The 57,671-nt window shown below is 50.7% G+C and carries 44 protein-coding genes (2 of these 44 cut by a window edge); 17 read left to right on the forward strand and 27 right to left on the reverse strand.

Features of this window, described 5'->3' with window-relative positions; genetic code table 11:
• The 4 genes from AC5FX6_RS00235 to AC5FX6_RS00250 all read right to left on the reverse strand — a co-directional run.
• On the reverse strand, window positions 1–141 hold the start of the coding sequence (locus AC5FX6_RS00235) for a CPBP family intramembrane glutamic endopeptidase (RefSeq protein WP_493595015.1). It extends 615 nt beyond the left edge of the window; only the first 141 of its 756 coding nucleotides appear in the window; its start codon is at window positions 139–141; its stop codon lies beyond the left edge, outside the window.
• A 144-nt stretch (window positions 142–285) separates the two neighbouring features.
• Window positions 286–747: a DUF302 domain-containing protein gene (locus AC5FX6_RS00240; protein ID WP_493595016.1), complete on the reverse strand. Its 462-nt coding sequence runs from the start codon at window positions 745–747 to the stop codon at window positions 286–288.
• A gap of 3 nt (window positions 748–750) precedes the next feature.
• Window positions 751–1,872, reverse strand: coding sequence for an acyloxyacyl hydrolase (locus AC5FX6_RS00245; RefSeq protein WP_493595017.1), 1,122 nt, complete (start codon window positions 1,870–1,872; stop codon window positions 751–753).
• Window positions 1,873–1,896: 24 nt separating this feature from the next.
• Complete coding sequence (locus tag AC5FX6_RS00250; RefSeq protein ID WP_493595018.1) at window positions 1,897–2,823, reverse strand: DUF5996 family protein; 927 nt, start codon at window positions 2,821–2,823, stop codon at window positions 1,897–1,899.
• Between the two features lie 270 nt (window positions 2,824–3,093).
• Here AC5FX6_RS00250 and ppk1 point away from each other — a divergent pair, with 270 nt between their 5' ends.
• A complete protein-coding gene (gene ppk1 / locus AC5FX6_RS00255; protein ID WP_493595019.1) occupies window positions 3,094–5,199 on the forward strand; it encodes a polyphosphate kinase 1 in 2,106 nt (701 codons plus the stop codon).
• A 620-nt stretch (window positions 5,200–5,819) separates the two neighbouring features.
• On the opposite strand, the gene AC5FX6_RS00260 is transcribed toward ppk1, so the two are convergent.
• Both AC5FX6_RS00260 and AC5FX6_RS00265 read right to left on the reverse strand, forming a co-directional pair.
• Window positions 5,820–6,722: a Ppx/GppA phosphatase family protein gene (locus AC5FX6_RS00260; protein ID WP_493595020.1), complete on the reverse strand. Its 903-nt coding sequence runs from the start codon at window positions 6,720–6,722 to the stop codon at window positions 5,820–5,822.
• Window positions 6,723–6,834: 112 nt separating this feature from the next.
• Window positions 6,835–8,187 carry a peptidoglycan DD-metalloendopeptidase family protein gene (locus AC5FX6_RS00265; protein WP_493595021.1) on the reverse strand — a complete coding sequence of 451 codons (1,353 nt, stop codon included), beginning with the start codon at window positions 8,185–8,187 and terminating at the stop codon, window positions 6,835–6,837.
• A gap of 187 nt (window positions 8,188–8,374) precedes the next feature.
• On the opposite strand from AC5FX6_RS00265, the gene AC5FX6_RS00270 reads away from it, so the two are divergent.
• A complete protein-coding gene (locus tag AC5FX6_RS00270) occupies window positions 8,375–9,217 on the forward strand; it encodes a murein L,D-transpeptidase catalytic domain family protein (protein ID WP_493595022.1) in 843 nt (280 codons plus the stop codon).
• Here AC5FX6_RS00270 and AC5FX6_RS00275 read toward each other — a convergent pair.
• From AC5FX6_RS00275 to treZ, 5 genes are all read right to left on the reverse strand, one after another.
• On the reverse strand, window positions 9,183–9,755 hold the full coding sequence (locus AC5FX6_RS00275) for a thioredoxin family protein (RefSeq protein WP_493595023.1): 573 nt from the start codon (window positions 9,753–9,755) through the stop codon (window positions 9,183–9,185). The two genes, AC5FX6_RS00270 and AC5FX6_RS00275, sit on opposite strands and share 35 nt — an antisense overlap.
• A 154-nt stretch (window positions 9,756–9,909) precedes the next feature.
• Window positions 9,910–11,418 carry a 4-alpha-glucanotransferase gene (malQ, locus tag AC5FX6_RS00280; RefSeq protein ID WP_493595024.1) on the reverse strand — a complete coding sequence of 503 codons (1,509 nt, stop codon included), beginning with the start codon at window positions 11,416–11,418 and terminating at the stop codon, window positions 9,910–9,912.
• Window positions 11,415–14,138: a malto-oligosyltrehalose synthase gene (gene treY / locus AC5FX6_RS00285; RefSeq protein WP_493595025.1), complete on the reverse strand. Its 2,724-nt coding sequence runs from the start codon at window positions 14,136–14,138 to the stop codon at window positions 11,415–11,417. The genes malQ and treY overlap by 4 nt, the downstream gene beginning before the upstream one ends.
• Before the next feature lie 253 nt (window positions 14,139–14,391).
• A complete protein-coding gene (locus AC5FX6_RS00290) occupies window positions 14,392–16,815 on the reverse strand; it encodes a DUF3536 domain-containing protein (RefSeq protein ID WP_493595026.1) in 2,424 nt (807 codons plus the stop codon).
• A gap of 101 nt (window positions 16,816–16,916) precedes the next feature.
• Complete coding sequence (treZ, locus tag AC5FX6_RS00295; protein WP_493595027.1) at window positions 16,917–18,761, reverse strand: malto-oligosyltrehalose trehalohydrolase; 1,845 nt, start codon at window positions 18,759–18,761, stop codon at window positions 16,917–16,919.
• A gap of 209 nt (window positions 18,762–18,970) precedes the next feature.
• Between treZ and AC5FX6_RS00300 the strand changes: the two genes are divergently transcribed.
• From AC5FX6_RS00300 to glgB, 3 genes are read left to right on the forward strand one after another with little or no spacing between them, the layout of a single operon-like run.
• Window positions 18,971–20,992 carry an alpha-1,4-glucan--maltose-1-phosphate maltosyltransferase gene (locus AC5FX6_RS00300; protein WP_493595028.1) on the forward strand — a complete coding sequence of 674 codons (2,022 nt, stop codon included), beginning with the start codon at window positions 18,971–18,973 and terminating at the stop codon, window positions 20,990–20,992.
• Window positions 20,993–21,007: 15 nt separating this feature from the next.
• Complete coding sequence (gene treS, locus AC5FX6_RS00305) at window positions 21,008–24,340, forward strand: maltose alpha-D-glucosyltransferase (protein ID WP_493595029.1); 3,333 nt, start codon at window positions 21,008–21,010, stop codon at window positions 24,338–24,340.
• Window positions 24,333–26,684 (forward strand): 1,4-alpha-glucan branching protein GlgB, encoded by a 2,352-nt coding sequence (gene glgB / locus AC5FX6_RS00310; protein ID WP_493595030.1) that lies wholly within the window; start codon window positions 24,333–24,335, stop codon window positions 26,682–26,684. The genes treS and glgB overlap by 8 nt, the downstream gene beginning before the upstream one ends.
• A gap of 123 nt (window positions 26,685–26,807) precedes the next feature.
• On the opposite strand, the gene AC5FX6_RS00315 is transcribed toward glgB, so the two are convergent.
• Complete coding sequence (locus tag AC5FX6_RS00315; protein ID WP_493595031.1) at window positions 26,808–27,407, reverse strand: DUF2179 domain-containing protein; 600 nt, start codon at window positions 27,405–27,407, stop codon at window positions 26,808–26,810.
• A gap of 34 nt (window positions 27,408–27,441) precedes the next feature.
• Window positions 27,442–28,524 (reverse strand): mechanosensitive ion channel family protein, encoded by a 1,083-nt coding sequence (locus AC5FX6_RS00320; RefSeq protein ID WP_493595032.1) that lies wholly within the window; start codon window positions 28,522–28,524, stop codon window positions 27,442–27,444.
• Window positions 28,525–28,809: 285 nt separating this feature from the next.
• On the opposite strand from AC5FX6_RS00320, the gene AC5FX6_RS00325 reads away from it, so the two are divergent.
• On the forward strand, window positions 28,810–31,017 hold the full coding sequence (locus AC5FX6_RS00325; protein WP_493595033.1) for a bifunctional alpha,alpha-trehalose-phosphate synthase (UDP-forming)/trehalose-phosphatase: 2,208 nt from the start codon (window positions 28,810–28,812) through the stop codon (window positions 31,015–31,017).
• A 79-nt stretch (window positions 31,018–31,096) separates the two neighbouring features.
• Here the strand turns inward: AC5FX6_RS00325 and AC5FX6_RS00330 are convergent, their stop codons facing one another.
• The 4 genes from AC5FX6_RS00330 to AC5FX6_RS00345 form a co-directional block, all read right to left on the reverse strand.
• Window positions 31,097–31,297 (reverse strand): hypothetical protein, encoded by a 201-nt coding sequence (locus tag AC5FX6_RS00330; RefSeq protein ID WP_493595034.1) that lies wholly within the window; start codon window positions 31,295–31,297, stop codon window positions 31,097–31,099.
• Between the two features lie 17 nt (window positions 31,298–31,314).
• Window positions 31,315–31,581 (reverse strand): exodeoxyribonuclease VII small subunit, encoded by a 267-nt coding sequence (gene xseB, locus AC5FX6_RS00335; RefSeq protein ID WP_493595035.1) that lies wholly within the window; start codon window positions 31,579–31,581, stop codon window positions 31,315–31,317.
• Entirely contained in the window at window positions 31,574–33,136 is a 1,563-nt protein-coding gene (gene xseA, locus AC5FX6_RS00340; RefSeq protein WP_493595036.1) for an exodeoxyribonuclease VII large subunit, read from the reverse strand. The genes xseB and xseA overlap by 8 nt, the downstream gene beginning before the upstream one ends.
• 99 nt (window positions 33,137–33,235) lie before the next feature.
• On the reverse strand, window positions 33,236–34,717 hold the full coding sequence (locus AC5FX6_RS00345; protein WP_493595037.1) for a helix-turn-helix domain-containing protein: 1,482 nt from the start codon (window positions 34,715–34,717) through the stop codon (window positions 33,236–33,238).
• Between the two features lie 152 nt (window positions 34,718–34,869).
• Between AC5FX6_RS00345 and aceB the strand changes: the two genes are divergently transcribed.
• Both aceB and aceA read left to right on the forward strand, forming a co-directional pair.
• Complete coding sequence (gene aceB, locus AC5FX6_RS00350) at window positions 34,870–36,462, forward strand: malate synthase A (protein WP_493595038.1); 1,593 nt, start codon at window positions 34,870–34,872, stop codon at window positions 36,460–36,462.
• Between the two features lie 21 nt (window positions 36,463–36,483).
• Entirely contained in the window at window positions 36,484–37,764 is a 1,281-nt protein-coding gene (aceA, locus tag AC5FX6_RS00355; RefSeq protein ID WP_493595039.1) for an isocitrate lyase, read from the forward strand.
• Window positions 37,765–37,859: 95 nt separating this feature from the next.
• Here aceA and AC5FX6_RS00360 read toward each other — a convergent pair whose 3' ends face one another.
• The 3 genes from AC5FX6_RS00360 to AC5FX6_RS00370 form a co-directional block, all read right to left on the reverse strand.
• A complete protein-coding gene (locus AC5FX6_RS00360; RefSeq protein ID WP_493595040.1) occupies window positions 37,860–38,909 on the reverse strand; it encodes a CNNM domain-containing protein in 1,050 nt (349 codons plus the stop codon).
• 53 nt (window positions 38,910–38,962) lie between these two features.
• Entirely contained in the window at window positions 38,963–39,355 is a 393-nt protein-coding gene (locus AC5FX6_RS00365) for a hypothetical protein (protein WP_493595041.1), read from the reverse strand.
• A 118-nt stretch (window positions 39,356–39,473) separates the two neighbouring features.
• Window positions 39,474–40,904 (reverse strand): aldehyde dehydrogenase, encoded by a 1,431-nt coding sequence (locus AC5FX6_RS00370; protein ID WP_493595042.1) that lies wholly within the window; start codon window positions 40,902–40,904, stop codon window positions 39,474–39,476.
• Window positions 40,905–41,182: 278 nt separating this feature from the next.
• Here AC5FX6_RS00370 and AC5FX6_RS00375 point away from each other — a divergent pair, with 278 nt between their 5' ends.
• A complete protein-coding gene (locus AC5FX6_RS00375) occupies window positions 41,183–42,043 on the forward strand; it encodes a hydroxymethylglutaryl-CoA lyase (RefSeq protein ID WP_493595043.1) in 861 nt (286 codons plus the stop codon).
• A gap of 2 nt (window positions 42,044–42,045) precedes the next feature.
• Complete coding sequence (locus AC5FX6_RS00380) at window positions 42,046–42,786, forward strand: (Fe-S)-binding protein (protein WP_493595044.1); 741 nt, start codon at window positions 42,046–42,048, stop codon at window positions 42,784–42,786.
• Window positions 42,787–42,870: 84 nt separating this feature from the next.
• On the opposite strand, the gene AC5FX6_RS00385 is transcribed toward AC5FX6_RS00380, so the two are convergent.
• The gene (locus AC5FX6_RS00385) at window positions 42,871–43,590 is read right to left on the reverse strand and encodes a hypothetical protein (protein WP_493595045.1); all 720 of its coding nucleotides are present in this window, start codon (window positions 43,588–43,590) and stop codon (window positions 42,871–42,873) included.
• 7 nt (window positions 43,591–43,597) lie between these two features.
• Complete coding sequence (locus AC5FX6_RS00390) at window positions 43,598–44,260, reverse strand: outer membrane beta-barrel protein (protein WP_493595046.1); 663 nt, start codon at window positions 44,258–44,260, stop codon at window positions 43,598–43,600.
• Between the two features lie 668 nt (window positions 44,261–44,928).
• On the opposite strand from AC5FX6_RS00390, the gene AC5FX6_RS00395 reads away from it, so the two are divergent.
• From AC5FX6_RS00395 to AC5FX6_RS00420, 6 genes are all read left to right on the forward strand, one after another.
• The gene (locus AC5FX6_RS00395) at window positions 44,929–45,702 is read left to right on the forward strand and encodes a transporter (RefSeq protein WP_493595047.1); all 774 of its coding nucleotides are present in this window, start codon (window positions 44,929–44,931) and stop codon (window positions 45,700–45,702) included.
• Between the two features lie 8 nt (window positions 45,703–45,710).
• Entirely contained in the window at window positions 45,711–46,586 is an 876-nt protein-coding gene (locus AC5FX6_RS00400; RefSeq protein ID WP_493595048.1) for a TIGR02587 family membrane protein, read from the forward strand.
• 8 nt (window positions 46,587–46,594) lie between these two features.
• On the forward strand, window positions 46,595–47,029 hold the full coding sequence (locus AC5FX6_RS00405; protein ID WP_493595049.1) for a hypothetical protein: 435 nt from the start codon (window positions 46,595–46,597) through the stop codon (window positions 47,027–47,029).
• A 25-nt stretch (window positions 47,030–47,054) separates the two neighbouring features.
• Entirely contained in the window at window positions 47,055–47,951 is an 897-nt protein-coding gene (locus tag AC5FX6_RS00410; RefSeq protein ID WP_493595050.1) for a cyanophycinase, read from the forward strand.
• 3 nt (window positions 47,952–47,954) lie between these two features.
• A complete protein-coding gene (locus AC5FX6_RS00415; RefSeq protein WP_493595051.1) occupies window positions 47,955–48,362 on the forward strand; it encodes a hypothetical protein in 408 nt (135 codons plus the stop codon).
• Window positions 48,363–48,438: 76 nt separating this feature from the next.
• On the forward strand, window positions 48,439–49,770 hold the full coding sequence (locus AC5FX6_RS00420) for a hypothetical protein (RefSeq protein ID WP_493595052.1): 1,332 nt from the start codon (window positions 48,439–48,441) through the stop codon (window positions 49,768–49,770).
• A gap of 534 nt (window positions 49,771–50,304) precedes the next feature.
• Here AC5FX6_RS00420 and AC5FX6_RS00425 read toward each other — a convergent pair.
• The 4 genes from AC5FX6_RS00425 to AC5FX6_RS00440 form a co-directional block, all read right to left on the reverse strand.
• On the reverse strand, window positions 50,305–50,865 hold the full coding sequence (locus tag AC5FX6_RS00425; RefSeq protein ID WP_493595053.1) for a tetratricopeptide repeat protein: 561 nt from the start codon (window positions 50,863–50,865) through the stop codon (window positions 50,305–50,307).
• Between the two features lie 65 nt (window positions 50,866–50,930).
• Window positions 50,931–51,314, reverse strand: a complete 384-nt coding sequence (locus AC5FX6_RS00430) for a DUF3037 domain-containing protein (RefSeq protein ID WP_493595054.1) — start codon at window positions 51,312–51,314, stop codon at window positions 50,931–50,933.
• Complete coding sequence (locus AC5FX6_RS00435) at window positions 51,292–52,092, reverse strand: HipA family kinase (protein WP_493595055.1); 801 nt, start codon at window positions 52,090–52,092, stop codon at window positions 51,292–51,294. The genes AC5FX6_RS00430 and AC5FX6_RS00435 overlap by 23 nt, the downstream gene beginning before the upstream one ends.
• Window positions 52,093–52,169: 77 nt before the next feature.
• On the reverse strand, window positions 52,170–52,958 hold the full coding sequence (locus tag AC5FX6_RS00440; protein WP_493595056.1) for a pseudouridylate synthase: 789 nt from the start codon (window positions 52,956–52,958) through the stop codon (window positions 52,170–52,172).
• A gap of 125 nt (window positions 52,959–53,083) precedes the next feature.
• Here AC5FX6_RS00440 and AC5FX6_RS00445 point away from each other — a divergent pair, with 125 nt between their 5' ends.
• Complete coding sequence (locus AC5FX6_RS00445; RefSeq protein WP_493595057.1) at window positions 53,084–54,268, forward strand: Gfo/Idh/MocA family protein; 1,185 nt, start codon at window positions 53,084–53,086, stop codon at window positions 54,266–54,268.
• 74 nt (window positions 54,269–54,342) lie between these two features.
• Here the strand turns inward: AC5FX6_RS00445 and AC5FX6_RS00450 are convergent, their stop codons facing one another.
• Window positions 54,343–57,671 carry the 3' portion of an ABC transporter permease/M1 family aminopeptidase gene (locus AC5FX6_RS00450; RefSeq protein WP_493595058.1) on the reverse strand. The gene runs 163 nt beyond the window's last position, so only the last 3,329 of its 3,492 coding nucleotides appear in the window; its start codon lies off the right edge, out of view; the stop codon is at window positions 54,343–54,345.

Here is a 57,671-nt window from a genome sequence, read left to right on the forward strand (position 1 = left end):
TGCCAGGAAAAAAGCAGCTACTAAAAATCCAAATTTGAAAATAGCCATTATCCAAAAAGAAGAGAAGAACTCCGGGAAGTGATAAATGGCAAAAAGGAGCAGAAAGCCTGCTATGAATGAGAGTAGACTACGTGTAAGCATAGCTTGGCATGAGAGCCATTAGAAGCTCTCGCGCCACAATAATAATTTAAATTATAAGTACTTACAATGTCTTGTGCGGGTAAAATTTGTGTACAAATCACTGCTTGTTATGCCCTCAGTTATTACATGCGCACAGAACAATTGTTACTTTTTCACCACCTCACTCAGCTTCTCAAATACCTTCTCCATCTTCTCAAGCACGGCTTGCTGATTCCCTAATGAGTAGTCCTGCTGCAAATCGTTGGGATGGCGGTAGCTCAGGTGTACCTGGCCCTTCTCGTCTTCCCATACCAACAGGCGCAGGGGTAGGTCCAGACCAGTGCGCTGATCAGCTTGTATGAGGTTGGTGCCTACCAGTGGATTACCGAAAATAAGCACATGCGTAGGCCGAAGCGCCATTCCCTTGTCAGCGGCGGCCTTGGCATGGTCCACTTCCGCCACGAGGTTGATACCCATACCTTCAATTGCAATTCGCAGCTTGCTCAGTGTTTCCGCCATACCATAGGCGCTGGGTTTTGTGATCAGCTTTCCGGTTTGAGATGGCTGTGCTATACCTGCACAAGCCGTGCAGATTAGCATGAGAATGGCTAAAGTGAGGTGCTTCATATATTAAAATCTAAACCCGACGCGGGCATCCAGAAAATCCGCCACATGGCGATGGGCCTTCAGGTTGACGCCATAGAACATGCGTCCTCCTGTGTGGTACTCCAGCCCCCAGCGCTGGTAAACCGGATCGCGTGCTTTGTAAGGGGAGTAAACGTATACCCCAAGCTGCTGATTGAACCGAAACCGACCGATGCGCAACTCGTGCCCAACCAGCAAAGCGCCGCGTTGAAAGTCACGTTCGTCTTCCTCGTCCTGCAGGTATTGCCGTAAGGTATAGTCGGCTATCCACTCAGCCCCGCCAGTCAGGGCACTGATGCGGCCAATGGGCTGGCTCACATAAGCTGCTATACCTAACAGCGGCAATTTGCGGGAAGGCTCGTCGCGACGATCTTTGCCAGTGCCAAACACGGCCACCAGAAAGTTACGCTCCTGCTGCTCCTGCATCCCTTCTGCCAATTGCCTTTCAGGGAAAGCCGCAGACCGCAACGCATAATTAAGGCCCAGGGTGGCTGATGGGAAGTTGATGCCTTTGTTTGGCTGCCGGAGTCCTCCATTTGAGATGTGTTTATAAGTGCCGCCGGCTCGCAGCATCCAGCGCTCACTTAGCCGGTAGTTGCCCAACAGGTTGATCTCGAGGGGAAAGCTGACCCGGGTGCTGTAAAAGAGATTATCGGGGTTTGTGTCAGGGTCATAGATGTTGTCCATGTATGCCAGGCCGGCCCCGAATCGGAATGACAGACTAAAACGCCGGTGCGCCGAAAGGAAAGGTTCCACATACAGCAGCAAGGTATAGGCGCTGCCCAGAACATCCGGATTATCGAAGTTGTAATAGGCCAATGCTGCACCCAGCCTGGGATAACCCTGTACATACTGCCAGGCACGTTCGTTAGTAAAATGCAAACTCACATCCGCCTCTATACCCCAAGGGTTGGAGCCGGAAATATCCCGTATTTCGCGTGAGTGCGGTATGATGAAGCCGGTATGTCCCGTCAGACCAATGTTGATCGCAGCCCGTGCAGAATCACTTTGCCAGGCAGCACTAGCTGACGAAGGCGCACAGAGAAGCGACATGATCAAAGTCATGCAGGTAAACAGGCCGATATGGAAGCGTTTAGCACCAGTCATCCTTTATGCGTCATCCGGGGAACCTCATCGCACCTTTAAGTCCTCCATGGGCCAGTCCGCCAGCTTGGCCCCTGCCTGGTAGGCGCTCTCCAAAAAGTCAAGCAGGGCCTGGCGTGGGTTTTCTTCACTGCGCAGGTTATCATAAGGAAGCAGTGCCATCGGACTACCATTGGAATCAACCCAGCTAGCGCCTTTAGGCAAGAGGGGCTCCTGGTCTAAGCCTGCCGGTGAAGGGTAGGTATAAGAGTAAAAAGCCGGAAAGGGCACTTTGTCATCTCCCGGCCAGAAGCCAAAACTAATCACTTCATGCGAGTATGCATTTCTCTCTACCAGGCTAGCCTCCTCCCGCACGGGTAGTTTTTTGCCTGAAAAGCGGGTAACAGTCAAATCAATGTGGTGCCAGTAGAACTGTACCGGACAGGTTTTGCCATAAAAGCGACCACTGAACTCTTTCATGATCTCGTCGGCAGCCGTGAGCACCCGCCAGTAGGCATTCACCTGATTAGGGTCATAGGTAGCATGGGTATGATCCTCTGCAAAGGGGATGTTGCTCTTGTTATCATATGGTTTGGCAAGAATATCTACCTTAACGCCCAGCACGTCCAGCGATTTCATGACTGCGGTGTAAAACTCCGAAACGCTTAAGCCATCCTGTAGCTTTATCTCCTCCATAGCACCGGTGCTCGTTTTAATGCGAAGCTGATGATCTATGAAGTCGAAGTCTATTTCAAAGGTATAGAACTTGTAAGGTATAGGCCCTGTCGTAAGTCCGCGGGAATTAACGTAAAGGGTAACATGCCACCAATGATTAAGCGGAGGCATCAAGGTCAGGCGTATTTTGCCTACGATCTGCAAGTAGAGGTGCAGTGTATCCTTGGTTGCTTCCCAATCTGCTAATGGGAGTGGTGGCAGCTCAAAATCGCTGGTATCCAGTATGAGGTTCTTTTGCATGGCCTTTATCAATTGATTCTGTTTTATACCTGACGTACACAGATTGGTTCTGATATTTTGGTGATGTTCAGGTATATCCGCAGGCCTTTTTGGGAACAGCCAGTGTTTTTGCAAAACATTTGTGCAAGCTTTCGTCAAAAGGCATGAGAAATTCGCTTACAAAATTTATATTAGCAGTTGGGCATACTTTATGTAAAGCCCGTATACCTGCGTCAGTCCCGGAGCCTAGTTCTCCTGCTCGACATTAGGCTTCTTTTAACATCTGAAAACATGCTGATCAATAAGGTTTCTGACCAGATAAAGCGAAGTAAATACATTAGCCGCGACCTGAGCTGGCTGCGCTTCAACTACCGTGTGCTTGACCAGGCCCGCGATACCAGCCGCACGATATTCGACCGGCTCAAGTTTATGGCCATCACGGCTTCCAACCTCGACGAGTTCTTTATGATCCGGGTAGGCAGCTTGTACAATTACATCGACTACGGCAAAGAGCGACTGGACTATTCCGGTCTGCGCGAAATGCCTTTCCGCAAAAAACTGCTGGACTATGCTCACCGTTTCGTTAACGACCAGTACCTCACGTTCAATAACGAGCTGACCGAGCTGTTCGAAAAGAGCGGATTTGATATACTGAAAGTAGGCGACCTGACTGAGATCGAACAAAAGAAGGTAGACAGCTACTTCAAGAACACGATCTATCCGCTGCTCACACCCATGGTATTCGACAATTACCATGGCTTTCCGCTGCTCATGAACCAGCTGCTGACCTTTGGTGTGGTTACCCGCACTACGGAGGAGCAGAAGGCGCAGGACCGCGTAACCTTTGTACAGATACCCCAGAACCTGGCCCGTTTTTACGAGATCAACCGCAAAGACAAACTCATATTTGTCCCAATTGAGGAGATCATTCGCTGGAAGATCAAAAAGCTGTTCCGCAACGTGGAGATCGTATCGGTGAACCTCTTCCGCATTACCCGAAACGGTGACTTCACCCTGGAAGAGTCGGACGACATAGAGGCGGACTTTGTACAAGAGATCAAGTCAAAGCTCAAGACACGTAAGAAAGGTCGCGTGGTGCGCCTGGAGATTGAGCGTAATCCTTCTCAGTTTATGATGAAAGTGCTGAAGGAGCGCTGGATTATCGATAATGCCAACGTGTTCACGATCACGAGCATGATCGACCTGCGTGGCCTGTGGCAGATCATCAATCACCGGCAGTTCAAAGACAAAGGTTTCAAGCAGCCAGCCCCTGTGATCCCGCTGAGTTTGCCAGCTGAGTCAGTGGATATGTTTGAGTACCTGAAAGAGCATGATGTGCTGTTGCACCACCCTTACAACAACATGGAACCTGTGGTACAGCTGTTGGAGCGTGCCGCCGAAGATCCTTATGTGCTGGGAATAAAGCAGACGATCTACCGCCTGGCTGACCAATCACGCGTGACGGCTGCTCTCCTGAAAGCAGCTGAGAACGGCAAGCACGTTTCAGTATTGTTTGAGGTGAAAGCACGTTTTGATGAAGAACGCAACCTGCGGGAAGGGGAGCGTTTGGAGAAAGCTGGCTGCTTTGTAATCTATGGCATCAGCAAGTACAAGACGCACACCAAAATGCTCATGATCATCCGAAAGGAAGGGGAGAAGGTAACGCGTTACATCCACATCGGCAGCGGTAATTACAATGAGCAAACTGCCCGACTTTACACCGACGTGAGTTTGCTGACCACTAACGAGGTATATGCGCACGACGTGTCAGAATTTTTCAATGTAATCACCGGCCACTCCAGGCCAAACGAATATAAGTACCTGCTTACCTCACCGAAGGCGATGCGCCAGCAATTGATTGAGCTCATTCGTCATGAAGCCCGCAATGCCAAGAAAGGACTGAAAAGTGGCATCGTGATCAAGATCAACTCGCTGGAAGATAAAGAAGTGATTGACGAGTTTTACAAAGCTTCCAAGGCCGGAGTCCCGATCAAATTGATTGTGCGTGGCATCTGCTGTCTGCGTCCAGGCCGTGAGGACCTGAGCGAGAATATCTCTGTGAAGTCGATCGTTGGTGAGTACCTGGAGCACAGCCGCATCTACTACTTCCACAATAACGGAGACTCGAAGGTATACGGTGGCAGTGCCGATATCATGGTGCGCAGCTTTGATCGCCGCATCGAGGCGCTCTTCCTGATCGCAAATGAAGAGTTGAAAAAAGAAGCGATTAACGTTCTGTACTATAACCTACTCGACAACCAGAACTCCTACATCATGCGCGAAGACGGCACCTACGCCCGCAAACGCCCAAGTGCGAATGAGGAGATCATAGACGTGCACAAGCTGTTCTATAAGAAAGTGTTTGAAGAAGCAACGCAGGAAGTGGAGTTAGTGTAAGTATAACCCACCCCCAGCCCTCCCCTTTTAAACAGGGCCCCTACCCCCAAAACAGGGGAGGGAGCCCTGGGGACGATTGTCTCCTCTGCCTTTTGTTTGAGTGTTTATCTAGGGCCCTTTCCCCAAGATTAACAGGCTTTTCATGCACGATTGTCATCCCCCTGCCCGCTTCTTTGTCGAGGGCCCCTACCCCCAAGGGGGACTATTCTGTAGTTCCCAATTCACAGGTATAAGCCTTGTAATTAAACTCACTTGACACTGGCAAGTATAGCAAGACTAACTTGCCCCTTGAGCTATGAAACAGATCACCTTAGCCAGGTGCACCCTTTGGCGCTCCACTGTTGGGGGTGAAGGGGTCCCCCTGTCAAGAGTGTTCAGCGAGTGGGGGTAGGGGCCCTCGATTTGGAGCGTCTTAATTTTTTTGTCTACTTTTTTCATCAAGGAAAAAAGTAGGGCCCGCCCGGCCAGGGCAAGCTACAAAGTAACACAGGTTGCTATACCTGTAAAGCGCTTGCAACGCTAGTAGACCTCTGCGGCCAGAGGCCCCTCTATAGCAGTCACGAGCGAGGACGCTCGCGCCATATTATATGATTGGTATAGCCCTGCCGGCAAGGCAAAAACTACCTGCTAATCTGACTTATCACAAAACGCTCCTGATGATGCTGTTCATAAAGGGCATGGATCATTCCGTCCTTCAGGCCAACGGCAGGCACCAGCATACTCTCCAGCTTCGCCCACTTCATGGCAGACAGGTATATCTCGGCGGCAGGAAGGATAACGTCGGCACGGTCGGGGTTAAGGAGGAGCTCTGTAATACGCTGCTCCATGCTCATGGCCGCTATACGTTGGGTGATTTCTTCGATTTGCTTACGGAAGACGGGTTTCCCCACTGCCTTACCTGACATATCGAAGATCTTGTTAATGTTACCGCCCGTACCGATGGCGCGGGTAAGGTGATATTTCTTGGCGTTCTCTTCAATCCAGAGCCGCATATTGTTCCAGAGTTCCTGGGAGTCTACGCCGTGCATGTGACGGATGGAGCCTTGCTCAAAGGATTGAGAAGCCATTTTTTCGCGATTCACATAGATGTTGAATTCCGTGCTGCCACCCCCCACGTCAATGTGCAGATAATTGCGTTCATCCAGGAAATTGATGATTACCTTGTTGATCAGGTCAGCTTCCGCTACCCCGTCGATTACCTGTATACCCATGCCGATAGCCTGGTGCACACGTTCCAAAATTTCAGGTGCGTTTTCGGATGTACGCATAGCCGAGGTAGCACACACCATGAAGTGATCCACGTCATGCACATCGAGTAGCAGCTGAAAAGCATGAAGAAGCTTGATGAACTTCTGAATTTTGTGTTCGCTGATATAGCCGGTATTGAACACATCCTCACCGAATCGGATGGCGTAGCGGATGTATTCTACTCGTTTAAAAATGACGTTCCCATTCTGGTTCAAAACATTGGAGATCTGGCATCTCACGGCGTTCGAACCGATATCAATAGCAGCTAACTTCAAAAATTATCCGGTTAAGAGCGTACAACATGCTTTACTAACCCAAATATAGGTATAAATGCTGTACGCAGAAAGCCCCTGCGCTACCAAAATCACTTGGCAAGTAATGGCAATTTTATTCAGCTGACTGCACCCACCCAAGTCTGCCGTCTGGTTGCCTCACCATGTCAAACTGCCCGTTAACAGCTACCACTGGTATAGCGGCTCCTGCCGGTAGACTGTCCATTTGCGCAGCTTCAGGATGTGCGTCATCGAGTAGCGGACGCTCCTGTGCGAGTTTCTTAACCGTGATCGGTTTAGCTATACCCTCTACGAGTGAACTGATGACATAGGCCTCAGACTGATCTGGCAAGCGGACACGGTACCAGTTATTGGCGGCACCCATAACCTGTAGCGGGGTGTGCTGCCGGAGTGAATTGTGCACCGCTGCTCTGGTTGAGGGCTCCGTTCGCACGTTAGCCATTTTGGATGACACCCGTACCCAGTTGCCAATGTGCGTAGCATCTACTTTTACAGTAGGGATTGGTGTGGCAGATTGATGCACATAAGGGTAGGGGTTCGTAGCCCCACGGCCATAGCGGTATATCCCAAAGTGCAGGTGCGGGCCGGTTCCCTTGGCATTGCCTGTGTTGCCAACCAGCCCCAATGTATCGCCCACGCTGACACGCTGACCGGCTGTTACCAACTGCTGATCCAGGTGCGCATAATACAGGTTCTGACCTCGATTCATATCCGACAACCAGATCACCTTGCCACCACGGGGTGTTTCGTTCACACGCGACACTACTCCATCTACTGAGGCGATCACGGGTGTGCCACGTGGTGCAAATATGTCAATGCCTTCGTGGCTACGTGCTCCCGCATCACGAGGGTCACCCCATATGCTGGCGATGTTTCGGCTCGACTTGCCAGGTATAGGAAATGCCAAAGTAGGCTGTGCTTCTATCGTAATGGTGTAAGTGCCGCCACGCAGCAACTCGGGTTGAACCCGAAGCAGGTGCGCCATATCTTCGTCTATCACATAGGTCAGCGTAGTGGCTGCTGTATCAGCATAGGCTACTCGCTTCGGTGCAGTTGAGGGATCGGCGCTGGCTTCAAAGAGGTCCATGAATACCTGCATGGTTTGGCGGGCTTTCATCTCCAGACTCACCACCAGTTTTTCGCCGCGTTTTGCCTCTATTCTGTAACCGAGCGCCCGGGGTTGGTCAGCTGGAAAATAACCTGTTTCCTTAAATGGAAGTGTCACGGGCGTAGGTATTTGCAAGGCAGTTTGTCCGGCCTGAAGCCAATCTTGCCCCACGGCAGTTTGATCAAGTTTAGCGCTTTTCAGCGAAGAGACATAGGCCTCATAAGGTGTCTCTTTTTTGAATACGCCACGCAGCGTTTCCCGGCTTCCGCAACTCGAGAGGAAGAGGATAATCAGTATAAAATATAAGAAAGGAGAATAGCTTATCGGCCGTCTGTTCATACTCGTTTTTGTTTCCAGATTACAGATGTGTACTCCTTTCTATACAAATATGATACCTGCTTTGATTCCTTTGGCTTGATATTGAATGATTTGCAAGCAATGTTGGACCTTTTAAGCAAATCCGAACAGTGCATGGGCAGGCACGTAAAAACAAATGTACCAATGAGATTGGATTGTGAGAACGAACGTGAGAAAGAAAAGCATAAAAGAGCGGTGGCGTAACCGCAAAAAGAAAATGGGCAAACGCCTGTTGCCCCTTTTTGCGCCACTCATACTATCACCCTCCGCATCGCTGGGCGCTGGCAAGTATGTGTCAGTTGATGCAAAAGCGAAGACGAATATAACAGCCTTATCTGTCATGCGCTTTGAGCAAGTATCATTCGACCTGTATACCCAGATGAACCTGAGCGCGGTGGACCTGAATTATGATGTGTTTAATAACGCCTTGATGGGTTATTATGGCATGTATAATGAAGGGCGTCTGTCAGACAAAGGCGTCTTGACCATTGTGGACTTCACCAAGCCCTCCAACGAGAAAAGGCTTTGGGTGCTCGACCTCAACAACCGGGAGGTGCTGCATAACACCTATGTGGCCCATGGCCGCAATTCCGGAGAAGTGACGGCGCAGGTGTTTTCGAACGAGCACAAGTCTTTTATGAGCAGTGTCGGCTTTTATGTGACGGATGATATATACTATGGAAAACACGGCAAGTCACTGCGACTCGATGGCCTGGACGAAGGGCACAATTCTAACGCCCGCGAACGTGCCGTCGTGATGCACGGTGCAGAGTATGCGACTGAAGATTTTATGAACAAATACGGCAGACTCGGCCGCAGTCTGGGTTGTCCGGCCGTGCCGCTTGGAGAGCATGAGAGCATCATTGATGCTGTAAAAGGCAAAACAGCCCTATACATTCACTCAGGTGATATGCAGTATACTTCCCATTACCTGGACAATGCCAATGCCGTGGCAGGATATATGGCCAGTACGCAGCCTACCCAGCTTCCGCCAGCGGAGTTTTCCATTTAATACCACAGCCTATACCTGGCTTTTGGTCGGCACTTACCGGCTCACCGGCCAGTAGATTATCCAGCGCCTGGCGCAGGTCCCGTCCTGTTACAGGCGCTTCGCTTTTAGGCCGGGCGTCGTCAAACTGCCCATGGTAGGCCAGGCGCATGTTACGGTCAAACACGTAAAACTCTGGTGTACACACGGCCTGGTAGGTACGGGCAACCTGCTGTGTCTGGTCATACAGATAGGGAAAAGTAAAGCCTGCCTCTTTAGCCAGTTCCTGCATTTGCTGCGGACCATCCTGCGGATAATTTGCTACATCATTAGAACTGATGCCGACAAAGCTCACACCTTTTTGTTGATAGTCGCTGGCTACGTCCACCAGCTCATCGAGAATGTGCTGCACATAGGGGCAGTGGTTGCAGATGAACATGATCACTGTGGCTTTCGTGGAGACCACGTCTTCTAAACAGATAAGTTTATCAGAGACCGTGTCGAGCAGGGCAAAGTTGGGTGCTACAGTGCCCAGTGGTAATGCTGTGGAAGCTAATGGCATAATGCTGTAGATTAGGTGAGAGAATCTTTCCGGCTATACCTGAAAGCTGAATCAATGTAAGATTTTTGTAGGAATTAAAAAAGAAAAGAGGTGCTTATTACGCTACAGTTCTTTGCAGCGTAACAAGCACCTCTTTTCAGGTTTTTGTGAAAAATTACCTGCCGTATAACGCGACTTCCTGCTTCAACCGCTGCGCCACAGTTTTGGTAAATTGGCCCGGCTGTAAGCGCCACTGCCAGTTGCCTTTGGCAGTGGAGGGCTTGTTCATGATTGCGTCCTTGCCCAGGCCTAGCACATCCTGTATCGGCAGTACCACAAGCTGCGCTACCGACATATAGGCCAGACGCGCCATTACGTCACTTACATTATCTTTTGAAAGGCGCTGGGCGCTGTAATCGCTCAGCCGTTTTTTGTCGTCGCGGCTGGCGTCGTGCTCGTACCAGGCTCGCACCGTGCTGTTGTCATGTGTGCCGGTGTACACGATCGAGTGCTGCACATGATGATGGGGTGCATACATACTTTGCGGGAGGTCTTCGCCAAAAGCAAAAAGCAGCACCCGCATACCTGGCAGGTCGAATTGCGCCATCAGGTCCCGTACGGGTTGGTCTATCTCACCCAGGTCTTCGGCGATAATGGGCATGGCCGGGAATTTCTTTTTAACTGCAGTGAGTAACTCGGCTCCCGGTGTGTTCACCCATTTCCCATTGATAGCGGTTTCCTCGTCAGCAGGCACTTCCCAGTAAGCCGAGAAGGCCCTGAAATGGTCGAGGCGCAGCAAGCCGAAGAGCTCCAAATTGTGGGCAATGCGCTGCAGCCACCAGTCGAAATTTTGCTCCTGCAATTTTTTCCAGTCAAAGACAGGCGTACCCCACAGCTGCCCGGTTTCACTGAAGTAATCCGGCGGCACGCCTGACACAGCTGTGGGTTGACCCTGCCGGTCCAGTTTGAAGATGTGCGGATGTGCCCAAACATCAGCGCTGTCATGGCTCACATAAAAGGGCATGTCCCCTATAAAAGTAATGTCTCTGGATGTGCAGTATGTTTTGAGCGCTTCCCATTGACGGTAAAACAGGAACTGGAAAAAGGCTTCACGCTCCATTTCTAAAGCCAATTCTGCTGATAGCGCCTCCATGGCGTGGTCCTGCCGTGTTTTCACTTTTTCGGGCCATTCAGTCCAGGGCTTGCCGTTGTTGTACTGCTTAATGGCCACAAAACTGGTAAAGTCAGTCAGCCAGGTCTTGTGCGTTTCCTGAAAACGGATAAACTCGCTTTTCAACTTACTCGCTTTGCCGTCTTTGTAGTTGTCAAACGCCTGATACAAAAGCTTCACTTTATATTCCGCCACCCTCGGGTAGTTTACCTTGGCCTTGTCAAAACCGCCTCCGGCCCGAATGTCTTTTTTGTCTAACAAGCTATCATCTACCAGTCTTTCGGGACTTATGAGCAGCGGGTTTCCGGCAAAGGCAGAGTGACTGCTGTAGGGTGAGTTGCCCGAGCCAATTTCGGTTGGGTTCAGCGGCAGGATCTGCCAGTAGCGCTGGCCAGCCTCGGCCAGTAAGTCTGCAAATTTATAAGCCTCCGAACCCAGGTCCCCAATACCATAGGCTGATGGGAGAGAGGTGATGTGGAGCAGGATGCCGCTGCTGCGTTTAGGTATGATCATAACTTCTTGGATGTTAAAAGTGCTACCGGGAAAGACTTGAAAATCTCAGCCAAAGGTATAGCCTGCTTTGCCTGTACGGAATGTCCGCCAAATAGCTGCTGCCAGTCTTGTGGAGCCTCGGTTGGTAATGTTACTGCCGTATCACCCCATACCTGCTCTCCAAAAGGCAATTCGTTTTCGGAGATGATACCTGTCAGCAGGCGGGGTACCACCACAATGCACCAGTCGTCTCCGTTATGGCGGGCAAATGCCATGGCGTGTTTGCTGTGCTGTCCTTTCAACTGAAGCGGCATATAACTGCCTTTGTCGAACAGTGCTTTCTGCTCTTTGCGCAGGTGCAGTACCTGGTGCAACAGGTATAGCTTCACGCGGGCGTCAGTTGGCGTCGACAGAATTTGCTGAAGTAAGTCCTGCGGTTTATCATTTGCCTTTATTTCCTGTAAGAACTGCTGACGCTGCTCATAATCCACGGGGCGGCGGTTATCTGGGTCTACCAAACTGAAGTCCCAAAGCTCACAGCCTTGGTATACATCAGGTACGCCCGGGCATGTGGTTTTGAGGAGCGTCTGGCACAGGGAATACAACCATCCAAAGTGGGCCGTTTTCTGGAAAAATGGACGGAAAGAAGACATAAAGGCTTTGTCTTCCTGCAGCAGTTGCTGCACCAGATTTTTGGTGGTTGTTTCATACGCCTCGTTTGGCTCTGACCAGTTGGTGTTGGCTTTGGACTCCCGGAAAGCCTTTACCAGGTATTCCTGCACCCGTTCCACCAGGGTATCATCTACCTGTCCGTCGATCGGCATTACCCCCAGCAGGGTTTGCAGGATAAAGTAAAGATCGTTGGCCGTGGGACCGTCGGACTTGCTGTGTTGCTGCGACAATTGCATCCACTCTTTCGCTTTTTTCTCCCATTCCTCCGGTAACTCGCTCAGTACTTGGAGGCGCATGCGCGAGCCCTCACCGCGTTTGGTGTCGTGCGTGGCCGTGGCATTGATCGAGTGTGGATAAGTCTGCATACGGTACGCCATGCGCTCGTGGAAGTCACGACGATCAAGATTGAACACATCCGGACTGTTGCCTACTTCGTTGAGCGCCAACAGGCGATTATAATTGTAGAAGGTGGTGTCCTCTACGCCCTTCGCCGCAAGCGGACCTGTAAACTGCTGACTGCGCATGACAAAGTACAGCTTATTGCGTTTCTGCTCTTCGCTATCCTGCTCACCTGACTCAAACAAAGATCGCAGATGGTTCAGCTCAGTTTTTGTTTCAGGAGCTTTTTCGTGGGCAATGGCAAAGGCTGCCTCTACTACCTCCATGGCCTCAGGCGGCAGAGGAAAGGTATGGCCATATATGCGGTATATCGGAAAAGAGGCTAACAGCGTAGCCAGGGCATGGTGCCAGTTTTTATTTTCTGAGGAAGCAGGCAGCAGGTCACTTTCACGCAGCAGGCGCAAGAGGTTTTGAAGCTCGCCCTGCATGTAATTTTCGAGTATCATCAGTTTCTTCTCGAATACCAGTTCCTCGTAATCTGTGGGGGCTTCAGGTACCAGGCGGTGGTAGACGTCGGTGAGTTTTTTCTCCCCTTCGGCATCCGTATAGAGGTTGCTCACCCAGGCCAGAAAATCATAGCCGCTGTTGCCTTCAATTGGCCAGTAGTCCGGCATGTTTTCTTCACCTTCCAGAATTTTCTCCACGACCAAGTATACCTGCTCGCCTGCCAGTTCGCGCAGTCGCACCAGGTAGGTATCGGGGTCAAAGAGGCCATCAACGTGGTCTACCCGCAGGCCCTGCACCAGTTGTCGCATACAGAGCTCCTTGATGAACTGATGATAGTGTTCAAACACTTCATCCCGCTCCATGGCCGTACAGATCAGATCGTTGACCGTGAAGAAGCGGCGGTAGTTGATCTGCTTTTCGGTTTCCTGCCAATGCGCTAGTTGGTAATACTGTTGCTGCAGGAGTTCCTGCAGAGCAGACGGATCGTCATTGATAGTTTGCAGCACATCGGCTATACCTTGCTTTAGCTCTGACTGCTCTTGCATGGTTTTGTAGAGCACCTGTTTTGCCTGTTCCCAGTCGTTAGGCTCCAATCTGTCTTGCGCCATCAGTTGCTCCAACTTCTGCACCTGCTCGCGGAGTTGTGTAGCGGCATCATCTGAGTTGACTTTATCAGCCAGCCGTTCTAACAGGAAGGTATAGCTGTCGATACTGATCGGATATGCATTGTCGAAATAGTTGAGTCGGAAGCCATTCTCTTCGAAGGAAACCTTCAGCTGTCCCTGCTTTACTACTTCTTCCAGGGGCTCCCCCAGAAATGGCACCATCAACTGGCCTTTGAAATCGGGGTGATTGAAGTTGACGTCGAAGAAGGTATAGAAGCGGGACTTTTGGCCTTTCTCCAGTACATCCATCAGCCAGGCATTATCCGGGTGGAAAGCCATGTGATTTGGCACGATGTCCTGTAACCATCCCATGCCATGGGCTTTCAGTTCATCGGCTATCTCCTGTAACTCTTCCATTGTGCCCACATCGGGGTTCAGCTGGTGTGGATCCGTGACGTCATAACCATGCTCACTGCCAGGGCGGGCCGTGAAAAAAGGCGCTGCATAGATCGTGCTGATGCCCAGATCCCGCAGGTAGGGAAGTATGTTTTTGAGGTCTCGCAAAGTAAACTTAGGCGAGAGCTGTACTCTGTAAGTGGAGGAAGGTATGTAAACCATGTTGTTTTCTTTTTAGCTGTAGAGGCAATAAGTAGTATCAGGCAAAGTAGTTTCAGGTTTGTCAAATAAGCTTTATCAGTCAGGTATAGCGCTATACCTGATCAGTCAGTTTTACGCTTTAACCTGACACTCCCTCTGATTTCAAGGCAAGAAGTATCACTGACGAAAACCTGGAATTTGAAAAATGTAAGCCGTTGATAACTTTCATTTGTTCCATCGTCATTTTTTAAACCACACTGTCAAAAATTGGGTATTAAATTTTCAGGTTCAGACTTTCATACAGTTCTTCAAACTGCTGGCACCAGGCAAGAGCGTTTTCGCTGTTTTCGTCCTGTTTCTTCCGATTAGCTTCGTAAGTGCTCTGGCGCATTTTGAAAGCGATGTTCTGCGACTGCCAATACTCTGGCTGAAGACTCGAGCCGTTGATGACTGTCAGGAGTTCTGTCAGGTATAGCATGTGGGCCGTGTCATCCGGGTTTTCCTCCAGGTAGTGCATCGCTTCCTCTACGTGGATGGTGGCTGCATAATTCACAGCGTCTTCATCCAGTTTCACACCCATGCGTTCCACTTCCTTCAGCAGTTTGAGTACTGTATCCACATCTACCCGCTCGGCCATCAGCGCTTCAAGCAAGCGCCCTGTCACAATGTAGTCCACTGTGATCTGCAGTGGTCGCGGCAAGTTCATGTCCACGTTTTTGATGGCTGCCATCAGGGGGTAATTGTTGTCGTATACCTGCTGGAAGTCATGCTCCAGTGCCCGCATGGTTTGCTCCAGCACCTGATCCAGAATCTTCTTCTGATCATCTCGGAAGAGGTGCCAGAAAGAGTAGTTGTGCGACTCAAAGTGCTTGTCGAGCAACATGATCACTTCGGTGATGTTGCCTTTGTCAAAAGCAGTGCTGAGCTCATGGTGCAAAGTGGCGAAGGCGTCCGGACTCACGAATTTGCGCACGCCCCCGAATAGCTGGTGGTCACCGATGTGTAACACGCCAAACGACACGTCCACTTCTTCCCAGGTGACAGTTGACCGGATGAAAGCTTTGCCAATGGCCAGTCGCTGGCGTCCTGCTTCCAGCATTTCGTAGTATTCTGAAGTCGCCTTGTAGCTATAGAGTGGCAACTCATCCGGGGAGTCTGCAAAGAGCGATGACACTGCATAATGGGCACCTACCCGCAACAGGTCCAACTGAGTAGGCTGCACGATTTTGTAATAAGCCTTGGAAGCATCACCGTACTCCTTGTTATTACTCTTTGCACGCTTCAGGTAGTCCACAAAGGTTGTTTCGTAGTCGTTGCCACTCAGATCCTTTGCCAGTTGGAGGGCACGGGTTGCATACAGGATATCCTGCATGGTTTCGATGCCGGTCACTTCATCAAAGAACCAGCCGCAACTGGTATACATCAGCATGGCGTGGTATTGCATCTCGAGCAGTTTGAGAAATTTCACCTGCTCTCCTTTGCTCAGGTCGCGGTCAGTGTGCGTGTCAATAAACTCCCGCACCCGATCCTCATTCCGATCCATGATCACCTGGATGTAGTTGTTGCGGGTTTGCCACGGGTCTGCTCCGAGCTTGCGCATTTCCTGTTCGTAGAGTGGCTCCAGCTGGTCACGCACCCAGTCAAAAGCTTCCCGCACCGGAGCCCGCCAGGCCTGGTTCCAGTCGTCGTGGCCGCCGGTGTGGCAACCACAATCGCTGCGCCAGCGCTCTACGCCGTGCATGCAGCTCCAGGATGTATTTTCAATAATCTCGGCTTCATACTTGGGTGGGTAAAGCTCCAGATATTCGCCGTAAATCGTGATTTTAGCCAGCTGTTCCTGTTCAATATGATGGAGGGTATAGGAGAGGGCCATCTCGCCAAAACGGTGGTGATGCCCGTAGGTTTCACCATCAGTCGCGATATGCATGAGTTGCGGGTCTTTGCTTTGCTCGTCAAAAGTTGTCGTGAGCCTGTGCGCGAACTTCTCACCACTTTCCAGCAAACCCTCAAAGGCAATGGCCTGCGACACGGGCGCGTCATAAAAGAACAAAGCAATCGTGCGACCAGAAGGCAGTGTGCAGCGGTACGGACGGCGTGGGTCTATCTTAGCCCCCGTCGCATTATGCCATTCTTTCTCATCAATCTTGCGGTAGCGTTTGGCCTGATAGGGCGAGAGTATCGTGAACTTTATACCATGCTCGGCCAGCACTTCCAGCGTTTCGGTATTAGCTGCCGTCTCGCCGAGCCACATGCCTTCGGGGTCGCGACCAAAGCGTTTCCGGAAGTCGTAAATACCCCAGACTACCTGTGTGTGCTGGTCACGTTCGTTGGCCAGCGGCATGATCATGTGGTTGTATACCTGCCCGATGGCAGCTCCGTGTCCTGAGAAGCGCTTCTGACTTTCCTTGTCGGCATCAAGTATGGACTGGTAAATGTCGGGCGCCTTCTTTTCCATCCATTCCAGCAAAGTCGGACCGAAGTTGAAACTCATGCGGGCGTAGTTGTTCATGATGTCCACGATCTGCCCCTTGCCGTTTTGGATGCGGGATGCCGAGTTGCGGGCGTAGCATTCAGCCGTGATGCGCTCATTCCAGTCGTGGTAAGGATGCGCCGACTCCTGCAGCTCTACCTCGTTTAACCATGGGTTTTCGCGAGGAGGCTGGTAAAAGTGACCGTGAATGCAGATGTACTTGTTCATATAGTATAGGACAAAGGATCGTTAGACAAAAAACTGCGAGGTATAGCCGTGTAGACTTAGCTCGGAAGAAGGGCTATACCTGCTATAGCTGATGCCTCTTCTTACAAAATGATATTGCTTTGGTATACGGTGACGGAAGCGGCCGGCAACTCAATCTCCTGACCTGCGCTTAGCTCATCCGGCAAGTCTATACCTGCACCGCCATACCTGCCTTCACCTGAACTCAACGCCAGCTTCCAGGATGCACCTACCTCTTTTACTATTATTGCTTTCTGTGGTTGATTACTTATGTTAAATAGGATGTAGAGGTAAGGGCTCTCGCCCGAGTGGATCAGTTGCAATACCTGGGTATGACTATCCGCTGCTACATGCAGGCGGGTCTTGTCTGGGCGGGTCAGGGCAGGGGCAGACTTTCGGAGCTGGATAAGCGCTTTGTAGAAACCCCGCAATTGCCGGTGCTTTTCACTGTACTCATAGCTGCGCTGCAGTTTTGACTGGTTGAAAGTCTCCTCGGACTGTGGGTCTGGCGCTTCGCCTTGCCAGGCAAAAGCGGAAAACTCTTCTTTGCGTCCTTTGCGAACAGCCTCAACCAGGTCCTTGTCCGAGTGGCTCACAAAGTAGAGAAATGGGTTCTCTTCGCCATACTCTTCCCCCATAAACAACATCGGCGTGTAGGGGGAAAGCAAGACCAAGCCGGCCGCTACTTTGAGCATATCATAGGAGATCAGTTTGCTTAGTCGCTCGCCCAGCATGCGGTTGCCCACCTGGTCGTGGTTTTGAGAACACACTACAAACTGCCTGGCGGGGTTGGCCGTAGCATCGCTGCCGAAGGTACGCTTGCGATGCTCAGAGTAAAGCCCATCGTAGACAAAGCCGTGTTGCAGCACTTTCTGCAATTGTTCCAGCTTTCCGAAATCACTATAATAACCGGAATCTTCACCCGTGAGCAAAGCATGCACGGCATGGTGAAAATCATCGCTCCACTGCGCTGCCAATCCAAAGCCACCTTTTTCTACCGGGTTGATGATGCGCACATCGTTCAGGTCACTCTCGGCAATTAAAATGAAGTGTCGGCCCAGCTGTTTTTCCAGGTGTTCTACCTGCTCCTGTAGCTCCTGCAAAAAGTGCTTGGCACCTATATCGAGGATGGCGTGTACGGCATCGAGGCGCAAAGCATCAATATGATAATCACGCAGCCATAGCAGGGCATTTTGAATAAAGAAGTTACGAACATGGTCACTGTGGGCATCGTCAAAATTGAGTGCTTTGCCCCAGGGCGTGTTATACTTGTCGGTGAAGTAAGGACCGAAATCGTTGAGGTAGTTCCCTTCCGGACCGAGGTGATTATACACCACATCCAGCACCACGGCTATACCTGCGGCATGGCAGGCATCCACCAGTTTTTTCAGGCCATCAGGACCACCGTAACTGTTTTGCACCGCCGATGGGTATACGCCATCATAACCCCAGTTGCGGCTACCCGGAAATGCCGCTACTGGCATGATCTCAATGGCTGTTATACCTAAGTCAACCAACTCCGGTAGCTTGTCAATAACACCCTGAAAAGTACCTTCATCGGAGAAGGTGCCGACATGCAGTTCATATACGATATACTGTTCGAGGGGCAGCGGTTTCCACTTGTTGTCAGTCCATTCAAATGAGGTATGATCTACCACGGCCGAGGGTTCGTGCACACCGTCCGGCTGAAAGTGAGAGGCGGGGTCGGGTCGCTCCATCTCTTCATCAAGCTGGAAGGTATAGCGTGCGCCGGGACCAGCCTCTTCACTTAAGGCAGTCCAGTAACCGAATGCTTCACGCTGTAGCGGTATTATCTTTTCGTTATGCTTCAACACCACATCTACCTGTGCGGCGGCCGGGGCCCATAACGTGAATAAAGTGCCATTGCCCGGTGTATAATGTGCTCCAATCTCTCGTGTTATGCTCATTTTCTTTGTTTTTACGCCTGATTCTTAACTGGCTTATACGCGAATAGGTTGTTCTTTTTTAGCCAATTCAATCTTTTCTGACGGCAAAGTTGTCCTGTAACCCACTTAACACAGGCCGTAGGTATAGCTGCGCATACTGCACCGAAACCTATTACACGCGCATACAGTACCTATTAGCTATTCTACATCAAATCAGGAAAAAAGCATACATGGAAGCACTGGAAGGAACCAAAAGGGTTGTCATCGAGAACGTGAAACCGCAGGTAAACTGTGGACAATATCCAATCAAGCGCATAGTGGGAGAGGAAGTCGAAGTGACGGCAGATGTGTTCGGAGATGGCCATGATGAAGTAAAAGCCGTGTTGCTCTACCGCCATTCCAGAAAGAAAAACTGGAATGAAATACCCATGCGGTTTCTGGGCAACGACCGCTGGCAAGTGACTTTCACACCTGAAAGCATGGGCACGTTTGAGTATACCCTGCAGGGCTGGGTCGATCACTTCTATACCTGGCAGAAAGGGCTCAAGAAGAAATTTGAAGCAAATCAGGATATAACGGTGGAGTTGCAAATAGGTGCTCAGCTGCTAGAGGAATCTGCCGCTACCGCCAAGCCCGGTCAGCAAAAGCGACTGCGCAAGTGGGCGGAGCAACTTAACAAACCCGGTTCCATCGCAGATGCCGTGGCACTGGCCACCGGCGAAGATGTATCGGACCTGATGCATGCCTGCTGCGACCGCCAGAACGTAACGACCTATCACAAAATATTGACGGTGGAAGTGGAGCGGCAGAAAGCACTTTTCAGCACCTGGTATGAGTTCTTCCCACGCTCTGCTGCACAGGAAGCTGGCCGCCATGGCACCTTCCAGGACTGTGAGCGACTCCTGCCACGCATCGCTGAGATGGGCTTCGATACGATCTACCTGCCGCCTATTCACCCGATCGGTCACGCTTTCCGAAAAGGGAAAAACAATTCGGTTACTTCTGAACCGGGCGAGCCAGGATCACCATGGGCCATTGGTGCTGAGACGGGCGGTCACAAATCCATCCTGCCGGAGCTGGGAAGCCTCGATGAATTCAGAGGCTTTGTGCAGGCTGCAAGAGAGCATGGAATAGAAGTAGCACTTGACTTTGCTATTCAGTGCTCGCCGGATCACCCTTACGTAAAAGAGCATCCGCAGTGGTTTAAGTGGCGCCCCGATGGCACGGTGCAGTACGCCGAAAATCCACCCAAGAAATACCAGGACGTACTGCCGGTAAACTTCGAGACAGAAGATTGGCAGAACCTGTGGAAAGAACTCAAGAGCATTGTCACACACTGGATCGAGCAAGGCGTTTACGTGTTCCGGGTAGACAACCCGCATACCAAGCCTTTCGCATTCTGGGAGTGGATGATCCGGGAGGTGCGCCAGCAGTATCCGCAGGTAATCTTTCTGGCCGAGGCCTTTACCCGTCCGCGTGTGATGGAGCGCCTGGGCAAGATCGGTTTCACGCAGTCCTATACCTACTTCACATGGCGCAATACGGCCGCCGAGATAAAAGAGTACATGCGCGAGCTTACCCAGACAGAAATGCGCGACTTTTACCGACCTAACTTCTGGCCGAACACACCAGACATCCTGCCACACGAACTGCAGTCAGGTGGGGAGCCCTCCCATATTACCCGTGTGGTCCTGGCGGCGACGCTATCGTCAAACTATGGTATGTATGGTCCCGTGTATGAGTTCGGCATCAATACCCCGGTGCAGGGCAAGGAGGAATACTGGGATTCTGAGAAGTATGAGGTCATGCACTGGGATTGGGGTCGTCTGACCAAGATCCGGGAGGTGATCACTAAAATAAACAAGATACGTCAGGTCAACCCGGCGCTGCAAACTACCTGGAACATCGCCTTTGGCGACACCGACAATCCGCAGTTGCTATGCTATGCCAAGTGGGACAGCAGCTTCCGCAATAAGATGCTGATGGTGGTGAACCTGGACCCGCACAACACACAAGGAGGTTGGGTACAGGTACCGTTGCACGCGCTTAAAATGGAAGACAACCAGCAGTACATGGTGCACGACCTCATGACCGAACACAAATATACCTGGAACAGTGAATGGAACTTCGTAGAGCTTCGCCCGCACGAAATGCCTGTTCACGTATTCCGCATCGAATCAGCTACCCCTGGCATGGGTCACGATAGCCTGGATGACACCTGGTTACCTGATGACCATGGCAAACACGAATAAAACCGATAAAACTATATGGCAGAAGAAAACACCCTGCTCGACGACAACATTCACTGGTACAAAGACGCCATCATTTACGAGCTCCATATCAAGGCTTTTATGGACGGCAACGGCGATGGTATAGGCGACTTTAAAGGGCTGATGCAAAAGCTCGATTACCTGGAAGAACTAGGCGTAACAGCCATCTGGCTCTTGCCTTTTTACCCATCGCCGCTCAAAGACGACGGCTACGACATCGCTGACTATTACAGCATCAATCCGAGCTATGGCAACATGCAGGATTTTAAGCTGTTTGTAAAAGAGGCGCACCGTCGTGGGCTCAAGGTCATCACTGAGTTGGTTATCAACCACAGCTCCGACCAGCACCCCTGGTTTCAGCGGGCACGTCGCGCCAAGAAAGGCTCCAAGTACCGCAATTACTACGTCTGGACTGACGATCCCAAGCAATACAAGGATGTCCGCATCATTTTCACAGATTATGAACCGAGCAACTGGACCTGGGACCCCGTGGCAGGACAGTACTACTGGCACCGCTTCTTCCACCATCAGCCTGACCTGAACTTCGACAATCCGGATGTGCAGCAGGAGGTGTTCAAGATGCTCGACTACTGGTTCGACATGGGCGTGGACGGTTTCCGACTGGATGCCGTGCCATACCTGTTTGAGCGTGATGGTACTAACTGCGAGAACCTGCCTGAAACACACAATTTCCTGAAAAAGCTTCGCGCCCACGTGGACAGCAAGTATGAAGGAAAGTTGCTCCTGGCAGAGGCGAACATGTGGCCGGAGGATTCAGCGTCTTACTTTGGTGACGGAGATGAGTGCCACATGAACTATCACTTCCCGATCATGCCACGCCTGTTCATGTCGGTGAAGATGGAGGACCGCTATCCAATCATCGACATATTTGACCAGACCCCGGCTATACCGGAGACCTGCCAATGGGCTATGTTCCTGCGCAACCATGATGAGCTCACGCTCGAGATGGTGACCGATGAGGAGCGTGACTACATGTACAAGGTTTACACCCGCGACCCGCTGGCCAAGATCAACCTGGGTATTCGTCACCGCCTGGCCCCACTGCTGGGCAATGACCGCGCCAAGATCGAACTCATGAACGTGCTGCTCTTCTCCATGAAGGGTACGCCAGTTGTGTATTATGGCGACGAAATAGGTATGGGCGATAACTACTACCTGGGTGACCGGGATGGGGTGCGTACACCGATGCAGTGGAACGACAATCGCAATGCCGGTTTCTCGACCGCCAACCCACAGAAGCTATATCTGCCGGTGATCATTGATCCGGAATACAAGTACGAGTCGGTAAATGTGGATACGCAACAGCAGAACGCCAATTCACTGCTGTGGTGGATGCGACGCGTTATCAACATGCGCAAGCGCTACAAGGCGTTTGGTCGTGGTGAGATCCGCTTCCTGAATCCGTCCAACGCCAAAGTGCTAGCTTTTGTGCGCTCGTATCAGGATGAAAACATACTGGTCATCGCCAACCTGTCACGCTTCCCCGAGGCGGTTGAATTGGATTTGCCGGAGTTCAGGGGCTACGTGCCAGTGGAGGTATTTAGCAAGAACAAATTCCCGCAGATAAAAGAGGAAAACTATGTGCTGACCATGGGCGCGCATGGCTATTTCTGGTTCGAGTTGCAGCCGCAGGAAGTAAGTGGTCGCGAAGGGCTCGACATGAAAAAGCCAGCCATGCAGCTGCCCTCACTCAGCCAGCCCCTGCCAACGAGAGCACTCAAAACACTTGAAAGCAAGGTACTGCCGCCTTATGTGATGAACCGTCGCTGGTTCGGAGGCAAGGCCCGCACCATACAGCGCATGCAGGTGGTGAGTAACATGCCTATGACGGCTGGCCGTTTTGCGGCGTCGCTGTTGTTTATCGAGGTAAGTTACAACGAAGGTCTGCCAGAGTTATACCAATTGCCGATTGCCTTTACAAGCGGTGAACAGGAAGAGGAACTGATCGCCACCCAGCCTAACAGTGTGATCGCACGTGTGACCATGGACGGCAAGGAAGGTATCCTGTATGATGCCGTTTACTCTGAGGACTACCGCCAGCTCTTGCTTAACCTGATGGCCAAGCGCAAAAACATCAAGGTGGATAGCGCTGAGATAGTGGGTACGGGCAGCCGCTCTATTGCCGCTAAGATAAAGGAAATAGGACATCCGCTAACTTCCAAGATTCTGGGTGCAGAGCAAAGCAACACGTCGGTGCTCTATGATAATCAGTTCTTCCTGAAGGTATACCGCAAGCTTGACCGTACGCTGAACCCGGATGTGGAGATCGTGCAGGCACTGACCGAAAAGAACTTCCCGAATGTGCCGATGTACCTGGGCTCCGTGGAGCATGAAGAAAGCGGAAAACCACCTATGGTGCTCGTGATGCTACAGGAGCTGGTACCGAACCAGGGCGATGCCTGGGTATACATGGAGGATTCGCTGAAGCGCTTCTTCGAGCGACTGCAGACACACAAGGAACACATCGATCAGACAGATACGAATGGTACGCTGGCACGACCAGTACCTTTCTCAGAGGCGCCGGAGCACATGCAACTGCAACTCGGAGGAGCTTCTGTCGAGCGCATCGAGTTGCTGGGGCAGCGCACCGCCGAGATGCACCTGGCCCTGTCTGACATGGCAGAATCGAAGGACTTTGCGCCGGAGGAGTTCTCGTTGCACTACCAGCGCTCGCTCTATTCGTCGCTCACCTCGCTGGTTCGCAGCAACTTCGACAGCTTACGCAAGCACTTGCCAAACCTGCCGGATAACGTACGGGCTGAGGCAGAGGAAGTATTAAAAATGCGCCAGGAGGTGTTGGAGCGGCTTAAGAAAATTTTCCGACGCAAGATCGATACGATGAAGATCCGTACCCACGGTGACTACCACCTGGGGCAGGTGCTGTTTACGGGCCGTGACTTCATCATCATTGATTTTGAAGGGGAGCCTGCCCGCTCGTTCAGCGAACGCAGACTGAAGCGCTCGCCACTGCGTGACGTGGCCGGTATGATCCGCTCGTTCCATTATGCGGCTTACAATGCGCTGTTCCAGCAGGACAATTTCCGCAAGGAAGACGGCGAGTACCTGGAGCAATGGGCAGAGCAATGGTATCACTACGCTAGCGGTTTCTATATGCACACCTACCTGGGCATCACGCAGGGTACGGGCGTAGTGCCGGAAGACGAAGAAGACGTAGAAGTGCTGATGGAAACTTTCCTGCTCGAGAAGGCGATCTACGAACTGGGATATGAACTGAATAACCGTCCGGATTGGGTGCTCATCCCGATCAGGGGCATAAAGTACATCATGAGGAAATATCAGAATGGCTAAGAAAAAGGAACAGGAGAACACACAGCAGCACTCACTGACAGGTATGGAAACCGGAACCGGCGCAGCCATGAATGAAGGCACCGAGGCGAAAAAGACAGGAGGCAGAAAGAAAAGTAAAAAGGAGGAAGGTATCGCCACGGTCGAAGTACAGTCTGGAGCGGCTGCAGCGCCTGCCAAGCGGGGTAGACCACGGAAGATGGATACTTCCAATATGGGAGATGCTGCACAGGAAGTGATGGTAAAACCAAAGCGGGGAAGTGCCGCTAAAGCTACTAAAACGGAAGCAAATACCGCAGAGGAAAAGTCCAGGCCGAAGCGAGGCAAAGCAGCACAGCCTGTTTCGCAGCAGCAGGAGGCGGAAGCACAGGCTACAGGTTTGTCAACGACACCTGCACCCGTGATGGAGCAGCCCCAGCAGGAGCAGACCGGACCGGTTTACTATGACATCAGCCGACTCTCAGAGTTTGACATCTACCTATTCCGTGAAGGCCGTCATTTCAATTTGTATGAAAAGCTGGGTTCGCACCTGATGGAGCGACAAGGTGCCAAGGGTGCTTACTTTGCGGTATGGGCTCCGAATGCCGAGCAGGTCTCGGTGATGGGCGATTTCAACTCATGGAGTCGGGAAAGCCACCAGCTGCAGGCAAGGGCTGATAACTCCGGCATTTGGGAGGGTTTTATACCTGATGTGCAGGCAGGCATGCTGTATAAGTACCATATCAGGTCGCGCTACCACATGTACCATGTCGAGAAGAGCGACCCCTTTGCGCTGCGCCGTGAAAAGCCACCACAAACAGCGTCGGTGGTACACGACCTGCACCATAGCTGGCAAGACCAGGACTGGCTGCAACAACGCAAGTCGCGCCACGGCCAACCGCAGCCTTACTCCGTTTACGAGCTGCATGTAGGCTCCTGGCGCCGCAAACCCGAAGACAATAACCGGCCTCTGACTTACCGAGAACTGGCCGAGGAATTGCCGGCTTATGTCAAAAATCTGGGCTTTACGCATGTGGAGTTCATGCCCGTAATGTACCATCCTTTCAGTGGATCCTGGGGTTATCAAATCACAGGTTACTTTGCGGCGGCCAGCATCTATGGCTCACCAGAAGACCTGATGTGCCTCATCGATGCCCTGCACCGGGAAGGCATTGGGGTGATCATGGACTGGGTACCTTCGCATTTCCCGTCCGACGAGCACGGGCTTGCCTATTTCGACGGCACACACCTGTTCGAGCATGCCGATCCGCGCAAAGGCTATCACCCGGACTGGAACAGCTACATCTTCAACTACGGCCGCAACGAGGTACGCTCTTTCCTGATCAGCAACGCCTTGTTCTGGCTTGATAAATATCACGTGGATGGCTTGCGTGTAGACGCCGTAGCCTCTATGCTCTACCTGGATTATAGCCGTAAGCACGACGAGTGGATTCCGAATGAGTATGGCGGACGTGAGAACCTCGAAGCCATTTCTTTGCTGAAAGATTTTAATGAAGCAGTGCACGAGCAATTTCCTGATACACTTACCATTGCAGAAGAATCCACGGCCTGGCCTCAGGTTACAGGCAAAGTAAAAGATGGTGGTCTCGGCTTTGACATGAAGTGGATGATGGGTTGGATGCACGACACGCTCACTTATTTTTCCAAAGACCCGATCTACCGAAGGCATCACCAGGGCGATATCACGTTTAGCATAATCTATGCCTTTAGTGAGCGCTTCATGTTACCGCTCTCCCACGATGAGGTGGTACATGGCAAAGGCTCCCTGATCCGTAAAATGCCGGGTGATGAATGGCAGGCATTCGCCAATCTGCGGGCGCTCTATACCTACATGTATGCGCACCCGGGTGCCAAGCTGTTGTTCATGGGTGGCGAACTGGCCCAGAGCACCGAATGGAATCACGACAGCAGCCTGGACTGGCATCTTTTACAGTATCCTAATCATGCCGGCATCCTGGAACTAGTCCGTGGTCTGAACCATACCTACCGCGACGAACCTGCCCTCTATAGCAAGGCGTTTGAGCCAGAGGGCTTCGAGTGGATTGACTTCAACGACGCCCATAACAGTGTGATGAGTTTCCTGAGAAAAGGGGAGCGACCAGAAGATAAAATACTAGTCGTTTGCAATTTCACCCCGGGTGTGCACGAGCATTACCGCTTGGGAGTACCGACCGGAGGCAGTTGGGTAGAGGTGTTTAACAGCGATGACAGCCTGTATGGTGGTAGTAACTTCCATAACCATGGTACGCTGCAGGCTATACCTGATTCATTCCACGGGCATGATTACTCCATATTGCTGAAGTTGCCACCAATGGCGGTCGTGTATTTTAAGTATCAGCCGGAGTAACTCTATGTTGTAAAGTATATTTTGTGCTAGAGGGGAAAGCCCTAAAAAGAGCGTTTGTTCAGTTATGAGCAAACGCTCTTTTTTTGTTTTTGGGCGATGTTTATACAGGTATAGCTGAACGGATTATTTCCCCTTCCGCAGCGGGAAAAGTTTCCAGATGCTGAGCCTGCTTTTGCTTTCCTCATCCGGCATATCGGTTTCTGATACGGAGCGCACGTCCTCGATAGAATAGAAAGCATTCGGGTTGTAGTCGCGGATGATTTGGATGACTTCCTGCAACTTTTTGCGCTTGACGATCATGAAGAGCAGGTTCACTTTGCCGCGGGTGCCTTTGGCGTCGAGGGCGGTGAGGCGGTAGCCACGGCCAGCCAAGCGTTCAATTAGCTGATCGCCTGAGTCTACAGTGATGACGCGCACTACTACCTGACCCAGCGCCAGTTTCTGTTCGATGCGCAAACCCAGGAAGTTACCGGTCGCAAAGCCGGCTGCCCAGGCAAAATAGGAAGCAAAATTACTCAGGTTCTGCATCACTTGCGTTATCGCTACCAGCCAGATTAGCACTTCCAAAAAGCCAAGTAATGGGGCTACTAGTTTGTCGCCTTTCGATATAAAAACAATGCGGAGGGTTCCTAGGGTAACATCGACGATGCGGGCCAGAAAAATAAGTACAGGTATAATGACCCAGTTGACAAGTTCAGGGTCAATTCCTTTAAAGTAATCCATGGGGTAGTTGGTTCTTTGGCAAATGTGTAAGCTGTTACTCTGATCGGTCAGAAATGATTTCCTGGTCGAGGGAGGCGCGGACCTTGGGCAAGGCTTCCGGGTATTGCTCCTGTATAAAGGTAATAAGTTTTTCGCGGATATGGCATCTTAAATCCCAGGCTGTGCCGGAACTAGGCGCACTCACCATCACACGCAATTCCAGGGTGCGTTCTTTGGCGTCGGTCACCTGTAAGTTGTGCACCTGGCGATCCCACAATGGCGTGCTGTCGAGAATGCGTGTCAGTTCAGCCCTTATCTTTTCGATCGGAGCCCGGTAATCCAGGTAGAGGTATACTGTGGCTAGTATCTCAGAACTGCTGCGTGTCCAGTTTTGGAACGGTTTTTCGATGAAGTAATTGAGCGGCAGTACCATACGTCGGTTGTCCCAGATGCGCAGCACTACATAGGTCAAGGTAATTTCCTCTACCCGGCCAAATTCCCCTTCCAACACCAGCACATCGTCGATGCGGATAGGTTGGGAGAAAGCGATCTGTAGACCAGCCAGTAAATTAGACAGTGAACGCTGCGCTGCAAAACCCACAATGATACCGGCTATACCTGCCGACGTAAGCATACCCGTACCTAGTTTGCGAACAGGTTCGAATGACAATAGAATAAGCGATACCGTAATGAAAATGATCAGCACAATGGCTAGCTTCTTAATAAACTGCAGTTGTGTGATCAGGCGCCGCTCACGTATGTTGTCTTCTTTGGTGATGTTGTACTTGAGGCGCACCATGTCCTGCACCACAAAAACCAGCTGCAGCATAATCCAGCCGAATCCGGCAATGTTGAGTAGCTCAATCAATCGCCTGAAAAAGAAGTATTGCGCTTGAGTGAAAGGGGTGGAGCTGAGCACAAACGCGGCAAATAGTAGGGGTATAAAAAAGGTAAGGGGCCGGTCGAGGTGTTTCGTAACCGAGGCCATCAACTGAGGGCTCGTATTGCGGTTGTAAAGGTTCAGAAGCCAGAAAAGCAGCACTTTTACAAGCAACCCGACCAGTATAGCAATGCCTATGATCAAAAGTCCGATGGCTAGTTGGTCAAGTTGAGCTATGAAATTGGATAATTGTTGCATAGTGAGGATACAGTGTGGTTGGTCATCCTGTTTTCGCCTCTCACATACGCTTATGCCTAAAGATGGGTACCCTGACCACTGTTAAATGCTTCAGCGTCAGATTGGAATTTTTAATTAATAGAATAATTGCTATATAGTCAAAACGTGTATGCGGGTATATCCGTATGTTATAAAGACTGCCTGTCCCACAAACAGGCCACGAATTTTTTTGAATCCGGACACTGAATGTTGCTGGCTCACACCCTGGGTTTGCAGCAGCAGAAGCCTGACATAAGGTATAATCACATGGCAAAACTGATTATTGTATCAAACCGACTCCCTGTAAAACTACAGGAAAGTGAAGGACGGCTTGATTTTAAACCGAGTGAGGGCGGCCTCGCGACGGGGTTAGGCTCAATCTACAAAAAGAAAAACAACCTTTGGATCGGCTGGCCCGGCATGGTAGTAGAAGACGAAGATCAGCAGCAGCAGATCGTCGAAAACCTGAACGGGCAGAACATGCACCCGGTCTTTCTCACCGACAAAGAAATAAAAGAGTTTTATGAGGGCTTCAGCAATGAAACGCTGTGGCCTACTTTTCACTACTTTAGTCAGTACGCCATCTACGAGCAGCAGCTTTGGGAAACTTATGTCGAGGTAAATCAGAAGTACTGCGATGAACTGCTGAAGGTGGCTGAGCCCGACGATACGATCTGGGTACATGACTACCAGTTGTTGCTGCTGCCTTCTATGCTGCGCGATAAGCTGCCGGATAGTACCATTGGTTTCTTTCAGCATATTCCGTTCCCGTCCTACGAAGTTTTCCGCCTCCTGCCTTGGCGCAAAGAGTTGCTGGAAGGTATGCTGGGCTCTGACCTGATCGGTTTCCATACCTACGACGACATGCGACACTTCCTCAGCTCTGTCAACCGACTGGTAGGGCACGGCAGTACGCATGGCTGGATCAATACCGGTAACCGCTCCATGCTTGTCGACTCTTTCCCGATGGGTATCGACTACGAAAAGTATGAACAAACGGCAGACAGTGAGGATGTAAAGAAGCGAGAGAAGGTGTACCGCAACAACCTGCACTCCAAGAAGATCGTGCTTTCCATTGACCGTCTGGATTACTCAAAAGGTATACCCCAGCGCCTGCAGGCATTCGAACTGTTTTTGGAGCGCTACCCGGAGTTTCATGAAAAGGTAACGCTGGTAATGCTGGTGGTTCCCTCACGCGACGCCGTAGAGAAGTATAAGGAGCTGAAGAATGAGGTAGACGAACTGGTAGGGCGCATCAACGGCAAGTATAGCCACATGAACTGGAACCCGATCCAGTATTTTTACCGCTCATACCCGCTTGAAACGCTCTCCGCTTTTTACCGCATGGCCGACGTAGCACTGGTAACTCCGATGCGCGATGGCATGAACCTGGTGTGCAAGGAATATGTAGCCAGCAAGTTGGACCAGAAGGGTGTTCTTATTCTCAGCGAGATGGCCGGTGCCTCTAAGGAACTTTCAGAAGCACTGCTGATCAACCCGAACGATATTAATCAAATGGTGGATACGCTGCACACGGCCCTGACCATGCCGGAAGAAATGCAGCAGCAGCACATGCGCCACATGCAGGAATCACTGCGCAGGTATAACATCCATCACTGGGTGAGCATGTTCATGGACCGCCTCTCTTATGTGAAGATCAAGCAGCTGTCCATGGCAACTACGTACCTGGACGAGGCTACTTACCACGAACTCAGCAACTCATACGAAGAGGCAAGTTCACGACTTTTCTTCCTGGAGTATGACGGCGCTCTGGTCGATTACCATAACCGGCCGCTGATGGCCGCCCCTGATGAAGACCTGCTGGAGTTACTGCAGGTGCTGAGCAGCAATCCTAAGAACCGGGTTGTTGTGATCAGTAGCCGCGAGAAAGACAATATGCAACGCTGGCTGGGGCACATGAATATCGACCTGATCGCCGAGCACGGCGTCTGGATAAAACAGCGCGGCACAGGCTGGCAGACCATGACGAGCCTGATCGACGACTGGAAAAGCGACATCCGCCTTATTCTGGACCTGTACGTAGACCGTACGCCGGGATCGTTCATCGAAGAAAAAGAGTACTCGCTGGTATGGCATTACCGTCGTGTAGAAACAGGTCTGGGTGAGTTGCGTGCCCGTGAGTTGGTGAGCCACCTCAACTTCCTGGCCACCAACAGCAACCTGCAGGTGCTCGACGGCCAGATGGCGGTGGAGATCAAGGCGCAGGAGGTAAGTAAGGGCAAGGCAACGAGTTACTGGCTCAACATGTATCCGCACGACTTCGTGCTGGCCATCGGCGACGACTGGGGCGATGAAGATATCTTCAAAGCAATGCCGCGTGAAGCCTATACGGTGAAAATCGGTAATTCCCATTCCGTAGCCAAGTACCATCTGGACACCTGCGAAGAGGCCCGCAAACTTTTGTCACGGTTGATAGGGCTGAAACAGAAAAAGACACCAAAAGAACTGTTGTAATTTGAGTTATAGTGAAACAGAAAAAGCCCCGGCTGTTGTGAAACAGTACGGGGCTTTTCATTTAGGTGATGCTATGCGATTAATGCTGATCTTCAGCTTTTTTGCTATACCTGCGGTAGCTGAGCACCAGTGATATCAGTACTAATACGTTGGCAACTAACCGCATATATACATGTTGGTTATGCTCAGATGTCAGAGAGTCCGAAAAATCGATTTTCGTTACATTGTGGATAGTCAGGCCGATTAGCAGCACAATCAGTACAATGGCAAATTTCTTCATTGGAAGTATAGCTATACCTACTGAAACAAGGTGCCATTCGCGCTGTTGCCTTTCTCAGACTTTGACGACGGCTCCTCGCAGTTCTCTTCGTTGAATACCTGGTTGATGGCGTTTTCGGCATGACGCAGTTTGTCTTTGCAGAATTTGATCAGCAGGGAAGAGCGCTGCACCTTCTGGGTAAGTTCATCTACATCCACTGAGTCGCTTTCAATGGCCCGCAGGATCTCTTCAAGTTCCTGTGTAGCCTCGCGGTAAGTCATTTTGCTTATGTCTTTGCTATTCATCTTTGTCTGTATTTACTACTAAACTGTGCACCCTGCCATCCTGCAGGCGCGTTTCGATCATATCTCCCTCTTTTACCTGCCCGATGTACTTGATAATCTTGCCGTTGAGCAAGGTCAAGGTATAGCCGCGCAGCAAAAGTTTCTCCGGGTCATTGGCCTGTATGCGCATCTCAAGCATTTCGAGCCGGTGGCTGTCAGAACTTAGCTTTTTCTGGGCGCTGTACTGCAGGCGGTCACTGCATTTCACAAAGCTTAGCTGACTCCGTTTGTGCTTATCCTTGGCTTCAGTCTCAATGCAATGAACCAACTTGTTCAGGTCCTGTTCCTTCATGTGCAGCCAGCGCTGGCCTATTCCCTCCACACAAACTGTTAGCTCGCTTAGTTCCTTTCCGCGTTGGTGTAGCAGGTCTTTTGTATAAGCCTGCACCAGCCTTTCAGCATTCGTCAAAAGGTTTTTCTGGTTCTCCAGGAAGCTCTTGGGTTTGAGCAGCAGGGCTTTTGAAAAGCTATCCAGCTGTTCGCGGTTCTCCTGCAGGTAGACATTAGTTCGATTTGAAATTCTTAAGCTCTGCCTCTCCAACTGATCGGTCGTGAGACGTAGCTGCTTGCTGGCAAACATGTAAATGCTGTCAAACAACCCTTCTATTTCTGTTTCAAGCGAACGAGCCTTGTCTATCAAATATGTCGCGACAGCCGTCGGGGTTTTCTGGCGGGTATGGGCTACGAGGTCGGCAATGCTTTCGTCGCGCTCATGGCCTATACCTGTAATCACAGGTAGCGGAGAATTGCCAATGGCAGCGGCCACCTTGTAATCGTCAAAGCAGCCCAGGTCCGTCTGCGAACCACCCCCGCGTATGATCACGATGGCATCAAACAGATGGCTATACCTGGCAATCATGTCCATGGCTTTGGTGATAGAAGCTGGCGCTTCGTTGCCCTGCACTGTCGCTGGAAAAAGTCGCGTGTCGAAGGTATAGCCGTAGCTGTTATTTTCAAGCTGGTGAATAAAGTCCTGATAGCCGGCCGCTGTCGCCGATGATATGATGGCTAGTCGCTGGGGCACAAGTGGCATTTCCAGCTCTTTGTTGGCTGTGAGTAGTCCTTCGGCTTCCAGTCGCTTCAGGGTTTCCTGTCGCTGCCTGGCAAGGTCGCCGATGGTATAGTTCGCGTCGATGTTGACAATATCGAGACTAAGGCCATAGAGCTCATGGAAACGTACCTGCGCTTGAAACAGGATCTTTAACCCAGCCTTAAGCGGTTGCCCCGTTTTCTCCTCGAAGTAGCGCCCCAGCATCTGAAAGCGGCTACTCCAGATCGTCGCCCTCGCCTGCGCCTGCAGTGCCCCCCTCGGATCGTCGCCTTTGTCGATCAGATTGAGGTAACAGTGCCCCTTGCGCCGGTCAGGGTTCACCTGCGAGATCTCCGCCACCACCCAGTAGCTGTCCGGAAACGCCATCTCCAGTTCCTCCCTGATCTGCTGGTGCAGCTCAAGGAGTGAAAGCGGAGCGTTAAACTCCTGCGTAACGGAAGTTTGGCGGAAATGGAATTGAGCCATGAATAGGGTGAAGAATCTAAACCCGAAGATAGGGTTTTTGAGTGAAAGCCGATAGGCCTGTTTGTGATTTATTAAGAAGTAGGAAGGCAGAAAGCCTCCTTATCCTTTCAACTTCTCCAACGTCTGCATCACTTTTTCCTGCCACAGCTGTTTATCCAGCACTACGGGTGGGGCGGCGCGTTCGAGGCAGTCAGTCAGAGGGCAGCGTTCGCATGTTTCGTTTACAAGGCGGTGCCCGATGGCCGGATCGTCCAGAAAACGGACTTTGCGACGTAGGTTCTCGTTGAGTAGCAAGCCGATGCTAATGGTGCCGTTCATGCTTTCAGTGGGTTGGGCCAGAGCCATTACCAAGTACTCGTTAGTTGAGTTTACATAAGAGGAGCGCTGTATACCTACCAGCGGTTGCTCGAAGTTGCCAGCCTGTTTGTGCTGTTCCATTTCCTCGAAGAGCGTCAGCGAAATCCAGCGACGGCAGTAATGCTCGTTCAGGAAAGAGGCGTGCGGGTTGTGCAGACCGGAGAGGTGCAGCTCCTTGGTCAGGGAAAAACGGTCGATGACTGCATCGTGGTGGAAACGCAGGAAAAACAGTTGCTTGATGCTAAAGAAACGGGGCAGGAGTGAGGTTAACCGGTGCAGGAGCGTTTCCGGTGAAGTGCGGTAACTCTCCATCAGTTGTACCAGTAAGTTTGGTTGCCAGGTCGGTTGCGCAAAAAACGACTGCATGTCCTGCACCAGCCGGTCGCGGTTGAGCAACAAGGCTCCTGCAAAATAAGAGGCCTTGAAGTTGTTGAGCACCTCTTCAAACGAGCCCACCTTTACCCACGTGGACGTGTGGGGCCTTGGATGTAGCTGCAGCACCTCAAATCCAAGCTCGCGGGCCACTGCAAAAGCACGCTGTTGCGCTGTCAGGTTTGGGTTGAGCAATAGCTTTGGCTCCTGACCGGGTAGGTGAACGGAACGGAGAGGCGCCAGTTCAGGATATTGGTCGAGTGTATCTATTGCTATTTTTATGTTAAATGAATCTTGGAGTATACCTGCCAGATCCTCGAAAGTAGGCGTAGACTCTGGACTGATGCCGTGTGCCTCCATAAAGCGCTCCACTTCCAGTTCAAGATCCTCAAAGTAGTTGTCGTGCAGTTCCTGGTAGGAGCGCAGGGCGGAGAAGTAGAATTGCTCTACCCGCAGGTCAAAGGCACGGGAGATTTCCAGCAAGGTGTTCACGAATGCGCTCAGTTTGGCCGGGGCTGTGGCAAACAGGTCCAGCAATCGGCTCACATCCAGACCGAAATGCTCAAGCGGCAGCTCCGACAGAATATTGGATTGCAACAGTTCGCCCACCGGCTGCAGGCGTTTGCTCAGCTGCAGCGACACCAGATAATCGTAGGTCACGCCCAGTTCATCCGCTATCACGGCAATCTTGCTTGGCTTAGGGTGCTTTTTACCTTTCTCTATTTCATTGAGGTACGATACCGATATACCTGTAGTCGTGGCCAGATCGGTCAGCGAGATGTTCTTTTCTGTTCTTAACTGTTTGATTTTCAGTCCGAGTATAAGCCGGATAACATCTTCCTGTAGCCTCATCCAAAATAATTTTCGTGGTCTATATGCTAATAAACGGGCTTTTGCGATTATTTCCTAAAAACGTAAAAAAATTATCTAGCGAAAATTCGCCAAAAGTAGATTGTTCGCGTATAGATGATAAAAGCACAATTCATCACCTCAAGTTTATAATTATGTTAGTTGAAAGCACAGCCCAAGTAAAAGGATCACCTGTAAAAGGGATAGACCAAGTTTTGACACCTGAAGCCGTGGACTTTCTGGTCATGTTGCACGAGCGCTTTGACAGCCGAAGAGAGGAGCTCTTGAAAGCAAGAGTGGAGCGGCAACAGCGTATTGATGCGGGAGAGCGCCCCGATTTCCTACCGGAAACAAAAGAGGTTCGGGAAGGGGACTGGAAAGTGGGTGCTATACCTGCTGACCTGCAGCTGCGTCGGGTAGAGATCACAGGACCGGTAGACCGTAAAATGGTGATCAATGCACTCAACTCAGGGGCCGATGTGTTCATGGCTGACTTTGAGGATGCGAACTCGCCAACTTGGGAAAACGTGGTGCAGGGGCAGCTTAATCTTTACGATGCCGTGCGCCGCACCATCACTTACCAGAATGGCAAGGTATACGAGTTGAAAGACGAGGTAGCCTTGCTAAAGGTGCGCCCAAGAGGCTGGCACCTGACTGAGAAACACCTGGTAGTCGGTGATAAGGCTATCTCAGCCGCCTTGTTTGACTTTGGGCTTTTCTTCTTCCATAATGCCAAAGAGCTGATCGCCCGCGGCACAGGACCTTACTTTTACCTGCCCAAACTGGAGAGCCATTTAGAGGCCCGCTTATGGAACGATGTGTTCGTAGCGGCGCAGGAGGCCTTGGCTATACCTGTTGGCACTATCAAAACAACCGTGCTGATTGAGACCATACTGGCCGCTTTCGAGATGGACGAGATCCTGTACGAACTGCGCGAGCACATCGTCGGTCTGAACGCCGGTCGTTGGGACTACATTTTCAGCGCCATCAAGAAATTCCGCAACCAGCCGGATGTGATCTTTCCGGACCGCACGGCCATCACCATGCAGGTGGCTTTCATGAAAGCCTATACGGATTTGCTCGTGCAGACCTGCCACAAGCGCGACGCACATGCCATGGGTGGTATGGCGGCTTTCATACCGAATCGCCACGATCCAGCCGTGAACAAAACAGCTTTCGAGAAGGTGAAAGCCGACAAGGACTTCGAAGCCAGAAACGGATTTGACGGTACGTGGGTGGCCCATCCGGATTTGATTCCGGTGGCACGGGAGGCATTCGACAAGGTGATCGGAGAGAAACCGCACCAGAAAGAAGTGATGCGCGCAGACGTGAGGGTAATAGCTGATGACCTGCTCAACTTCACCATAGAAGGAGGCAAGATCACAGAGGCCGGCCTGCGACTCAACATCAACGTGGGCATCCTTTACATCGGCAACTGGCTTTGTGGAACCGGTGCAGCGGCAATTCATAACCTGATGGAAGACGCCGCCACAGCTGAAATATCCCGGGCACAGGTATGGCAGTGGCTACACCACGATGGCACCTATACCGCAGAAGGCGAGCCCATCACAGAAAAGCGCGTGCTGCAACTGATCAAAGAAGAAACCGAGCACATCAAAGAAGAGGTAGGCTTGGCCATGTTCAAAAATTGCCATTTCGAACGTGCCTCCCAGCTTTTCTCTGAGCTCGTACTCTCCACCTGCTTCGTCGACTTCCTGACACTCCCGGCTTATAAATACATTGATTAAACTCCAAAATCCCAAACTCCCATGAACAAGACAGAAAGAATTCAGGCTATCCAGCAAGACTGGTTGGTGAACCCACGTTGGGCAGGTATAAAAAGACCATACACTGCCGATGAAGTTGTCAAACTGCAGGGCTCCGTAAAGATCGAGTATACCCTGGCTCGCAACGGGGCTGAGAAACTGTGGCACAAGCTGCACACCGAAGACTATGTGGCTGGTCTGGGCGCCATGACAGGCAACCAAGCTGTGCAGGAGGTGCAGGCTGGTCTCAACGCCATTTACCTGAGCGGCTGGCAAGTTGCTGCTGATGCCAACCTGGCCGGGCACATGTACCCCGACCAAAGCCTATACCCGGCGGACAGTGTGCCGAACGTGATCAAGAAAATCAATAACGCCCTGCTGCGCGCCGACCAGATCCAGAGTGTGACCGGGGAGGGGGAGATTGACTGGCTGGTACCGATCGTAGCCGATGCGGAGGCTGGTTTCGGGGGTAACCTGAATGCCTTTGAACTGATGAAGATGATGATCGAGGCCGGTGCTGCCGGCGTGCATTTTGAGGACCAGCTGTCCAGCGCCAAGAAGTGCGGCCACTTGGGCGGAAAGGTACTGGTACCGACACAAGAGGCGATCAACAAACTGGTGGCAGCGCGGCTGGCCGCCGATGTGATGGGTGTGTCGACGCTATTGGTAGCCCGTACCGATGCCGATGCCGCAAACCTGATCACGAGCGATATAGATCCACGCGACCATGAATTTATCATACCCGGTGAGCGCACCAGTGAGGGCTTTTACCGCGTGAATTGCGGTTTGGAACAAGGTATAAACCGTGGTCTGGCTTACGCACCTTATGCCGACCTGATCTGGATGGAAACATCCACGCCAGACTTAGGGCAGGCACGTAAATTTGCTGAGGCTATCCATGCCGAATATCCGGGCAAGCTACTGGCCTATAACTGCTCTCCGTCCTTTAACTGGGCTGCCAAACTGAGCGTAGAGGAAATGGAAACGTTCCGGGAGGAATTGGCGAAGATGGGTTATAAATTCCAGTTCATCACGCTCGCCGGTTTCCATGCGCTCAACACCAGCATGTTCGAACTGGCCAAAGCCTACAAAGCACGCGGTATGGCGGGCTACTCTGAGTTGCAGGAGCGTGAGTTCGGTCTGGTAAAAGAGGGCTTCAAAGCGGTGAAGCACCAGTCTTTTGTGGGCACTGCCTACTTCGATGCTATCCAAAATACCGTGACCTCAGGAACCGCCTCCACAGCGGCCTTAGTAGGCTCGACAGAAGAAGAACAATTTCATTAAGCAATAGCAGGTGATTCTAAACAGCAAACCCCACCCTTGAATAGAGAGTGGGGTTTGCTGTCTGTATCGTATGGCAGGTATAGGAGAGCAGCGACTTACTCTGTTTTAAACCCGATGCCCTTGGCTCGTTTCTCCCAGTTTTCACGTGCCCATTTCTGCATGTCTTCCACGTTGTCCATCTCGTCCATGATCTCCATACCTAGCAGTGTTTCAATAATGTCCTCCATCGTCACGATACCAGCTGTGCCACCATACTCGTCTACTACCAGCGCAATGTGGTTTTGCTCTTTGAGCAGTCGACTGAAGAGCTCAGGTATAGGCATGTACTCGGTCACCACTTCTATATCCCGGCGAATGGTTTTCAATGGTAAGTGCCCCTGGTCGTCAATTAGTTTGGAGAGCACCTCGTCTTTCAGGACATACCCGTTGATGTCGTCCAGACTATTCTGATACACTGGGATGCGGGAGAAGCGCAACGTCTTGGCCTGCTTAAAAAAGTCTACTATCTGCATTTCTTCCTGCGCGCCATAAATCACGGTTCTCGGAGTCATCACATGGCGCACTAAAACCTGGTTAAAGCGCAGAATGTTACGCAATATCTGCGACTCTCCTCTTTTAAAAATACCTTCCTTGATACCAATTTCGGCCATAGCCGTAAAGTCGGCGCGGCTAAGTACGCTTTTATCTTTGTCACGCTTCAAACGCTTGGTAATGAACTGCGAGAGGATAATGAGCGGGTAGAGCGGCGAGTAGATCATGATGCGCAGCGTAGTCACTGTAAACGGTGTTAGCTGCCTCCAGTAGTTAGCGCCCAGTGTTTTAGGTATGATCTCGGATAGGATGAGGATGATGATGGTTAGAATAGCTGAGATAAGCGAAAGGTATTCCTCTCCCCAGATCAGCTGGGCTTGTGCACCTACACCTGCTGCGCCAATAGTGTGTGCAAACGTGTTGACAGTGAGTATGGCGGCCAGGGGCCGGTCAATATTTTCTTTGAATTCCTTTAAGTATTTACCTATCGTTGGATTTTCCTGTGCTGTTATGCTCACATGTGAAGGGGTAATGCTGAGCAAAGCCGCTTCGAGCAAAGAGCATAGGAAAGAAAAAATAAGCGCAATCGAAAGGTATATAATGAGTAATCCCATGTAAGTTGAATGAGGTATAGATTAACCCTTGAATGACTATCAAAGGTAGTGAATTAGTGCACTACTCGCAGTACTGGTTCATCCAGCGGGGTGCGGGTTTCCGGATCCACTGTAAAATAGCCCACCATGCTAGGCCCATAGCCCAGATTCAACTCAATAAACTTATTCTGCTCTGGCAGCATCGAAATTACCTCTTGCTGCAGGTCCTTATACCTTTCGAGCAAATCTTTTAACTTCTGCTCTTTGTCGTTTAGCGAATTCTGTGGTTGCTCATCGGTCAGCTGTTGCTCTAAATTGTGCTCCGGATCAAAGTCAGGCTTCATGCTTTGTAGTGACAGTACTTCCACTTCCAGCAGTCGGATGTCGCGCTCCACATGCAGGTAATCTTTCACTTTCTCCTCCAGCGGAACAAGTGATTCGTCCAGGTATTCAATCAGGTTTTCCATAGTCTTATCAGGTATATGAGGGTGTACAACACCTATACGGCAATGCCCCTATTTATTTTCATACGTGAAGTGCTATGGCGTGGCTACATGATAGTGCAAGCTAACAAGCGAGCTCGGTTTACAACCATTTGAACAGCTTTCTGATGTAAGACAGCCGGTTGCCATAGGGCGGATAGCGAAGCGGGAGGTCGATCCAGGTTCCGCGGTGCACGACACTTTTCTGGTTAGAGAATAGCTCAAAGCTGGCTTTTCCATGGTAACTCCCCACACCACTTTCACCTACGCCACCAAATGGCAGTTTCGGGTTGATCAGATGTGAGATGGTATCGTTGATGCAGCCGCCTCCAAAATGCGCTTCTTCCAGCACACGCTGCTGCTGTATTTTATCAGACGAAAAGAAGTATAGTGCAAGGGGTTTTTCTTTGCTGTTTACCAGCCGGATAGCTTCGTTCAAGTGTGTATAAGTAAGTACAGGTAGTATGGGGCCAAAGATCTCATCTTGCATAATGGGGTGCTGCCAGTTCACCTGGTCCAGCAATGTTGGAGCAATGTACCGGCTCTCAGCATCATGCTGACCGCCTATGCGTATAACACCGTCCTGCAGGTAGCTGCTCAGACGCTGGTAGTGTCGATCGTTGACAATGCGGGCGAAATCGGGACTGTGGCGGGGAGAATCACCATAAAATTCGTGTATGGCAATGCGCATCTGCTCAATCAGCTCGTCTTTCACCTGTTCCTGCACCAGCAGGTAGTCAGGGGCCACACAAGTCTGGCCGGCATTCATAAACTTACCCCAGGCGATACGGCGTGCCGCCAGCCCCAGGTCAGCGTCTTCGGTCACGATCACAGGACTTTTGCCACCCAACTCGAGCGTGACTGGAGTCAGATGCTCAGCCGCAGCTTTCATCACAATGCGGCCTACCTGGGTGCTGCCCGTGAAGAAAATATAATCGAAGCGCTGTGCCAGCAGGTGTTGTGTAGTGGATACGCCCCCTTCAATCACGGCGACCAGCCGTGGGTCAAACGTATCGGAAATCAGTCGTGAGATAACGGCGGAAGTAGCTGGGGTAAGCTCCGATGGCTTGATAATGGCGCAATTGCCAGCCGCCAAGGCACCGATCAGGGGATTGAGCACCAGCTGTAGCGGATAGTTCCAGGGGCCTATGATCAGAGTAACACCGTAAGGCTGTGCGTAAATGTAGCTGCGGGCCGGAAAGTTGAGCAGCGTTTCCCCGACAGCCTGTGGCTTTGCCCAGCGTACAATATTTTTGAGCATAAGTTGCAGTTCTTTTTCGACGAAACCGATCTCGGTAGTATAGGTTTCAAAAGCTGGCTTACGGAAGTCGGCATACATGGCATCAATGAGCTCCTGTTCGTGACTGCGCACAGCCTCCAGCAGTCGTCGGAGTTGTTCTTTCCGGAAGCTGATGTCCAGGGTGTGCCCTCCGGCAAAGTAGGCGTGTTGCTCTTGCAGCAGCGCCTGCACAGCCTGCGGGTCTGTTTCCGGGATGGTGCTGACCTTGTTTACAAATGTGTTTGTTGCGTTCATAGCGGGTGAATGTTAGGGTTTGGATGCATAAGCCAGCTTTTGGTCGGAAGCTGGTCGGCCGGTAAAGTTATTATTTGGAGATAGAGCCTAAACAAGTAGTTTGTCCTGAAAGAGCAAAGTGTTAAGCAATTGTCGTAGCGACTCATGCAAGTGCCAGACTCTTTTTCCCATCAAAATATAGGATAATACAAGCAGATATAAAAGTTTATTGAGAATGAATGCAATAATTTGAGTTGAATCTAATTTGTATCTTTGACAAAACGATCAGACTCGCTCCCATGACAGACGATACTATCAAAATAATCGAGTGCCCCCGCGATGCCATGCAGGGGTTGCAGGATTTTATACCTACACAGACTAAAATAGATTACATCAACCAACTGCTCCAGGTTGGATTCGACACCATAGACTTCGGTAGTTTTGTATCACCTAAAGCTATTCCGCAGATGGCTGACACGGCAGAAGTATTAGCCGGACTGGACCTGCAGAAGACCCGTTCCAAATTGCTGGCCATCATCGCCAATGTGCGGGGTGCCGAGGAGGCAGCTTCATATACAGTAATCGATTACCTGGGCTTTCCGCTCTCCGTGTCCGAAACTTTTCAGCAGCGCAATACCAACAAGAGTATCGCTGAAGCCATGACGCAACTTGCTCAGATTCAGGATATCTGCCAGCACCAGAACAAAACGCTTGTTACTTATATTTCTATGGGCTTTGGTAATCCTTACAATGACCCCTGGGATGCTGCCACAGTTATTCGCTTTGTGAAAGAGCTCGATAAGCTCGGTGTGAAGATCATTTCTCTTTCTGATACCATCGGTGTTTCTGATCCGGAAAATATTACCTACCTGTTCAGCGAACTGGTGCCCGCTTTTCCGCACATTGAATTCGGGGCGCACCTGCACACCACACCGACTACCTGGCACGAGAAGGTGGAAGCTGCCTACCAGGCGGGCTGTCGCCGGTTCGACGGGGCCATGCGCGGGTATGGTGGTTGTCCGATGGCCAAGGATGAGCTCGTGGGGAACATGGCGACTGAAAATTTGGTCAGCTACTTCGAAAATAATGCCTTAAATTTGAAACTCGACAAAGAGGCTTTCGCTGCTGCACTGGCAGCTTCAGGCTCTGTTTTCTCCTGATTATGGCAAGAAGAACAATTGTAGATATTTTCATTCCCTGCTTCGTAGATCAGCTACATCCTGAGACAGGCCTGAGTATGGTCAAGGTGCTCGAGGGGCTGGGCTGCGAAGTGAACTATAACCCAAACCAGACCTGCTGTGGTCAACCTGCTTTCAATGCCGGCTTTTTTGACGAAGCCCGTGAGGTAGCCAATAAGTTTCTCGACGATTTTTCAAATGAAACGTCGCATTACATCGTGGCACCTTCTGCTAGTTGCGTCGGTATGGTGCGCAACGCTTACCAGGATATCTTCGTGAAATCATCGAAGCTGGTGAAGTACCGTGCTATGCAGAAAAAGGTGTTTGAGTTGACGGAGTTTTTGACGGATGTACTGAAGGTATCTCAGGTGCCGGGCGCCCGTCTGGATGGCAAGGCCACTTACCACGATTCCTGCAGTGGTCTGCGCGAGTGCCACATCAAGGAAGGGCCACGTGCACTCCTGCAAGGGGTACACGGCTTAAAAATGATTGAGATGGAAGATACTGAAACCTGCTGTGGCTTCGGTGGTACTTTTGCCGTAAAGTTCGAGTCCATATCAGTGGCCATGGCCGAGCAGAAAGTAGAAAACGCCCTGGCCACCGGTGCCGATTATATCATCTCAACTGATAGCAGCTGCCTAATGCATTTGAACGGCTATATCCAGAAAAACAAAAAGCCTATTAAGACCATGCACATTGCTGATGTGCTGGCCAGTGGCTGGTAAGGTATAAACCACCGATATAGGCATTAAGCGACGGCCTCACTCTGAAGAAGGGTGAGGCCGTCGCTTAATGCAGGTATAAGACGTTTATTTTCCGAGGAAATACGCTATTCCAAAATTCAGGTGCAGACTTGATAAATCGAATTGTAGGACATTCTTTTTTATAGTTGATTCCTTTCTTTCCAGGAAATCAGGCGAGATAAAATAATCTCTGCGTTCATTTACAGCATTGGTCGTTACGTGTTGAAATGTGAGCGCGCCCAAACTCGCTGTAAGTCCTAGCTTTCTGGAAGCAAAAAATGTGAGACCAGGAGAAAAGGATCCCATCAGTGAGGTATTATCATACGCATGTGTACTACTATGTTTGTAAATTTCATGCGAGCTACTGCTATTGTCGCTGTTCTCCAGCTTGCTAACTCCGACTGAAAGTGTGGCGTGCAAAGCCACCTTCTCTGTTAGGTACTTGTATTGTCGGGCATATATGCTCACCCCTTTGTCTTTTTGGCTCCCCTTCCAGCTATTTGAGCCATTTTCGTTATACCTTATGTCTTTGGAAACATACGTATACCTGTGTGCAGTCACACCGATTTCCAGGTTATCTTTGATCAAGAAGCCAATAGAAGGGGATACCGCATAGTTATAATTTTCAAACTCAGAGAATGGAATGTCTTTAGCTCTGTCGATTTTAGATTTAGATTGGGTATAACCCGCTTTTCCGGTTAATACAATCGTTCCTTTCGTAGTTTGCGCCTGCACGCCGGATATTAGCAGCATGGTAAAAGCTAATAAAGTCAGTTTTTTCATCATGATCAGCTTAGCGTGAAAGGAAATAACTGAAACCTATTCCTATGCTGCTAGGAGAAAAATTAGCATTGAAAGAGCTGCTGTTTCTGCTCAAACCGGGAAAATGTTCTTGTTTCGCTTTGCTTCTGCTGCGATCATAAGAGATGTTGCCAAAAACAGCTGTGAATCCAAGCTTTGGTGTGGCAAAATAAGTCAAGCCTGGATAGACACCTATACCTAAACTGTTGTGTGTACTTACAACCTTCGATGATGAGCTATGATTATTTTTAGCAGTCTGGTTACCAATTCCAAAAGAGGCATAAGCGGTACCGTGTAACTGAAGCTGCTCAAAAAGTGGAATGTATTTCCGGACGTAGGGCTGGAGACTTATCGTTTTAGTCGTGTTTGTAGATTTAACTTCTTCCATTTCATTTATACTTGTCTGATGCCTTAAACCCAAACCTGTGCCTATTTCAAGGCCATCTTTTACAAAGTAACCTACCGAGGGATACAAATTAATGGAACGGAAAATGTCCTTTCTGTTAGAATGATTGCTTGTATTTTCAGATGCACTGTTATCTAAACTCACTGAACCTGATAAAACGATAGAGCCCTGTGCTGTTTGGGGTGCGGTCTGGGCATAGACTCCGGCACTTAGCAACGCCAGCATTGCTGTTGTAAAAATTTTCTTCATGTTTGTTTTTTTAAGGTTTAGGACCGAAAAAGGCAATAAATATGCCAGTATATAGATAATAGTATATTTTAATGAAGAATTTGACGGCTTATTAGTTTCTCCTCTGCTTATAATGACTGCGTAAAAACACGTAGCAACAAGGTTGGTAATACTGAAAATCACTCAATTACAGTCAATTAGTGCATTTTAGGTTCACTTCCCCAAAATTGTTATCGTATAAGAAAACAAAACGCGCATAAGGCAGTTCAGAGCTTTGGTTTTAGGTTGGTTGAACCACTTGCTCGCACTCTTCATGAGAAAGCTGCTGAAACAAACGTTGTTTTTAAAATGATCATGGGCTTACCGCTATCTGGGGTGCGTTTAGCGGTTTGTGCATGTTTATAGGGGGAGTCGGTATCTGTTATTCTAAATTGCAGGCGGTTGGAACCGACTCCCTTTTTTTCTCCTTTCTTGCCAATCCCTCTCTTTTCCCAAACTATTTGCTGCTGAGAATTTTTAGCTCTCTTTGGGGCTTTCTATGAGTTTTTACAACACTTACCATTAATGAGCTGAGTTGCGTTAAATATGCGTCCCCAGTCCGTGAAAATCGGTATTTGTAATGGCTATACCTTACTTATGCGTTGCTTCAGCGTATACAGCGCAACAAATGCACCGACAGGTTCATGGCTATGAAATTAAATAAATCACTTGTACTGGGGCTGCTCAGTTTGCTGCTCTTCGTTCTCGTGCCACCCGCGTTGGCGCAGAGCGAACAGGAGGAGCTGGATGCTGACAGGCCAGACAAGTCACAGGGACCTGGCATCGTGCCCCGGGGGTATCTGCAACTGGAGGCGGGCTATCATTATCAAAAGCTAAACGCAAGCATCAGAACGCATGCTTATCCAACGGCGCTCATACGCTTTGGCTTGCTGGACGGTATTGAGTTGCGCTTGCATGGGGCTGCCAAGGATTCTGTAATTGAGAATGGATCGGAGCGGCATATCAAAGGCTGGGGGCCATTGAGTGTAGACACGAAAATACGACTCTGGGAAGAAAGCGGCTGGCGCCCGGAGGCTGCCGTCATGGCTATGCTGACGCTGCCCGTTGCCAGCGAGGTGTTCAAGCCGGATAATCCGGAACCTCAGTTCGGGTTGGCCTTTAGTCACGAAATATCAGAGAAAACGGACCTCACTTATAACCTGGGTTATGGCTGGACCGAAGGAGACCCGGTGCGATCGTACGGGGCCAACATCACCCGCGAGCTCACAGAGAAGCTCACGCTATACCTGGAGGCTTTCGGAAGTAAAGGCAAAGGCGAGACCGCAGAACATCAGGCTGATGTGGGCATACTATACCTACTGCTACCCAATCTGCAGTTTGATGTAGCAGCAGGACGGCGGCTAAACAAAGCAGCACCGCACAGTTTCATCACCTCGGGCCTGGTATTTCGGTTACCTCGTTGAGAGAGCATATGGGAGAAAACAAAAAAATAAGACCTGTCCGGAAATCGCTCCAAGAGTACGCTCGCGGTATAGCGGGAGGACTCCTGTTCAGTTTTCCTTTGCTCTATACTATGGAGGTATGGTGGGCTGGTTTCATAGCCAAACCCTTCGAGTTGCTGATCATGGTCATCGTCACTTACCTGCTGCTGCTCGGGTACAACCGCTATGCGGGCATGCGCAAAGGGGCTTCCTGGCGCAGCGTCTTCATCGACTCAGTGGAGGAGATGGGGCTAGGCATCGTGCTGGCGTTTGGGGTTCTTTATGTGCTCAATATCATTCGGTTTGGAGAGATGTCCATGGACGAGATCATGGGGAAGGTCATTATCGAAGCCATGGCCGTTTCCATTGGGGTATCGATCGGGACAGCCCAGTTGGGTAGTCCGGAAGATGAACCGGAAGAGGAGGATGAAGTACAGGCAGAAGCAAAGGAAGCCGGGTGGCGTACCGGGCTACGGAGCAAGGTGAGCCTGGTGGTGCTGGCGCTTTGTGGCAGTGTGATCGTGGGTGGTAACGTGGCTCCTACCGAAGAAGTCGTTGTGCTGGCAGGCGGGGCTGAGCCCGTGCATATTTTGCTCATGGCCCTGCTCTCGCTCTTCATCAGTGTGGTGGTAGTTTATTTCAGCGATTTTAAAGGAACAGGGCATCACAAGCAGGGTAATCTGGCTTTCGCCATCACGCTTGATACCTGTCTGAGCTACCTTACTGCGTTGGCGGCCTCGGCTTTCCTGCTTTGGTTTTTTGGACGCTTCGAAGGCGTAAGTTTTGAAATAGCTTTTGCACAGTGCATCGTGCTGGGCGTGTTAGCCAGCCTGGGCGCATCGGCAGGACGCCTGCTGATAAAGTAACCTGACAAATGACAGAAAAAGAAGATAACGATAGAAAAAGACAGTCGAATGGGGCGGGAGAGGACGATGATAAAAATGCTTTGGAATGGACGGTATTTAGCGTCAGCTTTTTGCTCGTGCTGGCCATCCTGGTATACCTGGGTTACCAGGCTTATACCGACAAGCCATCTTCCCCTGACCTGGCAGTCGCGTATTTCCATGACCCATCGCCGCATGCGCCACAGCGCTACCGGGTAGTGGTGCACAACAGGGGAGGCGAAACGGCAGAGGAAGTGCAAGTGGAGCTTACCATTGAAAGCGGAGGAAAGGAAGTAGAGAGTGCGCAGCTTCATATTGCCTTTGCCCCAAAGGAATCAAAACGGGAAGGCTGGGTAAATTTCAAGGAAGATCCAGCCAGTGCAGATACCCTGGTAGCCCGTGTAATGAGTTATAAACGACCCTAATTTACAGTAGAGATAACTGGTAGCTATGACTAAGAAAAAAGTATCAGATCGCCATAAGCACAGACAAGAGTCCCCGGTGCCCAAAGGTTGCCTGCTCGCCATTGGCGGAAGCGAGGACAAAGGAAAGAAAGAACTGTCTGAGGAGCAGAGCAAAAACAGTGATTTTGAGAGTGAAGAAATACTTAGGTTCTTCGTGAAATCGCTTAAAGGAAAAGACCCGATGGTTGCGGTAGTGCCCACTGCCTCTACTGAACCAGAGGAGTTAGCAAAAGATTATATAGAAGCGTTTACTAAGTTGGGTGTAAAGAATGTCGAAGTAATTGACATTCGCAACCGGCTCGATGCGAGAAAACCGGAATTTTGTGATATCGTGGAGCGTGCGGCGGGGATCATGTTCACGGGCGGTGACCAACTGCGTCTGACCGCTATACTGGGCGGCTCTCCGGTGCTACAGCTCATGAAAGAGCGTTATACCTATGACGATGGCTTTATCATTGCCGGCACCAGCGCCGGGGCTGCGGCCATGTCCACCCCCATGATCTATGAAGGTGAAACGCAGGGAGGCTACATCAAAGGAGACGTACGCATTACAACCGGTCTCGAATTTCTGAAGAATGTAGCCATCGACACGCATTTCATACAGCGGGGGCGCATCATTCGCGTTTCGCAGTGCATCGTCACGAATCCGGGCTGCATCGGCATCGGGCTGGAGGAGGACACCGCCATCTGCGTCACCAAAGGAACCGAGATAACCGTACTCGGCACCGGTCTGGTCACCGTGGTGGATGGCATGGGCATCACAGATACCAATATCTATGAGATCAGCACAGGAGAGCCCTTCTCAGTGCGTAACCTCCGTGTACACCTTTTGTCTAATGGCGATGCCTATGCCTTGCCAACCTACGACCAGTTACATATCTAAGCAGTGAACCGGCTGGCACGCATAGCTAAGATACAGGGTGTCTACTGGGCAGTCACAGGCCTGTGGCCATTGCTGCACATGCCAAGCTTCCTGTGGGTGACAGGTCCTAAAACGGATCTTTGGTTAGTGCGTACCGTCGGTATTCTGATTGCAGTGGTAGGACTGGTGTTGCTTTTGGCTGGTTTTCGTAAAACCGTCACAGCCGAAATAAAATGGCTGGGCATGGCTGGAGCGGCAGGTTTAGGGTTTGTTAGCGCCTATTACCCCCTCCGTGACGTAATCTGGGACATATACCTGCTCGACGCCCTGGCAGAACTCATTTTGATTATCCTTTGGATCTGGGCAGGTAAGCAGGGGATGGCACAGGTATACGAACGTGATGCTACTGTAGAAAAAAATAAGAGTGGCTAATCACACCGGTTTATGCTAAACAATACATGGTTTACGTATGCTACACATTCTATAAAATTATACTTCCCCTATACCTATGAGCAACGATGCAGCACGGCCAATCAGGCGTAGACACTACAGACTGATAGAAGAACTCTCGAGCGAATCGCGACAGGATTTGCCGAAAGAGGGAATGCAGCGCCGGGCCATCGCCATGACTATACTCCAACAATATGGTCAGATGCCTCAGCAACCCAGCCTGGTACCCAGCGCCGATGGCAGCCTGGAGGCAATGGTTTTCACGGTGCCCTCCTATGTCATGAAGTATGACGACAATCCGCTTTGGCAGGTATACCGGGACCTGTTCGGGAAACTACCTGACTATACCGTATTTCACCTGTTGGTACCGTCCGGGGGCGATACCAGAAAACAACTGAAAGAATGGTTTTCGGAGCAGGGTATGCTCAAACGGGTCCGGTTCCATGAAGTGCCCGATGATATCAAAATTCTGGTATGGGCCGAGGACGATTATGAGGTGGTGGAGGACAAACAGGATGGCAGTTTGTACATTGTGCAACCCCACTCTCATCGCCGCGCCGCAGACGATTATACCGGCTATTTCCTCAGCAAGTCTTTGGGGCTGAACCGCGTGAAAGCACCGCTCTATTTTGAGGGCGGCAACTTACTCATAGGTGACGATTTTTTCCTGATGGGGGCAGACTACATCGTAGACACGATGCTCGACCTGAGAGGGGTGCTGTTACCCGACGAGAGCAACCTGGCAACTGAAAAGCTGGAGCAGTTGTTTAGTGATTACCTTGATCATAAGCGCCGCTTTATTACGGTTGGGAGTCTGCTCTATGTGCCGCACGAGGCCGAAAAGGAGTTTAAACTCAACGGGGAGAAGTGGACAGAGACCATGCACACGCAGAACGTGGAAGGTACGGTACAACCCGTTTTTCACATCGACATGTTCATCACGCTGGCTGGTCGTAATGAAGCAGGCAGGTATCAGGTGCTGGTTGGCGATACCCGCATGGCGGCAACAGTGCTCGGTGAAGAATTGACAACCTATGCTATACCTGATGTATTTGACGACGTAGCGGCACAGCTCGAGCGTCTCGATTTTGAGGTGATCCGCAACCCACTTCCCCTGACCTACGTGGACAATCCCGAAGAAAAGAGAAGAAGTTGGTACTACGCTACCTCCAACAATGCCATCGTAGAGATCAAAAGCGAATCTGAAAAAACAGTTTGGCTACCCACCTACGGCCACGGTAACTGGGAGTACTTACGCAAGACAGATGAAGCGAACAAAAAGGTATGGGAAGAGCTCGGGTTTAAAGTTATCCAGCTGGAAGATTTCAACCCCTTCGCAGAAAAGTCAGGAGCACTGCACTGTATCAAGAAGTATCTTAAGAGGGGGTAATAAGGTCTGGATTAGATTTTTAAGAAAGAGGATTCCTATGTCTACTGCAGCTTTATAAGGATTATATATCTTTAAATGGAAGCATCAGATGTAATTGATAGGTATAGTAGCTTCATTTAGTGTGCACGATTAACCCACCCCTGCTCCCTTCTTTGTCGAGGGCCCCTACCCCCAGGAGGAGAGCTTCTGCTACTGCTAATCCTCAGGTATAAGCGCTGTAGTACATACCACTGGCAGGTATAGCAAGACTAACTTGCCCCTTTAGCTATGAAACAAATCACACTTGCCAGGTGCACATTACGGCGCTCCACTGTTGGGGGTGAAGGGGTCCCCCTGTCGAGAGCGTTCAGCGAGTGGGGGTAGGGGCCCTCGATTTGGAGCGTCTTGATTTTTTTGCTTACTGGGGGTAGGGGCCCTCGATTTTTTCATCAAGGAAAAAAGTGAGGGCCCGCCGCACAGGCGAAGCTATAGAACAAGTCGGTTTATTATACCTAAAGCATAGCTTAAGCCAGTCACAAACTAGCAGGCTATACCTTATTCCTTAAAATACACGCTATACACCTGCAAAGTATCCCGGGTAAGAGACTGCGCTTTCAAGCGATCTGCTTCCGCTTCCTTTTCCTGCCCAAGCTTATACCTGGCAGCGCCACGGCTATACAAGGCGTCCTGCAAGAAAGCCTCCTGACCAGCACGGTCGATCACTGTGTTGTAATCTTCCAGCGCCTGCTCATACTTGCCCAGTTCCAATCGCATCTCAGCGCGGTGGTATAGAAAGCCGAGATCTTCCGGGTACTCATCCAAAGCATCATTTAAAGCTATTTCAGCCTGAGCGAAGTTCTTGTCATAGCGGTAACTCCAGTAGAGCAGGTCGTAGGTTTTGCGGTCGCCGTCACCCTGCTCAATTAACGAATTCAGGTAGTAACTAGCTTCTTTAAAGGCATTTTTGTTGCCCAAAATACCTTCCTCAAGTTTGGCTTCAGCAGTTTTCTGTATCTTTTTAGTGTCAGTAAAGAAATAAGGGTCGGACAGAATGATGACCAGAAAAATGATAGCGCCTAGCGTTAAAACAATTGTGACGATGCGGGAGATGTTCATACCTCGGATTTTGGTCTATGCGAATATAACAAATTGCGGGATAGTTTGCGTTGCAAAATAGCAGGCTACAAAACCAGATCCTGGTGTAGTTTCTCCAATGTCTCCAGTGGGTTAAGGCATCTTCCCGGATGCACGGCCGAAGTCTGTACGATGGTACTGCGGTTGGCCGTGAGCCAGCGGAAACGGGAGGCTGTGCCTAACTGACCGATCGGTCCGCCTTCGCGACGACCGGCGCATACCTTCTCAAAGGCCTGCAGACGGGCCCGCAACTCCTCCATGTCCAGCTCACCGAACACGGCTTTCAATCGCGCTTCGTCCAAGGTATAGCGGATTTGCAGAAAGCCTTGCGAACTGCAAAGCAGGATAACACCGACATTCAGAAACTCCTCACGCTCCACCCGTGGCACCACCCGTATGACGGCGTACTCAAATAAGTGTCTCTCTTGCATGCTGGGCGGCTTTCACAAAAATGTCAGAATGGGCTAATCGTATTTCAAAGAAGCGGGCATAAGCCTGGCGGTGCTCTTCGGCTGTGGCAAAAGGCGACTCCACACCAGTCAGCCATTCATCCGGTATCAGTGCCAGAATTTCGTTGATGCGGGCTGTCGTCATGATCTCTTTACCAGCTTTATCAACGGCTTCCAATGCAGTGGCTTGTGGCAGGAGCACATGGTCTTTGATCATGGCAAAAGGACGCTTGACCTGCTCTTCCCAGTTGTCCCAGGAGTGGTGGAAAAAGAGGGAGGCGCCGTGGTCGATCAGCCAGAGTTCTTTCTTCCACATGAGCATGTTGGTGTTGCGGGCCGTGCGGTCCACGTTGGTCACCAGTGCGTCGAGCCAGACGATGCGAGAGGCCAGTTCCGTGTCGATGGTTGTCACTACCGGGTCGAAGGTGATGGCGCCTTGCAGGTAGTGGGAGCCCAGGTTGAGGCCTTCGCTTGCACGCAGCAGGTCCTGTATCTCTTCGTCGGGTTCGGTGCGGCCAAAGGCTTCGTCGAGGTGCATGAAGACAATCTCGGGTATCTGAAAGCCGAGCGCACGGGCAATCTCGCCCACAATCAGTTCGGCAATAAGCACTTTTATACCTTGTCCGGCACCCCGGAACTTGAGCACGTACAGGAACTCGTCATCGGCCTCCACAATGGCAGGCAGCGAGCCGCCCTCCCGCAAAGGCGTGACGTAGCGGACAACGTTGACGGTCCGGATCTCTGGTGATCTGTGATTCATAGCTGCAACATACGAAAAATGTATCGGGCATGCTTTGCGTGTCCTGTAAAATCTGCCTGATTGCTTCCTTATTCAGTCTATTCAGCCAGGGGTATACCTTGTAGCATGTGTACCAGAATAGGTTCGCATTTCTCGCGGCAAGCCGGGTAGAAGTGACCGTGTTTCCAGTGGGCCGATTTAGGCGACAAGCCCCACCAGAACTCTGCCAGCGCCAGTGGCTGCATGTTGTGCTGAAAGGCATACTGTAACAGTTTGGGAGCAGCGCACTCACCGGCTCCGGCAGGTGGGTTGCTGTTGGCTGTTTGCAGGAAGATGTCACGCAGACTTTTCGCTTCGCCAGCCTGGTTCAGAAAATGGTACTGATCAAAAAGCTTCGCCTGTAGGGCAATCGAGTTGCTTTTGCGTAGCTTTTGCAACTCGTCAATACGGGTACTGTTTGCGGTAGAGCCTTGCTCCTGCAGGGCGCATATCTCCTGATTGATGCGAGTGAGTTCACGCATGCCAGTATTCAGAAAACTACCTTCCGTGAGCGAATCGAATATGGGAGGCACGAAGGCAGGATGGTGAAAACTACCAGCCAGCTTTCCCGAAAAGGCAGCCAGAAAGCCCAGTTCCTCCTGTGTCGTTTTCACGACCAGCACGCCAAACATCTTCCCGATGATCGCACCACCCTGTCCGGGTTGCAGGCCGAAATTGTGATCCCAGTCTGCCTGCTGCATGAGGTGCTGCTGCAGCTTTTCGGAAGCCAGCAAAGCAAGCGCATGTGGTGTGTAGCGGAAGGGATTGCTAAACTTCCCGGGCAGGGCATAGGCCGCTGCAGCTTCGCCAAAAGGTATAAGCAGGGACTCGGTAAGGAATGTTGACAAAAGAACTGTAATAATATGACAGTGACAAAGGTAAGCATATCCCAGGTATCAGCAAGACAGCTTCCCCAATCCGAAACATATACGGGTGCAGCGCGTTTTTTTAGTATTCTCCAAATACCATGCGCATGAAAACAAACCATTACAACTTACAAACCGATCGACGCAAATTTCTCAAAGGCTTTACATTCACCCTGGGTGGCACGCTGCTGGGTATGCCGCTTCTATCACAAAGTATGGACCAGTACAGTGGCGGTCTGGCCCATGAAGAGGGTGCTGCGCAAACGGGCGCACAACAGCAAAAGAAAATGGGGATTGCCCTCGTCGGACTCGGACAGTATAGCACCAACCAACTGGCGCCGGCCCTGCAGGAAACGCAGCATTGCTACCTGGCAGGTATCGTAACTGGCACACCCTCCAAGGCTGAGGCCTGGAAAAAGAAATACAACATACCTGATAAAAACATCTACTCCTACGACAACTTCGACCAGATAGCCAACAACAAGGACATCGACATTGTGTATGTGGTGCTACCAAAGGCTATGCATGCGGAGTATACTATCCGGGCAGCAAAAGCCAAAAAACATGTGATCTGTGAGAAACCCATGGCCACTACTGTGGAGGATGCGCAGCGCATGCTCGATGCCTGCCGTGAGAATAAAGTGCAACTGGCCATTGGCTACCGTCTGCATTTCGAGCCTTTCCACCAACGGGTAATGGAACTGGGGCAGAAACAGGTATACGGTAAGGTAAAGCAGATCGAAGCCCGCAACAGTTCTGATATGACCAACGGCAGTCTGGATGTCTGGCGACTGAACAAAGAGCTTGCTGGCGGTGGATCGCTTATGGACCTGGGTATCTACTGTGTGCAAGGGGCGATCTATACCATGGGCAAGCCGCCGGTAGCAGTTACCGCCAGGTATGGGAAGGTGACAAAACCCAATTACTTTCACAGTGTGGAGCAGTCCATCAATTGGCAGATGGAATTTGAAGACGGTGTAAAAGCGGAATGTAACACCAGTTATGCTGATGATGAAAATGTACTCAGCGCAAAAGCCGAGAAAGGATGGTGGAAACTAAGCCCGGCCTATGCTTACGAAGGAAAGAAAGGGGAGACCCATGAAGGCAGGATGGACCTGCCAAATATCTTTGAGCAGGTACGGCAGATGGACGGGCAGGCACAGAGCTTTATGAAAAACCAGCCATCGATCGTGCCCGGCGAAATGGGTCTGCGCGATATGCGTGTGCTCATGGCGATCTATGAATCTGCCAATGTAGGAGGGAAGCGGGTAGAAATCAGGTATGGCGGGTAAGGGTGTGTAATCTCTATTCAGGTTTGTCAGAGACATTACAACACCCTTGTATTGCAAGTGGCTTAAAGTGTAACTTACCCGCCGAGCTGTATCAAATTATCATCCAGTCTCAGGTCAATCATCAGTTTGTTCGGATCTATACCGCCGCGGTCGGGCTTTCGTGGTACTGTCACTTGTATAGTCTGCACGCCAGACCGGATGCGGTGCATCTGCATGTATAGCGGCTCGTCTAACCCTTTGCCTTCTTCATAAATGCCGACCTCCAGCCAGTCATTCATCGGTACATCTTTTTCTTTACCCGTACTGTCCACTACTACCTTTTGCGCCTGCACCTGCAGCGTCACCAGCCAGTTGCCATCCTTCGATTGCGCTGCCTCAAACTGTTTTGTTTTGAGACGCCAATAGGTGTTCTCCCTGAACAAGTCGTTTAACAAGTAACTCAAAGAATCAGGGGTAACCTGCTGGATTTCCTGGAAGAGATCAAGGGTAGTCGGCAGGGAGATCTCGCCTGACGTGCGTTTCTGGAGCAGCGACCGCAGCGCACTGTTCACCTTTTCTTTTCCTATGTACTTGCTGAGAACATGCATAGCAAGTCCACCTTTTCGGTAGTATAAAAAGTCTTCATTAGCCCTGAGTAATGAAGCAGTTGCAAGGGAGCGGGGCATTTCAAAGTAAGAATGCAGAAAATCCACGTATTGCCGCAAATGACCATCCCCATAGTTCTTTTCCAGCACCTGCATGCCCGAGTAAACGGCAAGTCCTTCAATCAGCACACCGGCTCCTTCGACGTTTGCAGGCGTTAGTCTGGCCATACCCCACCATTGGTGCCCTATTTCGTGCGCCAGAATGTAATAAGGAAGGTCAAAACCACTCGGACTGTCATCAGGGTTCATCAAAGGATGCTGCTCTCCATAGTAGATAATGCCCGCATCGGCAGTTGCGCCACCACCTGGGCCAGCACGCTCTACTACCGTCAGATAGTTATAGGGGTAAGGCCCAAATTGCTCCGTAAAATAAGCCAGCGAAGCTTTTACGCTTCGGAGCATTCGGTCAATGTTTTGGCTGTGGTCCGGATGATAATAAAGCCTGATCGCGACATCCTTCCACTTACTTTCCTGCACCTTATAGTCACCTGATAAAATGCTGTATTCGCCCCCTATCGGCACATCCGTTTTGTAGTGGAAGTAGCGGCGGTCACCTGTTGTCCAGGTTTTTTGCAACAACCCCGGCGCAACGGCTACTTCACCCTTCGCGGTACCTATAATGGCTTCAAGCGTGATCTGATCTGTGCTGACTGGTTTTTTACGCGCCTCCCGGTCATAAAGAGATGGTAGCGCTGGACGTGCTGCAAGCTTGTGCTTTTTCCTCAGGACTGCATCATCTATCTCTCTGTAGTGTTGGTAGCCAATAGAGGGGAGCAGGTCGAAATTTGTAAAGTAGGTGCCGTTTTCTACTACCAATGTGTTCGCGCCGTTTTGATTGAATCCATGTGGTTTATAGTCCACTACAAAGGTTAATTGCAGCGAATCGCCAGGCTGTAGTGGTTGCTCTAGTGTATAAATGTAGTGGCTGAGTTCTTTGTCCACCAGCACGCTGGCAGCTGGCCGGCTGAATTTAACATCACCAAACGCTACGCCCGAAACACTCCCTAGATGGATGGAATCCAGGGGTAATGACTCCTTATTCACCAATGTAAACGCTGCCTTGATCCCGGCTTTCTGCTGGTCTGGGTAAAGCTCGACGTGCAGTTTAGTAGCCGTTAGTTGAGGCTGTGGACTGTTTCTGTACTGGCCGTAGCGTCGCTCGTATTCCGCCTTCCGTTCCAATATGTCGGAACCGGTCTGGTACTCGTTCAGTACATTGGTATTATAGAAAATGAAGCTCCCCAAGGTTACAACAAGTCCTATACCTATCACGGCAACCCAAATTGTGGACTTTGTAAAACTGTGATGTGCTAATTGAAGACGGCGCTTCAAACCCTGTTCTCTTCCCCGCACCCAAAGCAATCGCGCTGCCACAGCTAACAGCAAAGCCCAGGCTATCCAGTATAGCTTAAACAACAGCCAGGGCCCTAGCGTGTGTCCAAAGCCACGCATATCGGTGTACCACCACCCCGGGTCTGCTCCAAAAATGAGCATGTTATGCTCAACTTTGAAATAGGAAGGAAAGGCCATAAAACTGTAAACCAACAGCACCACCAGGTAACCAATATGTTTTTGATTCACCACGACGTGGACTACCAGGGCAAGCAGGGCAAAAAGCAGGTAGTCAAGGAGCTGAAGTCCGAAGAGTGCCTGCAGGTATAGGCCTAATTCCAAGTTGTCGTAGCCCAACATTAACTGCATCCCTATACCTGCGGCCATCAGCAGTGCCATCCATACTACGATGATAAAGCTCACCCCTAGAAACTTACCAGTCAATAGAGCCCATTCCGGTACCGGTGTTGCATCCGCAATATCGCTTATGCCCGCATCCCTTTCATACCAAACAAGCATGCCAACGAAGTACATGATAAGTAGCGGTATGACCACCCATGGAGTACTGACATTGCTTACCGGGGCAGTCAGGAAATCTACTACTTGCTGGGTAGTAGGTATCAGTGGAATCCCAAACTGAGTCATGATGCGATCGCCGAATGCGGCGGAGACCAGGGCAATAACACCTACCAGCGTCAGTCCAACTGGGTGCGTGGCTATTTTCTTAAAAGATACCCAGGCAATTATAAGCGCCTGACGGAACCAGGTGGAAACGCCGAAGCTTCGCTGTACCTGCGGAACCTTGATCGCGGCTACTCTAACTATTGGGGCTTCAGCAAGTGTGTTGACCTGTGCTTTTGGTCGCCGTTTAAAGCGACTCCACCAGCTGCTCGTTTCAGGAGTGGTAAAACTGAAGCGAATGTAGGTAAGCCACAGTAAACCAATGGCAACCCCAAGCCATAAGACGCGATTGAGAAGAAACATGCCTTCCAGCAAAACAAGTCGCGTATTTTTCTCGGTGGGCGTCCAGGTTTGCAGTTCATTGCCTATAATACCCGAGACACCAACCGGGTCCAGTAACTTCACCAGGTCCCAGTTCCCGAAGAGTTTTGCCACCGTAATCGCGATAATCTGGGCAACAAGGGCTAACAGCAAGCTGGCTAAATAGCTGGCCATCACCTGGCGGCTCAGCGCAGCAAAGGTGAATTGAAGCGCTGTTGCGATAAAAACACTCGGTAAGGCAATCAGGAAGTAGACATTCCCATAAACCCATGGCCTGAACGGTAATAATCCCTCCTCAACCAAACCTGGCAAGTAGAAGGCAAGCAGCGTGCCTAATGGTAAAGAGAGTATCAGGAGCGCATTCACCGCAAAGGCAGCAAGAAACCGTCCGCCCAGGTAGCTGAACTTTGTAACTGGGGTTGTGT

The sequence above is a fragment of the Pontibacter sp. LHS2 genome (assembly GCF_058932845.1).

Excerpts from the sequence above, each read along its gene's own strand:
- AC5FX6_RS00325 (WP_493595033.1), top strand. The coding sequence starts at position 28,810 with ATGGCAAAACTGATTATTGTATCAAACCGACTCCCTGTAAAACTACAG.
- AC5FX6_RS00430 (WP_493595054.1), bottom strand. The coding sequence starts at position 51,314 with ATGCAAGAGAGACACTTATTTGAGTACGCCGTCATACGGGTGGTGCCA.
- xseB (WP_493595035.1), bottom strand. The coding sequence starts at position 31,581 with ATGAATAGCAAAGACATAAGCAAAATGACTTACCGCGAGGCTACACAG.
- treY (WP_493595025.1), bottom strand. The coding sequence starts at position 14,138 with ATGGTTTACATACCTTCCTCCACTTACAGAGTACAGCTCTCGCCTAAG.
- AC5FX6_RS00405 (WP_493595049.1), top strand. The coding sequence starts at position 46,595 with ATGACAGAAAAAGAAGATAACGATAGAAAAAGACAGTCGAATGGGGCG.
- AC5FX6_RS00390 (WP_493595046.1), bottom strand. The coding sequence starts at position 44,260 with ATGAAGAAAATTTTTACAACAGCAATGCTGGCGTTGCTAAGTGCCGGA.
- AC5FX6_RS00420 (WP_493595052.1), top strand. The coding sequence starts at position 48,439 with ATGAGCAACGATGCAGCACGGCCAATCAGGCGTAGACACTACAGACTG.
- AC5FX6_RS00370 (WP_493595042.1), bottom strand. The coding sequence starts at position 40,904 with ATGAACGCAACAAACACATTTGTAAACAAGGTCAGCACCATCCCGGAA.
- AC5FX6_RS00245 (WP_493595017.1), bottom strand. The coding sequence starts at position 1,872 with ATGACTGGTGCTAAACGCTTCCATATCGGCCTGTTTACCTGCATGACT.
- treZ (WP_493595027.1), bottom strand. The coding sequence starts at position 18,761 with ATGAGCATAACACGAGAGATTGGAGCACATTATACACCGGGCAATGGC.
- AC5FX6_RS00330 (WP_493595034.1), bottom strand. The coding sequence starts at position 31,297 with ATGAAGAAATTTGCCATTGTACTGATTGTGCTGCTAATCGGCCTGACT.
- AC5FX6_RS00360 (WP_493595040.1), bottom strand. The coding sequence starts at position 38,909 with ATGGGATTACTCATTATATACCTTTCGATTGCGCTTATTTTTTCTTTC.
- AC5FX6_RS00395 (WP_493595047.1), top strand. The coding sequence starts at position 44,929 with ATGAAATTAAATAAATCACTTGTACTGGGGCTGCTCAGTTTGCTGCTC.
- aceB (WP_493595038.1), top strand. The coding sequence starts at position 34,870 with ATGTTAGTTGAAAGCACAGCCCAAGTAAAAGGATCACCTGTAAAAGGG.
- AC5FX6_RS00435 (WP_493595055.1), bottom strand. The coding sequence starts at position 52,092 with ATGAATCACAGATCACCAGAGATCCGGACCGTCAACGTTGTCCGCTAC.
- treS (WP_493595029.1), top strand. The coding sequence starts at position 21,008 with ATGGCAGAAGAAAACACCCTGCTCGACGACAACATTCACTGGTACAAA.
- AC5FX6_RS00345 (WP_493595037.1), bottom strand. The coding sequence starts at position 34,717 with ATGAGGCTACAGGAAGATGTTATCCGGCTTATACTCGGACTGAAAATC.
- AC5FX6_RS00315 (WP_493595031.1), bottom strand. The coding sequence starts at position 27,407 with ATGGATTACTTTAAAGGAATTGACCCTGAACTTGTCAACTGGGTCATT.
- AC5FX6_RS00425 (WP_493595053.1), bottom strand. The coding sequence starts at position 50,865 with ATGAACATCTCCCGCATCGTCACAATTGTTTTAACGCTAGGCGCTATC.
- AC5FX6_RS00300 (WP_493595028.1), top strand. The coding sequence starts at position 18,971 with ATGGAAGCACTGGAAGGAACCAAAAGGGTTGTCATCGAGAACGTGAAA.
- AC5FX6_RS00240 (WP_493595016.1), bottom strand. The coding sequence starts at position 747 with ATGAAGCACCTCACTTTAGCCATTCTCATGCTAATCTGCACGGCTTGT.
- glgB (WP_493595030.1), top strand. The coding sequence starts at position 24,333 with ATGGCTAAGAAAAAGGAACAGGAGAACACACAGCAGCACTCACTGACA.
- AC5FX6_RS00265 (WP_493595021.1), bottom strand. The coding sequence starts at position 8,187 with ATGAACAGACGGCCGATAAGCTATTCTCCTTTCTTATATTTTATACTG.
- AC5FX6_RS00375 (WP_493595043.1), top strand. The coding sequence starts at position 41,183 with ATGACAGACGATACTATCAAAATAATCGAGTGCCCCCGCGATGCCATG.
- xseA (WP_493595036.1), bottom strand. The coding sequence starts at position 33,136 with ATGGCTCAATTCCATTTCCGCCAAACTTCCGTTACGCAGGAGTTTAAC.
- AC5FX6_RS00400 (WP_493595048.1), top strand. The coding sequence starts at position 45,711 with ATGGGAGAAAACAAAAAAATAAGACCTGTCCGGAAATCGCTCCAAGAG.
- malQ (WP_493595024.1), bottom strand. The coding sequence starts at position 11,418 with ATGATCATACCTAAACGCAGCAGCGGCATCCTGCTCCACATCACCTCT.
- AC5FX6_RS00365 (WP_493595041.1), bottom strand. The coding sequence starts at position 39,355 with ATGGAAAACCTGATTGAATACCTGGACGAATCACTTGTTCCGCTGGAG.
- AC5FX6_RS00445 (WP_493595057.1), top strand. The coding sequence starts at position 53,084 with ATGAAAACAAACCATTACAACTTACAAACCGATCGACGCAAATTTCTC.
- AC5FX6_RS00385 (WP_493595045.1), bottom strand. The coding sequence starts at position 43,590 with ATGATGAAAAAACTGACTTTATTAGCTTTTACCATGCTGCTAATATCC.
- AC5FX6_RS00250 (WP_493595018.1), bottom strand. The coding sequence starts at position 2,823 with ATGCAAAAGAACCTCATACTGGATACCAGCGATTTTGAGCTGCCACCA.
- AC5FX6_RS00380 (WP_493595044.1), top strand. The coding sequence starts at position 42,046 with ATGGCAAGAAGAACAATTGTAGATATTTTCATTCCCTGCTTCGTAGAT.
- ppk1 (WP_493595019.1), top strand. The coding sequence starts at position 3,094 with ATGCTGATCAATAAGGTTTCTGACCAGATAAAGCGAAGTAAATACATT.
- aceA (WP_493595039.1), top strand. The coding sequence starts at position 36,484 with ATGAACAAGACAGAAAGAATTCAGGCTATCCAGCAAGACTGGTTGGTG.
- AC5FX6_RS00290 (WP_493595026.1), bottom strand. The coding sequence starts at position 16,815 with ATGAACAAGTACATCTGCATTCACGGTCACTTTTACCAGCCTCCTCGC.
- AC5FX6_RS00410 (WP_493595050.1), top strand. The coding sequence starts at position 47,055 with ATGACTAAGAAAAAAGTATCAGATCGCCATAAGCACAGACAAGAGTCC.
- AC5FX6_RS00320 (WP_493595032.1), bottom strand. The coding sequence starts at position 28,524 with ATGCAACAATTATCCAATTTCATAGCTCAACTTGACCAACTAGCCATC.
- AC5FX6_RS00275 (WP_493595023.1), bottom strand. The coding sequence starts at position 9,755 with ATGCCATTAGCTTCCACAGCATTACCACTGGGCACTGTAGCACCCAAC.